We start from the raw sequence: 55,697 nt of genomic DNA on the forward strand, positions 1-55,697 counted from the left end.
CCTGCTGGCCTATCTCGGCAACGGCGGGTCGGCTGAACGTGCCGCGAAAGTCCTTTACTGCCACCCCAATACGGTGCGTTACCGCTTGCGACGACTGCACGATCTCACCGGTCGATCGCTGTCCGACCCGAGCGCGGTCGCCGAGTTGGCAACCGCCGCCTACGCCTGGCGGTTCGAGGAGTCCCGTCACCCGACGAACTCGTCCTGATCGCCGCATCGTTGTTCCGGCTCACTCACTGGCTTGTCGTGGGTGTCAACGTCCGGGCACGGCACTGGCCGGTGGGGTGAAGCAGGTGTATTCAGAGGATGGTGCGCCGCGCCTCCCAGGCGGTGACACACGCCCGGGAACATCCGAACCACGAACAGGACGCCTCACATGGGACACCACAAGTCGAACAAAGAGTTGCGCGATCATGCCGGCGAGCAACGACGCGAGCACGACGAACGTCGCCAGGAGATCCGAGATGAGGTCTTCGAGGACACCGACGGTGGCGTGGATGACCTCGGCTCGCAGGACAGGCGCCGCGACGAGGAGCTGAGCAACCCGTTCGAAGGCTGACATGACCGACCGGAGCCACGAGTTCACCTCCCACCCGCACAGTGACCCGCACGAAGTGGGCGACGCCGATCCGGCCAGCGAAGGCTTCGCGGCCGGCCCGGAGGTCTCGGTCACCCGCGCCGACGCCCAGGGCGGTTACGGCCCGCAGGACACCAAGAGTTTCGCCCAGCGGAACTACCACCACCCGGCTGCCGGGTGGGGTGCGGCGACCTCCGTCATGAAGGTGCTTGCGCGAGAGCGCGAGCCGGTCAAGGGCACCTGGGCGATGCTGCGAATGAACCACCCCACCAAGGGTTTCGACTGCCCCGGGTGCGCCTGGCCGGACGACCCCGGCGTGGCACTCGACATCTGCGAGAACGGCATCAAGCACGTCACCTGGGAGATGACGCCCAAGCGCACGACGCCGGAGTTCTTCGCCGAGCACACCGTCGCGGAGTTGCGTACCTGGACCGATTTCGCGCTCGAGGACCAAGGGCGACTGACGCACCCGATGCGGTATGACGCCACCAGTGACCGCTACCTGCCGGTCGACTGGGCTGATGCCTTCGCGCTGATCGGTGAGCATCTCCGACGGATCGAGCCGGACCAGGCGTCGTTCTACACGTCCGGGCGGCTGAGCAACGAGGCAACCTTCCTCTACCAGTTGTTCGCGCGTGAATACGGCACGAACAACCTCCCGGACTGTTCCAACATGTGCCACGAGGCGTCCGGGCGTGCCCTGCAGGCGTCGCTCGGCACCGGGGTCGGGACCGCCGACCTCGCCGACTGGGACAAGGCCCACGCGCTGTTCATCCTGGGTGTGAACGCAGCCTCCAACGCCCCCCGCATGCTGACCACCCTCGCCAAGGCTTACCGGCGTGGTGCGCAGATCGTGCACGTCAACCCGGTCGTGGAGGCCGGCTCCACGCGCACGATCGTGCCTCACGAGGTCGTCGACATGGCGCTGTTCCGGTCCACGCCGACCAGCACGCTGAACCTGCAGGTCCGTCCAGCGGGTGACCTGGCGTTGCTGCGCGGCATCGCCAAGGCAGTCTTCGAGGCGGCGCAGGACGACCCGACTGCGCTCGATCGGGAGTTCCTGGAGCAGTGCACCCACGGCTTCGAGGACTACCGCAAGCTGGTGGAGGCGACCGAATGGTCAGAACTGGAGCGGCAATCCGGTCTGACCGAGTCGGACATCCGGTCTGCAGCGGAGGTCTACCTGAAGTCCGAGCGCACCGTCGTGAGCTGGTGTCTCGGCCTCACCCAGCACGAGCACAGCGTCGACACCACGCGGGAGATCGTGAATCTGCTGTTGCTGCGCGGGAACGTCGGCCGGGAGGGCACCGGCCCTTCACCGGTGCGCGGACACAGCAATGTGCAGGGCAACCGGACCTGCGGCATCGACCACCGCCCGAAGGACGACTTCTTGGATCGGTTGGGCGAACACTTCGGCTTCGAGCCGCCACGTCACTGGGGTATGGACACCGTTGCCACGCTGAAGGCGATGTATGACGCGCAGGTGAAGGTCTTCTTCGGCATGGGCGGCAACTTCGCGCGGGCGACGCCCGACCCGTCATACACCGAGCGGGGCCTGATGAACTGCGACCTGACGGTTCAGGTCAGCACCAAACTCAACCGCAGCCATCTCGCGCACGGGCGAGACGCACTGATCCTGCCGTGCCTCGGTCGCACCGAGCGCGACATACAGGACACCGGACAGCAATCGGTCAGCAGCGAGGATGCGATGAGTTCGGTGCAACTGTCCAAGGGCAGCCGGCGCCCCGCCTCGCCGCACCTGCTCTCCGAGCCGGCGATCGTGGCCGGTGTCGCCAAGGCCGCGCTGCCGGACAGCAATACGCGCTGGGATTGGTATGTCGCCGACTACGACCGGGTTCGCGACGCGATGGCGACGGTGATCCCACGGCTGGCCGACTACAACCGGAAAGTGCGGCAGCCCATGGGATTCCGCGTCCTGCAACCGGCGCGGGACCGTGTCTTCCTCACCGACAGCGGCCGGGCGGAGTTCTGTTTGGCACCGTTGCACGACGAAGTGCCTGACGATCCCGAGGTGCTCGTACTGCAGACGTTCCGCTCGCAGGACCAGTGGAACACCACCATCTACAGCGACGACGACCGCTACCGAGGGATCAAGAACCTGCGCACTCTGGTCTTCATGAACAAGGACGACATGCGAGACCGCGGACTGGCCCAGTGGGACGAGGTATCCATCGAAGCGACCTCCAAGGACGGCAGCCGTCGCCGGCTGGACGGATTCCGGGCGGTCGAGTACGCCGTTCCACGGGGCAGCGCTGCCGGCTACATGCCCGAGATGAACGTGCTCATCGGACCCGCCGACTACAGCAGCCAGAGCGACCAACCGCTCATGAAGAACCTGAAGGTGCGCATCACCGTTCTGGACGGCAAGCCCTTGGTCGAGTCGAGATCGGCTGACGAGACAACGCCGCCTGCTCAGCCGACCATTTCGTCCTGACCCGAGGAAATGGCCGGCTGCTCGGGGACGAGCAAGTAGACGATCGAGCCGTCGTCGGTGAAGCCTGCCGCCAGCGGTAACCCGGCGGCCGAGTCGTTCGCGGCGAATCGCCAGCCCCTCGAGCGCAGCCACTCGGCCATCTGCGAACTGCCCTCCTCGTAGCGGCGGTGCTCGATGACCGACTCGAAGGACAGGCCGCCGACCACCGTGACCCGGGTCTCATACGAGATGACCCAGTTGTCCTCCCCTGCCGGGACGACCAGGATGCCCACCGCTTCGTCGAGATCCAGGATCGCCGTGTGCCCGCCGGTGACGTGCCGGCACAGACGCGACTCCTCAGTCATTGCCGACCTGCCGCGTGCCCGCTCCGACTGTCCACCGTCCAGGGACGATCTGCAGGTCACTGACGACCCGCACCACACCGGGTCCGCACCAGGCGGCATCGGCAACGGCGTCACGCAACCGGGCCGACCGGGCGACACCGTGCAGGGTCACGACGCCTTCCGGCGAAGTGCCGATCGACACCTCCCCGGTGGTGACTCCGACCGTCCGTGAAATGGCCCGGTGGATCTCCGATCGCAGGTCTGCCGGCGGCGGTGACGCCGGAACGATTTCGATATCCGCCGTGACGCCATACACGCCGACCGTGTGAGAGGCAGCGTCGTCTGCAGTGGTCAGCTGGAAGTGCCAGGAGACCTTTCCGGTGAGAGTGACCCACCCTTCGTCGACCTGCACGTCTATGCAGCATCCGCACAGGCCGCTGTTGTCGGCGAGTGCCGTCTCGATCGCCGCACGCAGTTGGCCGTCATCCCGACGGACGGCGTCGGCGAGCTCGACCTCCAGAGCGTCGTCGACCTTGCTGACACCAAGTACTCGGCCCGCGGCGGCGCACGCCGCCCGCTTCTGCGGATAACTACCGACCGTGCCACGGAGGGTGACGACGGTGTTCCGCACCGTTGGAGCAAGCTCGCGGTCATCGACCCGGGGGTCCCAGGCCAGTTCGTCAATGACTGCGGCATGCAGTTCGTTGTCGGTTGCCACCATGTTCGTACACCGGCTCTCCGCTCAACTGCTCGTCAGAACGACGCTCGCCTCCGCGGTGAACGCCAGGAAGGTCAGCGACTCCTGCAGATACAGGGTGATCCCTCGTGCATCGTGCGATGTGTAACCGATCGACAGGTCTTGGCCCAGGTGCAGCTTGTAGTCGCCGCCGCGCGTCGACAGCAACAGCGCACCGTCGATCGCCGGAGCCCAGACGATCTGACCACCGTCCGGAAGGAGGCGGCGTACGTGCTCGACGACCGGATATCCACTGTCGGTCGTCTCGGAGACGCCGGTGTAGGCGGCTGCGGACAGCACCAGGCTGTATGGGCCGTTGACGCCGGCCAGCCGCAACTCACTCAACGCCTGTGCGATGGTGTCCGGCAGTTGCCGGATGTCCTCGGGAATCGTCAGTCTCGCGTTCGAGGTGCTCCGACGGATGCCGGCGATGCCTGCCGCGGCGAACCCGTCGAAGATCATGCCGTCCTCGGCGTGCGCAACCTTGGCGGCGGCGTCCTTGACCGGCTGCCAGTCCGAGTCCTGCGACCCTCGGTCGACGTCGTCCACCGCGTCCCAGGTGACGGTGAACGGTGCGCGCAACTCGATGACCGGTTGGGCCTGACGAGCGCGGGCGACAACACCGTCGACCGGCGCCTGCTCGAGGGTCCGTAGGTGTCCGGTCCCGACCGCCGAGAGTTCGAAGCCGGCCGGGCCGGCAACGTCGACCACCCGGCGGCCCGCGACGTCGCGGGTGAAGGTGCGTCTGGCTTCCTCCTCGATCTGGGCCCACGCGGCGTCCGACACCGGGGCGAGTTCGCGGCGAAGATTATCCATCTTGGTGTGCTCCTTGTGCGAGGCTGCCGATACCGAGCGAGCCGTCCGAGATCGTCGACGCCGCAACCGGGGCTGGATAGCGATCGTCGTGGTCGTCACTGGCGGCTCGAGTGGTCGGTGACGGCGGTTGGTCATCGAGGAAGTCGGCGGTCGGCACGAAGAAGAGCCCTCCGGTGAGCGGCGTCGAGAAGTCGAGAATCCGGTCGTGGTTACCGCGCGGGACGCCGATGAACATGTTCTCCAGCATCTGCTCGGTCACCTCCGGGCTCGCCGAATAGGCGATGTAGTAGGTGCCGAACTCCCGGGCCGCGACCGACCCGAAGACCATGTTGTCGCGCACCACCTGCCGCTGGACGCCGTCCGCATCGACGATCGTGTTGAGCGTCAGGTGGGAGTTCGTGGCCTTGTCCTCGTCCGGGAATTCCATGTCGCTGAGTTTGTGGCGCCCGAACGCCTCCTCCTGCTCTTCGACCGTCAGGGCGTTCCAGCCGGCCAAGTCGTGCACGTATTTCTGCACGATCACGTAGCTGCCTCCGGCGAACGCCTCGTCCTCGGCACCGATGAAGACCGACCGCACCGCGGCCGCGCCGCCGGGATTCTCGGTGCCGTCGACGAAGCCGAGGATGTCGCGTTCGTCGAAGTACCGCAGGCCGTGCACCTCGTCCACGACGTCCGCGTGGCCGGTGAGGCGTTCGGTGAGCCGGCGGGCGAGCTCGAAGCACAGATCCGCTCGCCGTGCGCGCAGGTGGAACAACAGGTCACCGGGAGTGGCGACTGCGGTATGGGTCGGACCGTCGACCTGCCGGAACGGGTGCAACTCCTGGGGGCGCGGGCCGTCATACAGCCGGTCCCACAGGCGTGAACCGATGCCCACCACCTGGCTGAGGCGTGCTTCCGGCGCCCGGAAGCCGACGGACCTCAGTAGGCCGCCGCTGTCGGCGAGCAGGTCGCGAACCGCGCTCTCGCCGCCGGGTCGCACGGTGAGCACCAGGAATGTTGCGGCAACCGCCGGGGGCGCCAGTACATCCTGCTCGTACGACGGCTGCGTCATGTCGGCATCACTCGATTTCTCGGGTCGTCTTCTCGGGTCGGTAATCGGCAGGTACCGAGCAGGAAGCTACCGGCGCGATGCGATGCCTCGTTCGGATCGCGCCTGATGTTGTTGGTCGACACAGCGACGTTTGTCGCGTTCATCAAGCGCCGTGCCGGAACGGAGCGATGCAACGCCGGCGAGGTAGGTCACGGTGCAGTCATGCTCCACCAAGGACATCGAGACTCAGCGGCGCTGCATCAACGTGATCGACGTCGAGGAGGTGCTCAGGCGCACCCGATCGGTCGGCCGAAGGACCCGAGCGGCCCACCGCCCAGCACGTGCAGATGGGCATGAAAAACAATGCGTCCGGCGTCATCGCCGGTGTTGAAGACGAAGCGGTAGCCGCTTGCCATCACGCCATTCTGAGCTGCGACCGTCCCGCCTGCTCGAATCAGTTCCGCAAGCACGTTCGGCGCATTCGTCGCGAGGTCAACCGCGTCCTCGTAGTGGTCCCGGGGAATGACCAGCACATGGGTGTCCGCCTGCGGATGGATGTCGCGGAACGCCAACGTGGTCGGTCCCTCGTGGACGACTTCGGCAGGTACGTCGCCTGCTGCGATTCGGCAGAACAGGCAGTCGGCGACTCTCATACGAATCACTCTGGCACTGAGAGTCGACCCACGCCCCGATGTGCGGTGACGGTGTTCCTCGTCGCAACGAGCTTTGTGACCATGGACAAGGAAGTTGGTCGGGAAGCGTCGCAGCTTGAACACCGCCTCGTCACTTCGACAGGATGAACTTCGACAGGATGACGGAGGAGAACCGAGTCGCCGCCCACGACGAGATCCGTTGTCGGGACGGTGCGCGACGCCTCGGACGACGTGACCCTTCGTCCACGAGAGCGGAGGTACCCCGGTGGCATGCGCAGGAAGCATGCGCGCGGCGACAGCCGGATCCGTCGACGAACGGGCACCGGTGGCACGCCGGCATGAGGCTCTCGAGCGCGCCGCTGACGCGATGGTCTCCCGTCCGAAGACGCTCGGGCCGGACACGTCAGTGGCAGCACTTCACCGGTTCTTCGCCGACGAGCACGTCCACATGGCCTTGATCGTTGACGCTGCAGGCCGGCTCCTGACCACCATCGAACGCGGAGACCTTCCCTCGAACACCTCGGTGCAGCCCGTCGCGATCGCGGAACTGGGCAGACTCCGGGACCGCACGGTTGCCCCGACGACGCCGCTGGTGGACGTCACCGTTCGACTACAGGAGCAAGGCCGAAGACGCCTTGCGGTCGTCGACGATGCGGACGTTCTGCTGGGCCTGCTCTGCCTGAAACGAGACGGAACGGGCTACTGCTCGGATCTCGGCATCCTCGCCCGCTCAGCGAGCCGGTTGCTCCGAGCGGCGAAGTGACACGCGCCGAATCATTTCACCGGTCATCTCGGTGCACCGATGCATGTGAGGATGGCCGCATGACCCAGCTGACCAAGGGCTCCAACACACCACTGAACGCCGGCCAGATCCGGATCACCCTGCACTGGAGCACCGGGCCGGGCGTGCCCGATGTCGACGCCTCGGTGTTGTTGCTGCAGGAGACCGGCAAGGTGTCCTCGGATGACGACTTCATCTTCTACAACCAGCCGAGTCACCCGAGTGGTGCGGTGCGGCATCTCGGCAAGCAGCCGGGTGCTGATGCGTTGGAGATCGACCTGATGCAGTTGCCGCCGACCGTCGGGAAGCTGGTGCTCGCCGCGTCTGCCGACGGCGGCGCCTTCGGACAGGTGCCCGACCTGCGTCTCGTCGCGACCGATCCGGCGACCGGCGCCGAGTTGGCGACGTTCGCCATGGAGGCCGAGAACGAGACGGCGTTCGTCAGCGGTGAGGTCTACCGGCGGAACGGCCAATGGAAGTTGCGTGCCGTCGGCCAGGGGTACAGCTCCGGGCTGGCCGGACTGGCAACGGATTTCGGGATCTCAGTGGAAGGTGATCCGGAGCCCGCGCCGGCAGCGCCGCCGCCACCGAGTATGCCGCCGCCCCCGAACATGCCGCCGCCCCCGATGCAGCCTCCGCCGCCGCATCAACCGCCTCCTCCCGTGCAGCCCCCGCCCGTGCAACCGCCGGCTCCGGTGACCCCGCCGCCACCACCGGCTGCCCCGCAGCCGGGTGCCATCGGGGTGGTCAATCTCGACAAGGGACGCGTCGATCTGACCAAAAAGGCGCGCGTCGACCTCACCAAGACGGGTGCGCCGCCGTTGGCCAAGGTCACGATGGGCCTGGGCTGGGACCCGGCACCGGGTCGCGGCAGCATCGATCTGGACGCCTCGGTCATCGCGTACGACGGTGCCGGCAGGAAGTTGGAGATCGTCTGGTTCATGCACAAGAAGGAATTCGGCGGCGCCATCCAGCACTCCGGCGACAACCTGACCGGTGCGGGGGAGGGCGACGACGAGCAGATCAAGGTGGACCTGCTCGCCATACCACCGCAGGTGAACACCCTGGTGTTCACCATCAACTCGTTCAGCGGCCAGAAGTTCACCGACATCCGCCGGGCGTTCTGCCGGCTGGTCGACGACGCCACCGGCCAGGAGCTGGTCCGCTTCGATTTGTCCGACTCGCAGCCTGCGACCGGTGTGCTGATGGCGGCGATGCGCCGGACCGGACCGCAGACCTGGCAGATGCGAGCGATCGGGGACTTCCACGACGGCCGGACCGTCAAGAAGCTGGTGAAGCCGGCGACGGAGCACGCGCTCGCTCCCTAGCCGAATCCCTTGTCGGCCGACCCGAAGAGTGGTCCGATGAAGAGATGAAGAAACTGATCAATGATCCGGCTGACGTCGTCTCGCAAGCGCTCCTCGGGATGGAAGCCGCGCACGGTGACCGGCTGCGCGTTGATCACGAGCACAAGGTGATCTTCCGCAAGGACGCACCGCGCTCCGGGAAGGTGGGCGTGATCTCCGGTGGCGGCTCCGGGCACGAGCCGATGCACGGCGGGTATGTCGGGGTCGGAATGCTCGACGCTGCCTGCTGCGGTGAGGTTTTCACCTCGCCGGTGCCTGACCAGATGCTGGCGGCGACAATCGGCGTCGACGGTGGTGCCGGGGTGCTGCACATCGTGAAGAACTACACCGGCGATGTGATGAACTTCGAGATGGCCGCCGAGCTCGCAGCCGACAGCGGCGCGCAGGTGCGTTCGGTCGTCGTGGACGACGACGTCGCAGTGCAGGACAGCCTCTACACCGCCGGCCGGCGCGGGGTCGGGACGACCGTGCTGCTGGAGAAGTTGGTCGGTGCTGCCGCCGAGAGTGGTCGCTCGCTCGACGAGGTGGCCGACCTGGCGACGAAGGTCAACTCGGTCGGCCGGAGCATGGGCCTCGCGCTCACCTCCTGCACGGTGCCCGCCGCGGGCAAGCCCACCTTCGAGCTCGCCGACGACGAGATGGAGCTGGGCATCGGCATCCACGGCGAGCCCGGTCGCAAACGGGTGCCGCTCGCCGCCGCTGCCGAGGCCGCACAACAGCTCGTCGATCCTGTTCTGGCCGATTTGCCTTACAGCACAGGGGATTCGGTGATCGCGATGGTCAACGGCATGGGTGGCACGCCGCTGATCGAGCTCTACCTCATGTATAGCGAGGTGCACCGTCTGCTCGAAAAGGCCGGCATCAGCGTCGCGCGATGCCTGGTCGGGAACTACATCACGTCGCTGGAGATGGCCGGCTGCTCGGTCACTCTCGTCAAGGCGGACGACGAGTTCGTCGGTCTGTGGGACGCGCCGGTGAACACCCCCGGTCTGCGCTGGGGCGTGTGAGCGATGTCGGACATGGTCGACATCGGACAGTTCGCCGACTGGATGCGGCGCTATGCCGACGTCATCCACGAGAACGCCGGGCTGCTGACCGAGCTGGACTCGGCGATCGGTGACGCCGACCACGGCAGCAACATGGACCGCGGTATGACGGCGGTGGTCGCCGCTCTCGATGGAGCTGAATTCGCTTCTGCTGCAGAGCTTCTCAAGAAGGTTGGCATGACACTGGTCAGCTCGGTCGGTGGAGCGAGTGGCCCGCTCTACGGCACCTTCTTCCTGCGGTTCGGAGCGAAGGTCGGCGACGGTCCGGTCGACGCGGCGACGGTCGGGGCGGCGCTGCATGCGGGAGTCGAGGGCATCGTGCAACGCGGCAAGGCCGAGGTGGGCGACAAGACGATGATCGACGCCTGGGCGCCCGCGTTGGAGGCGTACGACGCCTCGGTGACGGACGGCCTGGGCGCTGCGCTGCAGGCAGCAGCCGACGCCGGAGCCCGCGGGCGAGATGCGGCGACACCGCTCGTCGCGCGCAAGGGACGGGCCAGCTATCTCGGCGACCGCAGCGCCGGTCACCAGGATCCCGGGGCCACCTCGACCGTGCTGCTGCTCGAAGCTGCCGCAGCGACCCTTGCCTGAGTCGGGACGGCGACCGTGATCGGCATCGTCGTCGTGTCGCACAGCCGAGCCCTCGGCGATGCGGTCGCGGCGCTGGCCCGGGAGATGGTGGGTGACGGCCCGGCTCCGGCGCTCGCCGTCGCTGCGGGACTGGACGAGACCACCTTCGGCACCGACGCCACGGCCGTCGCATCGGCGATCGAGCAGGTCGCGGGGTCGAGCGACGGCGTGCTGGTGCTCGTCGACATCGGCAGCTCGGTGCTCAGTGCCGAACTTGCCTGTGAACTGGTCGATCCCGAGGTTGCCGAGCTGGTGCGGATCTCCTCGGCGCCGTTGGTGGAGGGAATCGTGCCGGCGGTCGTGTCTGCTGCGTCCGGTGCCAGTCTCGACGAGGTCGCGGGTGAGGCCGAGCAGGGGCTGGACGCGAAGCGTGCGCATCTCGATGCTGGTCGAGTGCCGGAGGAGCGCAGCGGGGGAGGTGTATCGAGACCGTTGGAGCAGGGTCTCGATACGCAGCCTCGTTCCTCGGCTGCTACTCGACCAGCTTTGGCGGAGGCCGCTACTCGACCGGCTTCTGCTGAGATCGTGTTGACCGACCCGCACGGGCTGCACGCCCGACCGGCGGCGAAGCTGGTCAGGCTCGTCCGGTCGTATGACGCCGACGTGACGCTGGCCGACCTCGACACCGGTGCCGGGCCGGTGCCGGCCGGCAGCCTGAGCAAGGTCGCCACACTGAACGCCGGTCACGGTGCCCGGTTACAGGTTGTTGCCGACGGGCCACAGGCCGACGAAGCACTCAGGGCCGTCGTCGGGTTGGCAGCGCGGAACTTCGCGGACCGGGCACCGACCGAATCAGAGACACCCCAACCAGCCGGACCGCCACCCAGCTCCGGTTCCGGCCTCGACGTGGCGCTCGGCCCGGCATACGTGATGCGACGCGAGGTGAACATCGAGGGATACCAGTCCGGTTCACCGTCGGCGGAGCAGCGGCGATCCGACACCGCAGTGGCTGCCGTTGCGGGCGCCATACGGCGACAGCGGGATGCGGATCCGGCGGCGGCGGACATCCTCGATGCCCATCTCGCCTTCCTTGACGACGAAGCAGTGACGACGGCGGTGGCGGAGCGTATCGCCAACGGCGAGGCGGCGCCGGTCGCGTGGCGCACAGTGCTCGGTGACCTGGCCGATGTGTTCGAAGCACTCGCGGACTCCTATCAGCAGGCCCGAGCGCAGGATGTCCGCGCCATCGAGCACCAGTTGCTCGTCGCACTGATCGAGGGCCCGGAGGCACTTGCCGGACAAGGAAATTCGGTGCCCGGCGGAGCGGTCGTGGTCGTTGACGAGCTCGATCCCGCCACGGCGTCGGGCCTGGATGTGGGGCGGATCTCGGGGATCGTCACCACTCGCGGCGGCAGCACGGGGCACGGTGTGATCGTGGCTCGCTCCCGCGGGATCCCGATCTACCCCGATGGCGGCGACTCCGTCTCGAGTGTTGAGGACGGCACGATCGTCGGATTCGACGCTGCCGCGCGGGATCTCGTCATCGACCCGGACATCGACGCGCTGCGGCGACTACGCGATGTCATCGCAACACGCACTGCCGACGCGGAGGAGGCGAAGCGGCGCGCGACCGAGTCGGCGGTGACCCAGGACGGCGCACGTGTCCGCGTCGAAGCCAACATCACGAGCGTGGGTGACGCCCTCGCCTCCGGTGGTGTCGCGGAAGGCTCCGGGCTGGTGCGGACCGAGATCGTCTTCGGTGCGGAGCCGAACGCACCGTCCGCCGGGAAACAGGCAGCCACCTTCCTGTCGATCGCGAGTGGCCTGCACTGGCAACCGATCACGATCCGCACCTGGGATGTGGGCGGGGACAAGCCGTTGCCGTTCCTGCCCGGTCTGCAGGACGCGAATCCGATGCTCGGCGTGCGGGGGCTACGGCTGATGCGGCAGCAGCCGGACATCTTCGACGAGCAGCTCCGTGCCGTGTGCGGCGCATCCGAACAAACTCCGGTGCGGCTGATGTTCCCGATGGTCACCACCCGCGACGAGGTCGACTGGGCGCTGGAACGGCTGGCAGCAGCGAGGGCCGACGTCGGCTTCGGACCGGTCGCGGTCGGGATCATGGTCGAGGTGCCTGCCGCTGCCTTGAACATCGCCCAGCTGGCACGCGGCCTCGACTTCGTCAGCATCGGGACCAACGACCTGACGCAGTACGCCCTGGCCGCCGACCGGGGGAACGCCGGCGTGGGCGAGCTCGCCGACGGACTGGATCCCGCTGTGCTGCAACTGATCCGGCGGGTCGTCGAGGATGTCCCCGACGGCGTGGAGGTGGGCGTCTGCGGCGATCTCGCGAGCCGGGTCGAGGCCGTCCCGCTGCTGATCGGGCTCGGCATACGCGAGCTGAGCGTCGTCGGTCCGATGGTCCCGCGGATCAAACAGGCCGTCCGCCATACGAACGCGGCCGATGCCGGTCATCTGGCGCAGCAGGCCCTGCGCGCCGCGTCCGCTCAGGCCGTCCGGGACCTGCTCGCCGCACACCGGTAACCTGAGACACTGCTGACGACGAGCAGCCCGACCCGGTCACTGCTCTCACCACCGACCGGAAGAGGGGCAGCAGCATGCCAGCGATCGTGCTCGTCGGAGCCCAGTGGGGCGATGAAGGCAAGGGCAAGGCAACCGACCTGCTCGGCGACCGCATCGACTACGTCGTGAAGTTCAACGGCGGCAACAACGCGGGCCACACGGTCGTCATCGAGCAGCCCGACGGCAGCCGCGAGAAGTACGCCCTGCACCTGCTGCCCAGCGGCATCCTGTCGCCCGGCGTGACCCCGGTGATCGGCAACGGCGTCGTCGTGGACCTGACCGTCCTCTTCGAGGAACTGGACGCCCTGGAGTCGCGCGGCCTGGACACCTCGGCGCTGCGGATCAGCGGCAACGCGCACATCATCGCCGAGTACAACCGCGTCCTCGACAAGACCGTCGAGCGATTCCTCGGCTCCAAGAAGATCGGTACGACCGGCCGGGGCATCGGCCCGACATACGCCGACAAGATGAACCGCGCGGGAATCCGGGTGCAGGACCTCTTCGACGAGTCGATCCTGCGCCAGAAGGTCGAGGCGGCGCTCGAGTTCAAGAACCAGGTCCTGGTCAAGATCTACAACCGCCGCGAGATCCTGGTCGACGAGGTCGTCGACGAGCTGCTGTCGTATGCCGATCGGCTGCGCCCGATGGTCACCGACACCTCGCTGGAGATCAGCCACGCGCTCGACGACGGCAAGGTCGTCCTGTGCGAGGCCGGTCAGGCGACGCTGCTCGACGTCGACCACGGCACCTACCCCTACGTCACGTCGTCCAACGCGACCGCCGGCGGAGCGTGCACCGGCGCCGGCATCCCGCCGACCCGCATCAGCTCGGTCATCGGCGTCCTGAAGGCCTACACGACCCGCGTCGGCGAAGGACCGTTCCCGACCGAACTGCTCGACGACTCCGGCGAATTCCTGCGCAAGACCGGAGCCGAGTTCGGTGTCACCACCGGCCGCCCGCGCCGGTGCGGCTGGATGGACACCGTCATCGGTCGTTACGCCTATCGGATCAACGGCGTCACCGACTTCGTGCTCACCAAGCTCGATGTGCTGTCCGGACTGGAGAAGGTCCCGGTCTGTGTCGCGTACGACGTGGACGGCGTCCGCTACGACGAGATGCCGGCCGATCAGAGCGCGTTCCACCACGCGAAGCCGATCTACGAGGAGCTGCCCGGCTGGTTCGAGGACATCACGCACTGCCGGACCTTCGAGGAGCTGCCGGAGAACTGCCGTGCGTATGTCGAGTTTGTCGAAGAGCGCATCGGCGCTCGCGTCTCGGTGATCGGCGTCGGCCCCGGCCGCTCCGAGATCATCGTGCGGCACGACCTGCTCGAGCGCTGAGGTGCTCAGTCAGTTCGCGGCGCGCACGGTCAGCGGCAAGACTCCGCCGCTGGGGTTCCGGATCGCACTCTGGCTGTTGGCAGCCTTCTTCCTGGGTATGGCGATCTTCGCGCTCGTCACCTGGTGGCGACTGCGTCGTGAGCTGCGGCAGTCACCGGAGAGCGACGCCCTGCAGGCCAAGCGCGGCCGCGCCGGCTGCCTGATGGCCGGGGCTGTCCCGGCGGTGCTGTTCGGGCTCTTCCTGCTCGACTGGGCGATCCAGGTCAGCTGACGTGCTGCGCATGATCCGCGGCCCGCGAGCGGGGCTGCTGGTCGCAATGGTGTGGCTCGCGCTCGGCGCGACGTGCACGGTGGGTTGCTGGGTCGCGTCGACGAGTGGCGAGTGGTTGCAGTCGATCTCGGTGGTGATGGTCTTTGCGCTCGCGTCGCGTTTCTGGGCGATCCCGTCGATCGGCTGGGCGTGGCTGCTGAGCAGGGCGATGTCGGTGTGCCTCGTCATCGGTGCCGCGTCGTTGGTGCGATCGCCGGGCTGGGGGAGTCGCGCCATCTCCGGCGGTGACATCTGGTTCACGGTGGTCGCAGCGATTCTGGTGGGTGTCACGGTCCATTCGCGCCGTGGCGCAGTGCGCGAGGTGGCGCAGACGATGCTGGTGCCGCCGGTTCCGTGCGGCCGTTGGGTCGTCGGTGAGGGCGAGACGAAGGCGTTCAACCATCACTGGGTGGCGCCGGAGCAGCGGGCCGCACTCGACCTCGTCAGGGTGCAGCGTCTCACGGACGGCCTCGGCGGACGGTTCAGTTCCTTCGGTCAGCCTCTGACGTCCCCTGTCGACGGCGTCGTCGTCGAGGCGGTGGACGGGCTCGCGGACGGCGGGTCACCCGGACGCGGTGAGGCCGCGGGCAACCACGTCGTCATCCGGACGTCGGCCGGTGAGCAGGTCCTGCTGGCGCACCTTCGCCGGGGCACGGTGCAGGTGCGTACGGGAGACACCGTGGGGATCGGTGCTCCGCTCGGTGAGGTCGGGAACTCCGGCAATTCGACTGAACCGCACCTCCATATCCACGTGGTGTCGGCCGAGGGACACGCGCGCCGGATCCGGTTCACCGGTGACCACGGGCCGTTCCGGAAGGGTGACGTGATCCGATTCGCCGATTCCGTCGCGGTGGCCGCGTCCTCGGCATACCGGTGAAGATGTGGGACGCTGGGTGCATATCGATGGGTTCTGGGGAGGACTTATGGATGAACGAGACGGCCCGATCGAGATCGAACCGCAGCTGCCGGAGGACGCGCAGCGCAAGGGCCTGACCCCGGTCGTCGCGCCGGGGCTGCAGTTCGCGAGTTCGCTGCGCGCCGACCGCCGGTCGCACCGGATCATCGCGTGGTTCGCGCTGGGGATGATCGCGCTGTTCGTGCTGATCTGCGCGGGCACCGTCCTCAGCAGCTGAGCACCTGCGGGCGTGGTCGGACCACTGCGCGCAGGACCGTAAAATAGTCGATCGTGACTGATCAGCAGCTTGACGACTGGGTGTCCCGACTCGCCGACGAGACCATCGCCGACGCGAAGGCCAAGGGCACCAAGGTCGTGTGCGCGTCCGGCATCTCGCCGTCCGGGCCGATCCACCTGGGCAACCTGCGCGAGGTGATGACCCCGCACCTGGTTGCCGACGAGATCCGCCGTCGCGGCATCGAGGTCGAGCACATCATCAGCTGGGACGACTTCGACCGCTTCCGCAAGGTCCCCAACGTGCCGGGCGTCGACAGCTCCTGGGAGCAGCACATCGGCAAGCCACTGACCGACGTTCCGGCACCGCACGGGTCGAACGCGACCAGTTGGGCGGAGCACTTCCGCGGCCAGCTCGAGGACAGCCTGGCCGAGCTCGGCATCACCTACCGCGGGATCAGCCAGACCGGTCAGTACCTCTCCGGCGCCTACACCGAGCAGATCCTCTTCGCGATGTCGCAGCGCAGTGAGATCGACAAGGTGCTCGACCAGTACCGCACCCTCGGCCCGAAGAAGGCGAAGCAGAACCCGAAGCTGTCCGAGGAGGAGGCCGCCGCCGCTGCGGAGGCCGAGGCAGGCTCCGGCGCTGCCGCCGAGGACGACGGCCGTGGCGACACCGGCTACTACCCCTACAAGCCCTACTGCACCGAGTGCGGCACCGACTTCACCACGGTCACGGCGTATGACGACGCCACGACCGAGATGACCTACACCTGCCGCTGCGGCTTCACCGAGACCGTCATCCTGCGCGAGTTCCGCCGCGGGAAGCTGGTCTGGAAGGTCGACTGGCCGATGCGCTGGGCCTTCGAGAAGGTCACCTTCGAGCCGTCCGGTGTCGACCACCAGTCGCCGGGGTCGTCATACGTCGTCGGCAAGGAGCTGGCGCCGATGTTCGGCTGGGAGCGTCCGCTCGGCCCGATGTACGCCTTCGTGGGCATCAAGGGCATGGCCAAGATGTCGTCCTCGCGCGGAGGCGTCCCGACGCCGGCCGAGGCGTTGCAGATCATGGAGCCGCAACTGCTGCGTTGGCTCTACGCGCGTCGCAAGCCGGCACAGTCCTTCAGCGTCGCCTTCGACGCCGAGGTCGAGCGCATGTATGACGAATGGGACTCTCTCGCAAAGAAGGTCGACTCCGACAAGGGGCAGCCGGGCGACGTTGCGGCATACACCCGGGCGTCGTCGACGGCGACGGGTCCGCTGCCTCGGACCGATCGCGCCGTGTCCTATCGCACCCTGGCGTCGATCGTGGACATCACGACCGGCGACCAGGAGCAGACTCTGCGCATCGTGAGCGCGCTCGACACGGATGACCCGATCGACAGCCTGGACGAGTTGCGGCCGCGGCTGACGTGTGTGGAGCACTGGGTCGAGACGCAGATGTCGGACGAGGAGCGCACCGTGGTGCGTTCTGCGGCCGACACGGAGCGGCTCGAATCGCTGTCCGAGCAGGAGCGCGACGGACTGCGAATCCTGTTGGACGGCAACGGTTCCGACCTGCCGAAGCTGGACGACGCCTGGTCGCTGGACGGTCTGACGCACCAGGTCTACGGGGTGCCGAAGGTGCAGCGCGGCCTGGCCGCGGACCAGATCGTCAAGGGCGACAAGGAGCTCGGCGCGGCCCAGCGGCAGTTCTTCAAGCTGCTCTACAACCTGCTGGTCGACAAGGACACCGGTCCGCGGCTGCCGACGCTGCTGCTCGCCGTCGGAGCGGAGCGGACCCGCGCGCTGTTGACCGATTGAGCGAGTAGATCGCTACTGTCGTCACTTCCTCGCCGGAAGCAGCCGGCGACGTTCAGGCGAGACCGTCGAACGGTGCCGGATAGACGACGTCGCCGCGCAAGGTGGCGTCCGTCGGGTCATATGCCGACAACAGTCGCACCTGGGCTGCTTCACGCGGTGCCCAGTCGGGCAGCGGGAGGGTGAGGCCCTGATTGCCGGCGAACTCGAAACCCCTTGCGCCGTAATAGGTCGGACTGCCTTCGAGGACGATCAACGGTTCGCCGGCTGCGTCGACGGCCCTGACCGCGGTGTCGATGAGTGATGTACCGATCCCGCGTCGTTGGTGGTCCGGGGCGACCGCGAGCGGTGACAGCATGACGATCGGCCGGTCGCCGGTGGCGCTGCGTACCCAGCAACCGTCGATCATCACGTGTCCGACGATCTCGTCGCTGTCAACGGCGACGAACGACAGCTCCGGGCGGTAGCACGGGTCGGTGCGGATCGCGCGCACCAGGTCGGCTTCGACGTCCGAACCAAACGCCGCACGGACGACCTCGTGGATCGCGTCGAAATCCTCCGGTTGCTCAGTGCGAATCTGCATGAGTGCCAGCAGAACACGTGTGCTCCGGGACCGCGACCGAATTTGCACGGTGTCGGCTGCGTAGGCTGACCGTGTGCGTGCTGTGGGGATCACGGAGTATGGCGGGGCCGACCGGCTGCAGCTGATGGAGGTGCCCGCGCCGTCGCCCGGGCCGGGCGAGGAACTCATCGACGTGCTGCTGTCCGGGGTGAACTTCGCGGACGTCTCCCGACGGCGCGGCACGTATGACGCAACCAGCGACCTCCCGGTCGTGCTGGGCGCCGAGGTCGTCGGCCGAGCGCGAGCCGACGGCCGGCGGGTTGCAGCGTTGACCGGTGGGTTCGGCGGATACGCCGAAACGGCAGTGGCGCCAACGGATCTCGTCTTCGACATACCCGATGACGTTGCGGACGAACAGGCGGCCGCAGTGCTCATGCAAGGGCTCACTGCGGCGGCGGTGATCAACGACGCGGGGCAGCTGGATGCCGGAGGCACGGTTGCGATCCATGGCGCAGCCGGGGGCGTCGGATCATTGGCGATCCAGTTCGCACGCCGGGTCGGTGCCGGCCGCATCGTCGCTGTCGCGTCCTCGACGGAAAAGCGTGCGCAGGCGCTGCGGACCGGAGCGGACCGGGCGATCGCCGCGGATCCGGACGGGCTGAGCGCGCGGCTGCTGGACGCGAATGACGGCCGTGGCTACGACCTGATCGCCGAGATGGTCGGCGGTCGGATGTTCGACGAGTCCGTCGTCGCGCTCGCTCCGACCGGGCGTCTCGTGTCCTACGGACGGGCCGGAGGGCAACCGCCCGCCCTGAGCCGGAGCGACGTCACAGTCGTCGACTTCTCCCTGTTGGATCTGCTGCGGACGGATCCCGGTGCCCTGCAGGCGCCTGCTCGCCGCCTCTTCGAGGCGATCGAGGCGGGTGCGCTCGAGCCGGTGCTCGGGAGGATCTACGACGCATCGGACGCTGCGTCGGCGCACCGGGCACTCGAGGACCGCACCAGCATCGGAAAACTGTTGTTGCGCTGGGCGTGAGCCGGGAGGGGTCTCGATGCGGCCCCGCCCACCGGCTTGGCCTCGCGAGCGAATATGTGGCGAGTGACGGCTTCTTCGCCGAGTGACGGTGCAATCCGACCGTCACTCGGCGAAGAAGCCGTCACTCGGCATTGTGGTGTGTCAGTGGGTGCCGGGCTCGTGAGCGGAGTGACTGGCCGGCTCGAGTTGGAACGTGGAGTGCTCCACGTCGAAGTGGCCGTGCAGGCACGCCTGCAGTTGGTCGAGCAATTGCGGCGCGTGGCCGTCGGCGAAGCAGCGGTCCTCGACGACGACGTGCGCGGACAGCGCCGGCAGGTCGGAGGTCACGGTCCAGACGTGCAGGTCGTGGACCGCGCGGACGTGCGGGGTTTCCAGCAGATGGGTCCGCAGTGCGTCCATGTCGACGCCGAGCGGCGCACCCTCGAGCAGGATGCGGCCGCTGTCCCGCAGCAGCCCCCAGGCGGCATACAGCATCAGCGCGACGACGATCAGTGAGGCGATCGGGTCGGCGCGAGTCCACCCGGTCAGGAGTATGACGACGCCGGCGATCACCGTGCCGATGAAGCCGTAGAGGTCGGTGAGGATGTGCTGGTAGGCGCCCTCGACATTGAGGCTCGTGCGATTGGCCCGGGCGAGCAGCCAGGCGGCCGCGATGTTGACGACCACGCCGACGAGCGCGACGACCACGACCGCGCCACCCTCGACCTCGGGAGGGTTGATCAGTCGCCGAATCGCTTCGAAGGCAACGATTCCTGAGACGACGAGCAACGTGACGCCGTTGCCTGCGGCCGACAGGATCTCGGCGCGCTTCCAGCCGAACGTCCACCGGCCACGGGCCGGCTGGGCGGCCAGGTGCATCGCCCAGAGCGCGGCGGCGATGGCGCCGACGTCACTGAGCATGTGTCCGGCGTCGGACAGGAGCGCGAGCGAACCGGACACGAACGCGACGACGACCTCGCCGATCATGAAGAGGCCGAGCAGGGCCAGCGCGCCGATCAGATAGCGCCGGTCCGCGTCGGCGCTCACGCCGTGTGAGTGGCTCGCGTGCCCGTCGTCGTGGCGCTGCTGGTCTCCCGCTGCGGTGTCGGTCGCACGTGGTGCGGGCTCCCCGCCGCACAGCGGCTTCGCGTCACTCATCGGCAGCCTCCCTGAGAATGATGGCGGTTCTCAATATCGTCATATGCGCACTTGTGAAGGTATTTAGAACTATAGTCGGTTTCCATGGCGGACTCCGAACGGGCGCATTCCGAACGGGCGCATTCCGAACGGGCGAAGGCCGAAGGTCCGAAGGTCCGGGAACCGGCCGGCCGGCATACCGAGACGTTGACCGGGGAGCAGGTCGATGCAGCGGTCACGGCATTCGGGCTGCTCGCCGATGCCACCCGCGTGCGGATTCTGTGGGCGCTGCGCGACGCCGAACTCGATGTCGCGACTCTGGCCGAGAGCGCCGGGTGCCGGCCGACAGTCGCGAGTCAGCACCTGGCGAAGCTGCGGCTCGCCGGGCTCGTCGTTGGTGCCCGGGACGGTCGTCGGGTGGTCTATCGCCTTCGGGGTGCGCACCTGCGGTCGTTGCTGACCGAGGCGCTCTTCCACGCCGACCACCAGGTCAGCGACTGACGCGCGAAACGCCGACGAACGCACGCGCACCTGCGTCAGTCGGCGTTTCGTGGGTCACTGCGCGATGGGACCGTCCTCGCGGATGCGCTCGTGGTGATGGATGACCTCGTCGATGACGAACCGCAGGAACTTCTCGCTGAACTCCGGGTCGAGCCCGGATTCGGTTGCCAATGCTCGTAATCGGGCGATCTGCTTCTCCTCGCGCGCCGGGTCGGCGGGCGGCAGTTCATGCGTCGCCTTGTATTCACCCACGGCCTGGGTGATGCGGAAGCGTTCGGCGAGGATGTGGATCAGGGCGGCATCGAAGTTGTCGATGGAGCGGCGGTATGCCGCGAGGACGTCCGTCATACGTCGTGCACCTCCAGGACTGTCATGCGATGTGCGGCGCGGGTCAATGCGACATACAGAACCCTTGCGCCGCCTGGTGATTCGGCGATGATCTCGGCGGGGTCGACCACGACGGTGGCGTCGTGCTCGAGGCCCTTGGTCGACATCGGGTCCACGAGTATGACGCGCTCGTGCGACTCCTGCGGCACGTGCGCCAACAACTCCCGGTGTCGCTCGGGGGAAATGATCGCGATGCTGCCCTCGACCTCGTCGAGGAGATTCTTGACCGCACCGCGCACCTCGTCCGGCAGCGTCTGGTGGGACGCCGTCAGTTGCACAGGCACGACGCCGGTCTCGCGGACCGCCTGCGGAATGTCGGCGTCGGGCACCACGGGCAGGATCTGCTCGGCGGCGTAGTCGAAGATCTCCCGGGCGTTCCGATAGTTGGTGTCCATGTGGAAGCGGCGGCGCTGCTTGTTGCCGAACGCCTCGTCGCGTGCGCGAACCGACTCCTCGGCGAGCGGCCACGAGCTCTGTGCGGCGTCGCCGACGACGGTCCACGACGCGTAGCGCCCGCGACGCCCGAGCATCCGCCACTGCATCGGCGAGAGGTCCTGTGCCTCGTCGACGAGCACGTGGGCGTAGTCGTCGGAGCGACTGACCTTGCCGGCCAGGAGCCGCTCGCGTGGGTCGCTGGGGGTGACCTGGTAGCCGACCCGGTCGCTCCGGAACCGTTGCTGTGCACCGAGTTCGGCGACGCCACGGTCGTCCAGCTCCTCGATCTCGTAGAAGCCGCGTTCCTCACGGGGAGCCTCCGGCACGACACCGACCCGGGAGAGCACGTCGTCGACCAGACCGACGTCGGCGACCGACCAGGTGCCCTCGGCGAGCGCGGCCCGCATCGAATCGCGCAACAACACTGTCTGGTCGGCGTTGAGGATGCCGCGCGTGTAGGACTCCGCACGCTGCTCGTCGGCCAGCCACAGCAGCACCTCGCGCGGGTCGACCGGACGCCACCAATCGTGCACGAACGCCTCGACGTCACGGTGGTCGGTGAAATGGTCGATGAACTCGGGCTTCTCACCGGTGCCGACCTGGCGCCACGCTGCCTCGGCGAGAGCGGCGGTCGCTGCGTCCGCAGCCGCGTTGTGCTGGTGGTGACGCAGCACCTGGCGACGGATTCGCAGCAGCTCCGGTGCGTCGATGCGGATGGGATGTCCGTCGACCATCACGCGCAGCTGCGTCGCGGCGTCGGGCGCGGTGTCGCGCGCGGCACGGCTGAGCACCTGCCGGATGCGCGTGGAACCCTTCACCTCCGCGGCGTCGGGGGAGTCGAAGCGAGTTGCCGTCATACCCTCGACGAGGTCGCCGAGCGAGCGCAGCGTGACGCTGTCCTCGCCGAGCGAGGGCAGCACGCGCTCGATGTACGCGGTGTATGCCGCGGACGGTCCCACGACCAGGATGCCGCCGGCCTCGAACTTCCGCCGCTGGGAGTAGAGCAGGTATGCCGCGCGGTGCAGCGCGACCACGGTCTTGCCGGTGCCGGGGCCGCCGGTGATCTCGGTGACACCGGAACTGTCGGCCCGGATCGCCTCGTCCTGGTGGCGCTGGATGGTGGCGACGATGTCGCGCATCCGCGCACCGCGGGACCGGGTGAGTGCGGCCATCAGGGCGCCGTCACCGACGACGACCATTCCCTCGGGGGCCTCCGGCACCATCAGGTCGTCCTCGACGCCGAGCACCCGTGAGTCGCGGCACCGCAGGACCCGACGGCGGACCACGCCCTGGGGTTCGACGGGCGTGGCGCGATAGAACGGCGACGCGGCCGGCGCACGCCAGTCGATGACCAGCGGCTCATAGGTGTCGTCGCGCACGCCGAGCCGGCCGATGTAGCGGACCTCGCGGGTCTCGCCGTGCTCGTCGGGCTTCTCGTGCTCGAGGTCGAGCCGACCGAAGACCAGGCCTTCGTACTGCGTCTGCAGACTTTGCCGCCGGCGACCGGCGTTGAACACCAACGCATCCCGCTCGAAGAGCCCGGTGACCTCTTCTTCGCGGGCCTCGCCGGTCCGGTCCGTGCGGCCGCGGGCCAGTCCCTCGGCCTCGACCAGCGCCGCGCGCTCGCCGGCCTTGGTCAGCTCGGCATAGACCTGATCGACATGTGCCTGCTCGCCGGCGATCTCCGCCGCGACGGCGGCCGACACCCCGGGAGCCGTACCGCCGGCTCGATCGACACTCACAACGCCCCCATGAGGTGGGTGGACAGAACACTGCGAATGCAGCGAACCCCCAAGTCTAGTAGGACCGTCAGATGAGACCCTGCCGGGCGGCCTGCACGCCGGCCTGGAAGCGGGTCGTCGCATTCAGCCGGTCGAGCAGCACCCGCACCCGACGCTCCACCGTCCGAGATGAGATGCCCATCTGGCGAGCGATCGCCGCGTCGGACACACCGCCGGCCATCAGTCGCAGGATGCCCCTGTCGCGTGGTTCGAGGACATCGAGGTCGGAGGTCGGTGCGCCGGCCGGTTGCCACGGGGTGCCCAGTCGCCAGGCGAATTCCAGCACGGCACGGACGCGCCCGCTGCCAGCGGTCGGGTTGAGCAGGATGCCGACCGGCGACCCGCCGTCGTCGCCGAGGTCGATCATCGCCAGACCCTGGTCGTTGACCGCGCCGGTGAACGGCACGCCGGTGGTGAGTCGCACCTCGTCGCCCGCCTCGACCCGCGCTTCCATGATCTCCAGTGCGTTGGGTTCGGGGAGCAGGCCCGGGTCGATGTCGAGCCGGACATCGAGCGGGTCGCCGTGGCTGTTGAGGAACGGTGTGGTCGAGATCTGACGCGGCGCCTCGAGCAGATACCGGGAGAGCGGGGACGCCGCGCGGCTCGAGAGGACCCACTCCTGTGCGGTGGTCGTCACCTGGTGCAACGCCTGTGCGACGTCGACCAGCGACTCGAGCAGGACGGCACCGGAGGTGGCGTCGGTGCGCCCCGCAGCGCGGGCGCGCAGGTAGACCCGGGACAAGGACTGCGCGGTGCTGCGCACCATGCGCGCACGTGCTTCGAGCTCCGCCGCGAAGGCCGGCATCGCGACGTCCGGTGGCACCACCGACCAGGACTCACCGTCCACCGGTTGGATCAGGCCGCGCTTCTCCAGGACGGGTAGGAGACGGCTGAGCTGATCGTCCGTAAACCCATGAGCCCGAAGGGATTTCCGCGATGGGTCGCTCGTCTCGAGAATGGCCAGATAGAGCGGCGCGGTTTCGTCGTCGGCGGGGTCGAGGTGGGTCACCGGGGCGGCGACGGATCGCGCGCGGCGTTTGGGCACGGGGACTACTCCGGGGGCGGAACGGACAGGGAGGCGGCGCGCTCCCGGCGCCCGCCGTGAACACAGTATGGCGGATTGCCGACATTGACGACAGTCCGACAGCGGGCGTTTAACAAGATCGGCGCGTGCATGTCATAGTGGGTTCAACGACCTTCGGGTCGTGACGAGCGCGGAAGCGTCGCCGAGTCCCCCTCCGGCTGACCCTGTGTTCGTTGGTGGGTCCTTCCCGGGAGACCTCCCCCCTGACTTTCGGGAAGGGCCCACCACCTAACCCCACGAAGTTTCTCCCCCGCTCCGCTCCTCCGAATACTTCGCGGGGACCCAGCCGCGGCGCCTACGACACTTCTCTTCCAGCCGCGTAGGCTCATGCCCCGTGAGAGCCCTCGTCATCGGTTCAGGTGCCCGTGAGCACGCCATCGTCCGTGGCCTGTTGGGCGACCCCGACGTCACCCAGGTCGACGCAGCACCCGGCAATCCCGGCATCGCCGCCGTCGCCCAGTGCCACCCGCTCGCCGGTGGGGTGACCGACTCCGCGGCGATCGTCGAACTCGCCCGCAGCCTCGCAGCCGACCTGGTCGTCATCGGCCCGGAGGTGCCACTCGTCGCGGGCGTCGCCGACGCGCTGCGCGAGGCCGGCGTGGCCGTCTTCGGTCCGTCCGGCGAGGCCGCGCAGCTCGAGGGCAGCAAGGCGTTCGCCAAGGAGATCATGGCCGCGGCCGACGTACCCACGGCGCGCAGCTACGTCTGCGCGACACCGGACGAAGCCCGAGCGGCACTCGAGGCGACCGGTGCGCCGTACGTCGTGAAGGACGACGGGCTCGCGGCCGGCAAGGGCGTCGTGGTCATCGACTCGATGGAGGACGCGCTCGAGCACGCGGCAGGCTGCTTCGCCGCCGGGGGCACCGTCGTCGTCGAGGAGTTCCTCTCCGGACCGGAGGTGTCCCTCTTCTGCATCACCGACGGCGCGACAGTGATCCCGCTCGAGCCGGCGCAGGACTTCAAGCGCGTCGCGGATGGCGATGAGGGACCGAACACCGGTGGTATGGGCGCATATTCGCCACTTCCGTGGGCGCCGGAGGGTCTGGTCGACGACGTGGTCGCCCGGATCGCGCAGCCGACGGTCGACGAGATGCGTCGACGCGGCACACCCTTCGTCGGTGTCCTGTATGTCGGGCTGGCCCTCACCTCTGCGGGCCCGCGGGTCATCGAGTTCAACGCCCGCTTCGGCGACCCCGAGACGCAGGTCGTGCTGGCCCGGTTGCGCTCGCCGCTGGGTGCGGTGCTGCGCGCCGCCGCCGACGGGAAACTGGACGAGTTGCCGCCGCTGGTGTGGCAGGACGATGCGGCGGTCACGGTGGTGGTCGCCAGTGAGGGCTACCCGGCGTCACCGCGGACCGGTGACCCGATCACCGGCGTCGACGATGGGTCGGACGAGGCCTACGTGTTGCATGCCGGCACCGCACGTGACGATGCGGGTGTGCTCGTTTCGGCCGGTGGTCGGGTGCTGTCCGTCGTCGGCGTCGGCGCTGATCTGGCAACGGCCCGGGCCGCGGCATACACGGTGGTCGACGGGGTCGACCTGCGCGGCTCGCACCACCGCACGGACATCGCGCAGGCGGCCGCCGAGGGCGCGGTCACACTTCCGACCGCGTAACAACCACACACGAAGGGCCGACCGCAACAGTGCGGCCGGCCCTTCGCGACGAGCGGAACAAAAGTCAGTCGAGCGCGTCCTTGGCGTTCTCGGCGGCGCCCTTCAGGTCGCCGTCCTTGAGGTTCTCACCCGCCTGCTTGAAGTTGGCCGACGACTGCGTGGCTTCACCCTCGGCCTGCTTGCCCTCGTCGCCGGTCACCTTGCCCATGGCCTCCTGCGCCTTGCCCTTGGCCTCTTCGGCGAGGTTGCTCAAGTTGTCCTTCAGACCCATGTCGAACTCCTTCGTGGCTTGGTCGTGCCTTACGGGTTGTTCCAACGTACCGCGCCGCGGATCGTCCCCCGATGGGCCGAGGTATGGCGGGTGCTGGGAGACTCTGCCCATGACCAGCGCCGTTGAGCTGCCCGGATTCGCCCACGTCTACTCAGGCAAGGTTCGCGACCTCTACGCCCCGCTCGACGCCTCGGGCGCGCCGCGTGACGACCAGTTGCTGCTCGTCGCGTCGGATCGCATCTCCGCCTACGACTACATCCTGTCGACGCCGATCCCGGACAAGGGTGCGGTGCTGACCCAGCTGTCGCTCTGGTGGTTCGAGCAGTTGGAGTCGCTCGTGCCGAATCACGTCGTCTCGACCGAGGTGCCCGAGGCCGTCGCCGGCCGCGCCGTGCTCGTCGAGCGTCTCGACATGGTGCCGGTGGAGTGTGTGGCCCGCGCGTACCTGACCGGTGGTGGTCTGTCCGAATACGAAGCAAGCGGAACGGTTTCCGGGCTGCAGTTGCCGCCGGGGCTGGTGGACGCATCGCGCTTCGACGAGCCGCTCTTCACGCCCTCGACGAAGGCACCGTTCGGTGAGCACGACCAGCCGATGCCGTATGCCGACGTCGTCACCGAAGTGGGCGCCGAGCGTGCCGCGGAGCTGCGCGACCTCACCGTGCGGATCCTGGCGCGCGGCAACGAGATCGCCGGGCCGCGCGGCATCCTGATCGCCGACACGAAGGTGGAGTTCGGTATCCGGCCGGACGGCACGGCGGTGCTCGCGGACGAGGTGCTGACGCCCGACTCGTCCCGGTTCTGGCCGGCCGCCGACTGGCAGCCGGGCCGTCGTCAGGCGTCCTACGACAAGCAGTTCGTCCGCGACTGGCTGACCTCCCCCGCGAGCGGCTGGGACCGCACGTCCGGTGCGGAGCCGCCTGCGCTGCCCGACGAGGTCGTCGAGCAGACGCGCGCGAAGTATGTCGAGGCGTACGAGGCGCTGACGAGTAGGACGTTCAGCTAGCCGACGTGGGCGCGTGCGTTGCGGAACATCCGCAGCCACGGGCTCGCATCGCCCGCCGGACCGTCGGTCCAGGAGAGCTGGATGTTGCGCTGCACCCGCTCGGGGTGCGGCATCATCGCCGTGAACCGGCCGTCCGGAGTGGTGACGGCGGTCAGACCGTCCGGTGAGCCGTTGGGGTTCAGCGGGTAGGTCGTCGCCGGTGCACCGGCGCCATCGACGAATCGCATTGCCCGCTGGACGGTTTCGAGGTTGCCACGCTCGGAGAAGTCGGCACGACCCTCGCCGTGTGCGACCGCGATCGGCAGCAGGCTGCCCGCCATACCGGAGAAGAAGACCGACGGGGAGTCGAGCACCTCGACCTGGCTGAGTCGGGCTTCGTACTGCTCGGACAGGTTGCGGGTGAAGCGCGGCCAATCGTGAGCACCCGGAATGAGATCCGCGAGCGCAGCGAACATCTGGCAGCCGTTGCAGATGCCGAGACCGAAGGTGTCCGGTCGGCCGAAGAATGCGGCGAAGGTCTCGCGCAGCCCGTCGTTGAACAGCACCGACCGGGCCCAGCCCTCGCCGGCGCCGAGCGTGTCGCCGTACGAGAACCCGCCGCAGGCGACGAGTCCGGCAACGTCGGTCAGGTCGTGACGACCGGCCTGCAGGTCGGTCATGTGGACGTCGACGGCCTCGAAACCTGCACGGTGGAAGGCGAATGCGGTCTCGACGTGCGAGTTGACGCCCTGCTCGCGCAGGATCGCGACGCGCGGCTTCGCGCCGACGTTCAGGTATGGCGCGGTGATGTCGTCCGTGGGGTCGAACGACGGCCGGACGACCAGCCCGCCGCGTTCGGTGCCGACCTCCGCGTGCTCCTGCTCGGCGCAGGTCGGGTTGTCGCGCAGCGCACTGATCCGCCAGGAGACCTCGTCCCAGGCCTGGGCGAGGTCGAGGGTCGACTCGCGCAATGCTGATGCGCCGTCGACGGTGATGTCGACGGTCGGCGCCGCCGTGGGGTGGCCGATGAAGTGCGCGAGGTCGCTCAGGCCGGCATCGCGCAGCGCCGCCTCGACGGCGTCGCGGCGGTCGGCAGGTACCTCGAGGACGGCGCCGAGCTCCTCGGCGAAGAGTGCCGCAACGGTCGGCACGTCGACACGGATACCGCAGCCGCCGGCGATCGCCATCTCGGTCAGCGTCGCCCACAGGCCGCCGTCGGACCGGTCGTGGTAGGCGGTCACCAGGTTGTCGGATCGCAGCGAGTCGACCAACCGAACCAGGCCGGTCAGGTGGGCCGAATCGACGAGATCGGCTGGTGCACCACCGAATTCGTCCTGGACCTGGGCGGCGATGGAGCCGCCGAGGCGGGCGTTGCCGGCGCCGAGATCGATCAGCAGCAGCTCGGTGCCGGCGTCCGGGTGCAGCTGCGGCGTGAGCGTGCCTCGGACATCCGGAAGGGACGCGAACGCGGTGACGACGAGCGAGACGGGGGAGCGGACCTCCCGTGCGTCCGCGCCGTCGGACCAGCGGGTGCTCATCGACAGGGAGTCCTTGCCGACAGGGACGCTGATGCCCAGCGCCGGGCACAGCTCCATGGCAACCGCATGGACCGTGTCGAACAGTGCGGCGTCCTCGCCGTCGCGGCCGCACGCGGCCATCCAGTTGCAGGACAGCTTCACACCGTCCAGCGCGGCAACGGGCGCGGCGATCAGGTTGGTGATCGCCTCGCCGACGGCCATCCGACCCGAGGCAGGACCGTCGACCGAAGCGATCGGGGTGCGCTCGCCCGAGGACATCGCCTGACCGCCGAATCCGACCAGGTCGGAAAGGGTTACGGCGACGTCGGCGACGGGCACCTGCCACGGCCCGACCATCTGGTCCCGGTGGGTGAGTCCGCCGACGGTGCGGTCGGCGATGGTGATCAGGAAGCGCTTGCTCGCCACGGTGGGGTGGCGCAGCACGGCATACGCGAGGTCGCGCAGATCCGTCGAGGAGAGGTCGAGCTCGGGTGTCGAGCGTGCGACGCGCTTGGCGTCGCGGGTCATCCGCGGCGGCTTGCCGAGCAGCACCTCCATCGGCATGTCGATGGGAGCCTGGTCTCGATACGCTGGTCTCGATACACCTCCCCCGCTTCGCTCCTCCGGCACTCGACCCGCCGCTTCGTCGCTACTCGACCCGCTTTCCACGACGAGCTGGCCGTCATCTGCTGCGGTGCCGACAACGGCGAACGGGCAGCGTTCCCGGGCGGCGAGCTCGGCCACCTGGTCGAGCGAATCCGGTGCGATCGCAAGCACATAGCGCTCCTGCGACTCGTTGCACCAAACCTCCTTGGGCGACAGGCCCTTCTCCTCCAACGGCACCGCCGACAGGTCGAACCGCGCGCCGAGACCGGCATCGTCGACCAGTTCCGGGAACGCGTTGGACAGCCCACCGGCACCCACGTCGTGTATGGCGAGAATCGGATTGGCGTCGCCGAGCGACCAGCAGTGGTTGATGACCTCCTGCGCACGGCGTTCGATCTCGGGGTTGCCGCGCTGGACGGAGTCGAAGTCGAGTTCCGCGGCATTGTCGCCGGACGCCATCGACGAGGCGGCGCCACCGCCCATGCCGATCCGCATGCCGGGTCCGCCGATCTGCACGAGCAGCGATCCCGCTGGGAACCGGACCTTCTCGGTCTGACCAGCGCTGATCGCGCCCAGGCCGCCGGCGCTCATGATCGGCTTGTGGTAGCCGCGACGCACACCGTCGACGGTCTGCTCGTAGACGCGGAAGAAGCCGCCGAGGCCGGGCCGGCCGAACTCGTTGTTGAATGCCGCAGCACCGATCGGGCCGTCGAGCATGATGTCCAGCGGGGTGGCGAGGTGGTCCGGGGCGCCATACGGCTCGCGCTCCCAGGGCTCGTCGGTGCCGGGCAGGTTCAGGTTGGAGACGACGAATCCGGTGAGTCCGGCCTTCGGCTGCGAGCCGCGACCGGTCGCGCCCTCGTCCCGGATCTCACCGCCGGCGCCGGTCGCCGCACCGGCGAACGGTGAGATGGCCGTCGGGTGGTTGTGCGTCTCGACCTTCATCAGCACATGCACGTCGTCGGGACGTTCGACATACGCACTCGGTGCCTCGGGGGTCTCGGGCAGCCACCGCGTGATCCGGCCGCCTTCCATGACGGAGGCGTTGTCCTTGTAGGCGACGACGGTGCCGGCGCCGGCGACCTTCTCGGTGTGGCGGATCATCCCGAAGAGCGAGGTCGACTGGGCCTCCCCGTCGACGATGAAGTCGGCGTTGAAGATCTTGTGCCGGCAGTGCTCGGAGTTGGCCTGCGCGAACATCATCAATTCGACATCGGAGGGATTGCGCTGCAGGCCGGTGAACGACTCGACCAGATAGTCGATCTCGTCGTCGGAGAGTGCGAGCCCGAGCGCGGTGTTCGCCGTCTGCAGGGCGCTCCGGCCACCGCCGAGCACGTCGATCCGCTGCATCGGCTCGGAGTCCGGCTCGTCGAAGAGCGCCGTGGCCGCTTCGCGGGACGGCAGCACACTCTGCGTCATCCGATCGTGCAGGACATCGATGACGGCGGAACGTTCGTCGTCGCTGAGTTCCCCTGCCCGCACGGCGAATTCGGTGACGCGCTCGACCCGGTGGATGTCCAGTCCGCAGCTGTGCGCGATGTCGGTGGCCTTCGAGGCCCACGGCGACAGCGTGCCGAGGCGTGGGCAGACCACGAAGATCTCGGTCGCGTCGGCCAGCGGCTCGCTCGCCGGACCGTAAGTGAGCAGGTCTCGCACGCGCTGCGCAGTCTGCTCGTCGAGTGCTGCGTCCGTCGCGACGAAATGCACGAAGCGTGCGCCGACCGCGGAGACCGACGGGGCGACCGCTTGCAAGCGGGTGAGGAGTGCGGCCGCGCGGAAGGGCGACAGCGCCGCGCCCCCGTCGAAAGTGGTCAGCACCTGGCCGTGGGTCGGCGTCATGGGATGTGAAGGCTCCTCGGCGAGGCGGAGAGTGACGGGACAAGGGTATCGACCGGTCGGAGACGGCCCGGTGGCGCGCTCGTCACTTAGTGTTGCGGTGTGTCCTCCCGCCCCCGTTCCCCGCGCGCGACGATCGCCGATGTCGCCCGCGAGGCCGCGGTGTCGCAAACCACCGTCTCCCACGCGCTGAGCGGATCCGGCCGGGTCAACGAGGCCACCCGCCAGCGGGTGCTGGATGCCGCAGGTCGGCTCGGCTACCGCCCGAGCCCCCGTGCGCAGGCGTTGCGACGTGGCCGGTCACAGGCGCTGGCCATCGCATCGTCGATGGATGTGGCGGTCGCGGGCGGTGCCGCGCATCAGGGCTTCTTCCTCGAACTCGCCGCGGCGGCGGCGGAGCGTGCCTTCGATCACCATCAGACGATGGTGCTGCTGCCGCCGTTGGGCGCCAGCCTGCCCGATGCGCTCCCCGGGTTGTCGGTGGACGGCGTCATCGTGGTCGAGCCTGCCGACGCGGATCCGATCGTCGACCGATTGCGAGCAGACACAACGCCGTTCGTCGCGATCGGCGCCTTCCCGGGAGCGCGCGAGGACGATCTCGTCATACCGCTGCAGACGGAGGCGGTGGCGGCGACGCTGATCGAGCACCTGGTCGCCGTCGGGAGCCGACGCCCCGCGCTGCTGCTCGGCGATCGCGACCGGACGACCTACCGTGACGCGGAGCGGACCTATCGCCGGGTGGCGGAGCAGCAGGGCTGGGAGCCGATCGTCCGGACGGTGCCGGAGGCCGAGGGGGAACAGGGCGGCTACGCGGTGACCCGTGACCTGCTGCAGGACGATCCGGACGTCGATGCGGTCGCTGCCTGGGTCGACGCCTTCGCCTCCGGTGCGGTCCGTGCGGCGGCCGACGCGGGGCGCACTCCGCCGGACCTCACGGTCGTCACCCGGTATGACGGGCCGCGTGCCCGTGCTGCGCGCCCACCGATCACGGCGGTCGAGCTGCGGTTGCCGGATGCCGCTCGGGCGGCCGTCGACATGTTGCTGGGCCGGATCACCGGTGCGCCCGTTGCGCCGGCGACGCTGCCGGCACCGGAGCTCGTCATACGAGAGTCGTCACGACACCATCAGCACGACGCCTGACACCAGGGCGAACACCAGCACGAGCACGCGCAGTCGCTTGCTGTCGACCCGATGGTGCACCCGCGAGCTGAGCAGCAGGCCGACGACGAGCGCCGGCACCAACCAGACGGCGTCGAGCACCGTGCTGCCACTGCCGACGCCGCGGGCGAGCAACAGGATCAGCGAGACGACCTCACCGAGGAAGAACGACGCGGCGACCGTGGAGCGCAGCTGTGGTGCCGGCACGTGCTGGTAGACCAGCGCGAGAGGTGGGCCGCCCACGCCGGTCGCGGTCTCACTCAGACCGGTCGCGACACCGGCGCCCAGGAACGCACCGCGCGATGGGTGGAAGTCCGGCGCGAGGAGGCTCACGACCGCCGCGAGCACCGTTGCGGCGCCGATCAACAGGCCGAGGCCGCTCTTCGGCACCAGCGACAACACCAGCAGGCCGAGTGGGGTGGAGGCGATGCGCGCGACGGCGATCCAGCGGAAACCGTGCCAGTCGACGGCCGAGCGTTCGCGCCAGAACACGAACGCGTTCAGCGGCAGCATGAGCACCAGCAGCGTCACCGGCAGCATCGCGGAGTCGATCAGTCCGGCCACCGGCGCGAAGATCAACGCGAAGCCGATGCCGCTCATCCCCTGGACGAAGCCACCCACGACGACGGTCAGCGAAAGTATGGCGAGTGCGGTGAGGCTCATCGCTGCCGACGGGGTCGCAGGCAGGCGCGTGTGGCCACGGCGTGTGCCGCGTCGGCCGCCCGCTGCAGCAACTCGTCCTGGTCGGACCCGACGCGGCGTCCGTCGACGATCCGCGGGCGACCGCCGGTGATGACGGCGTGCAGTTGATCGCGGTTGCCGACCCGGACCAGGTCCCAGGCCAGGTCGTGGCTCGGGGTCAGCTCGGGCACCCGCAGGTCGAGGACGAGCAGATCGGCGTGGGCGCCCTCGCGGATCGCGCCGGTGGAGTCCGGGCCGCCAGAATCGAGTCCGACGGCGTCGGCGGCGCCGCTGGTCGCAGCGTCCAACCACACGCGACCTTGCCCGGCGAACGGATCTCCGACGCGGCTCGCGGACGCGAAACGTGCTGCGGTTTCGGCGGATTCCATCAATCGGAAGCCGTCGCCACGGGTCCCGTCGGTGCCCAGGCCGGTGCGGACACCGAGGGCGAGCATGGTGAGTGCGTCGGCGATGGCGTTGCCCTTCCACGCGCTGGCGACCGGGTTGTAGGACCAGCTTGCGCCGCGGTCCCGCATCAACATCATCTCCTGCGGGGTCAGCAGCACGGCATGGGCCGCGAGGAGCCACGGGCCGACGGCGGAGACGGCGTCCAGTCGCTCGAGCGGTCGGCGGTCGTCGGACAGCAGGGAGCGCTCGACCGATGCCAGGTGTTCGTTGACGTGCGACTGCAGCACCGCGCCGGCCTCCTCGCACAATCTGGCCAACCGGTGCAACGTCTTGTCGGTCGCCATCTCGGGGACGGCGACCGCGATCGACGGGGTGATCCACGGGTCGTTCGCATAACGCGACAGGTGTCGCTCGGCGCGCCGGACCACCTCGTCGGCGTCCGGTGCGTCCGGACCGACGTCGTGACAGATCAATCCCAGGACGGTGCGCAACCCGCGGCGACGTGCGACGTCGGCGATGATCTCGACATCGTGTGCCGAACGGGTGCCGGCTTCCGCGACCCCGGTGAACCCGCCGCGCATCGACTCCAGGGCCGCCAGATCGACGCTGATCGCCATCTCGTCCTCGGTCAGCGACTGCTCCAGCGGCAGCCACACCCGTCGGAAGATCTCGGACGGCTCGCCATACGCGAAGGTCGACCCGAGGCTCTGGGTGAGGTGCTGGTGCGCGTCGACGAATCCGGGGAGCACCGCGTGCCGTGGCAGCTCGTACCGCGGAAGCTGCTCGTACGGCGCCGGCAGCTCCCGTCGCGACCCGACCCATCCGATCCGGTCGCCGACGACGGCGATCGCCACGTCATCGGTGAAACCCGTTGGCAGTAGGACCGTTTCAGGATGCAGCAGGTAGCTGTCGGGCAGGTTGCGCAGTTCGGTCATCAGGCCGCCTTGTTGAGGGATGGGGTGGTGGGTGTGGCCGTCTCGCGACGTCGCGCGAGAGGCCCGAAGTTGAGCAGCGCATTGAGGATGACGGCGCTGAACGTGCTCACCGCGACCCCGCTCTCCAGCAGGATGCGGGCGTTGTCCGGCAGCACGGCGTAGGGCGACGGCAGCAGGATCGGGATCAGGCCCAGCCCCAGCGACACCGCGACGACGAACATCGTCCCGTGGTCCTGCAGGTCGGCCCGGGCGAGCATCTGGATGCCGAGCACGACGACCACGGCGAAGACCACCACGGAGGTGCCGCCCACGACGGCGGCGGGAACGACACTGATCAGCCGGGGGATCGGCGCCAACAGGCCGAAGACGACCAGCAGCAGACCGGCGGCCGCGGTGACCCAGCGGCTGCGAACGCCCGTCATACGCACGATGCCGACGTTCTCGCCGCTGGTCACCATCAGCGGCATACCGAAGAAGCCACCGACCGTCGAGACGACCGCGTCCCCACGGATCGTCCGCGGCGCGTCACGTTCGATGACCGACTCGCGACCGACGGCCTCGGAGTTGATGACCGTCTGGCCGGTCGCCTCGGCCATCGACGCGATGCTGAACAGCAGCAGCGGCATGGCGGCGATGATGTCGAATCGCGGTGTGCCGAACGGAAGAAAGGTCGGTGCATGCATGGCACCCGACGCGAAGGCATCCGGCGAATGGACCCGCCCCATCAGGCACGCCACGAGGGTGCCGGCGAACAGTCCGATCATCGGCGCGATGCGGCGCACCACACCTCGGCCGAGCAGGATCGCGGTGATGATGATGCCGATCGTGATCATGCCCAGCGCGATCGAGTGGCCGTCGCCGTACCCGGGCTTGGTCGGGTCCCCGAACATCAGCTGCGCGCCGACCTTGACGAGGTTGATGCCGACGACGGTGATCATCGTGCCGATCACCAGGGGCGGGAAGAAGCGCAGCAACTTGGTGAAGAGAGGCAGCACCAGGAAGTAGAAGAGCCCGGTGAGGATCACCGCTCCGGTGGCGGTCCGTCCGCCATGGGCTTGCGCGATGCCGATGAAGAGGATGACCGGTGCACCGCCCGGGAGCATGACGAACGGGAGACGAGGACCGATCGGCCCGACGCCGATGGACTGCACCAGCGAGCCGATGCCGGACAGCACGAGCGATGCGGCGAGCAGGTTGAGCGTCACCTGCTGGTTCAGCTCGAGGACTCCCGAGATCAGGTAGACGCTGGAGATCGGCGTCGCGGCCATGACCAGCAGGTGCTGGAGGCCGAAGAGCAGGGTCCGGCCGAGGGGACGGTACTCGTCCACTTCCGAGTAGGGCGTGCTGCGCAACATGAGGCCTCCACTGTATGCCAAATCGATTTGGCAAATATGCCGTGACCCACATCACACGTCAAGGGTTCGGTGTCGATCGACCAGGAAATGTCGCGGGTTGAGACGGCGGGCGGCGCGCGCCGACGGGGCGCGGGCCGACGGGGACGCGGGTCAGCGCGCGGCGCCATAGACCCGGTCGACGTGCAGGTGCAGCGGCAGCCGCCGGTCGGCCACCATGGCCCGGCGGTAGTCGTCCCAGTCGGAGTGCTCGCCGGCGATGGCGCGATAGATCGAGATGAGTTCCTCGACGCTGTCGTCGTCGGGCGCGCTCGCGACCGGCAGCACCGTCGCGGTCACGTCCGCCGCGGCGTAGGACCAGCCGTCCTTGGCGTTGACCAGGATCGTGGCGCGCGAATCCCGGCGCAGATTGGCGGTTTTCGCGCGCCCGTCGGTGACCGACACCCGGATCAGGTCGCGCTCGCGGTCGTAGGTGTAGCTGACATTGGACAGTTGCGGGCGGCCGTCGCGGCGGATGGTCGCGAGCGTGGCCAGGCTGCCGGCCGTGATCAGGTCGCGCAGGGCGTCGGTCATGAGGGCTCCTCGGGATCGATGGTGCTGCCGCGCGGCTCGCGGCGGTAGACGCTGACGATGACGCTGTAACTCGGGGTGCCGGGTGGTGCTTCGGACAGGTCGTTGACGAGCCGGTCGAGGTGCTCGGACAGGTGCCGAGCCTGCTCGGCGGTGAGCCGGATCCGCCTGTTGTTGAAGAGATGGTCGTCGTCGCACGGCATCTCGCCCGCGATCGCGCGCAGCATCGCGCCCGTCGTCACGCCGTCGTCGCCCGTGGCGAAGCGCAGTCGTCTCGCGACGGGCAGGTAGTAGTGCTCCGTGCCGCCGCGGACGGTGCGGGTGTGGCCGCGCTGGACCAGGCCGGCCTCCAGCAGCACCCGCAGGTGGTGCGAGACGTTGCCCTTGTTCGTCTTCGCCGCGCGGGCCAGTTGGCTGATGGTGGCGCCTTCCGTGGGCAGCTCCCGGAGCAACCGATGGCGCAACGGGTGGGAGAGCGCGCGCAACTGCCGCGGGCTGCTCGCGGTCATCTCGTCGGCGATCTGCACAGATCAAGCGTTAAGACTTGTTGTCGGTTTGTCAACGGAGCCGGTTTGCTTCGAGCCATGGATGACCTGGGAATGACAGACGCGCTCCGGGACCTGGTGCGCGACAACTACGTGTTCGCCGAGCGGGGCGACGGGATCGCGGCCGGCTTCGCGGCCGATGGACTGCCGTCCCCGACGGAGCAACCGGCGGAGTTCGCGGTGGCCGCCACCGAGCTGCTGTACGACCTGAGCAGGGACGGGCACCTGCGGGTCCGCCACCGCGAGCTGGGCGCGATGGACGGGTTCGACAGTGCGGCATATCGGGAGTTCTACGCCGCCGAGGCGGTGGCGAACGCCGGTGGCGTGCAATCGGTTTCGCGCCTCGACAGCACGACCGGGCTGCTGGTGGTGGCGCCATACCTCTCCCCGATGCCGATGGCTCAGCCGTATGTCGACGCCGCCTTCGCGCTGCTGCGCGGTGTCGAACGGTTGGTGATCGACCTGCGCGCCGGTCGGGGCGGAACGCCCGAGACGGTGGCGTACGTGTGCGGCTTCCTGCTCGGGGAGGATCGTGTCCATCTGCAGGACATCGTCGGGCGGGACGGTTCGGCGCAGCAGTTCTGGACGATGCCGCACCACGATCGGCTGCCCGACGACGTGACGGTGTCGGTGTTGACCAGTGGTACGACGTTCTCGGGCTGTGAAGAGCTGGCGTACAACCTGCAATCCACCCAGCGGGCAACGATCTTCGGCGAGACGACGGGAGGCGGCGCGCATCCGGTGGAGATCTTCCGGCTGTCCGAGGTGCTGGAGGTGACGGTGCCCGTCGCGCGGTCGGTGAACGCCGTGACCGGCACGAACTGGGAGTGGTCGGGCGTCACCCCGGACGTCGCGTGTGCCGCGGACGAGGCAATGGCGGTCTCGATACGTCGCTCGTGATCTCGATACGCGGCCTCGTCCCTCGGCCGCTACTCGATCCAAGCCTCACGACTACTCGACCGGCGTGAGTCAGGGTTTGACCGTGCGGCGCCGCGAACGTGGCTGACACTTCTTGCACCAGAACAGGTTTCGCCCGGCGAGGACCTTGGTGCTGACCGGTGTGCCGCAGACGAGGCACTCCTGGCCGGCGCGGCGATAGACGTAGACCTCGCCGCCGTGCTTGTCGACGCGCGGGTCGCGGCCCATCGCCTCGGGGGTGTGCTCGGGATAGACGGTGTCGATCCGGCCGTCCCGCACCCCGAGCGGCATCAGCTCGACCAGGTCGTCCCACAGCGCGTCGAACTCGGCGCCGCGCAGGAACTTCCCGGGCATGAAGGGGTCGACGTGGTGCCGGTAGAGCGTCTCCGCCCGGTAGATGTTGCCGACGCCGGCGAAGATCTTCTGATCCATCATCAGCACGCCGATCGGGCTGCTGGACCTGCGGATCCGTGCCCTGGCGACGTCCGGCTCGGCGTCGGCGCGCAGCGGGTCGGGGCCCAGCTTGGCGACCGTTGCGGCGATCTGTTCGGGGGAGCTCAGCTCGCAGACGTTGGGGCCGCGCAACTCCATCGTCACGTCCGGGGCGAAGGCGGTCAGTCGCCAGCGGGCGTTCTCGGTGGGCGGGTCGGCCTCGGCGAAGAAGAAGAATTTGCCGATCAGGCCGAGATGGATGTGCACCTGCTCCGGGACGCCCGCGAAGGCGAGGTACATGTGCTTGCCGAAGGCCTGCGCGGTCTCGAAGACGCGCCCGTCCATCAGCTCGGCGCCGGTGAATTTGCCCTGGGGAGAGGTGGATCGGACCTCGTGCCCGCCGAACTCGCGGTTCAGCTCACCGCTGATGCGGTGCGTGACATGCCCCTCCGGCATACGTCAGGACGCGGCGCGGGCCGACTTGAGCCCGCTGCCGGCGGGCGCGAAACCGGGGTCGTCGCCGATGGACACCTGCTTGTTGGCGGCGTCCACGAACACGACCGAGCCCTTGAAGTCGCGAGCCTCGGCGTCCTCGACCTGGCCGTAGCCGATGATGATCACCAGGTCGTCGGGCTTGACCAGATGCGCAGCCGCACCATTGATGCCGATGATCCCGCTGCCGGCTTCACCGGTGATGACGTATGTCGACAGGCGGTTGCCGTTGGTGATGTCCACGACGTCGACCTTTTCGCCCTCGAGCAGGTCCGCGGCGTGCATGAGCTCCGCGTCGATGGTGATCGAGCCGACGTAGTCGAGGTCGGCCTGGGTCACGGTCGCGCGGTGGATCTTGGACTTCATCATCGTCCGGAGCATGGGATCGAGGGTACCTGGGAAGGCGGCCGACCCCGCAATCACAGGGATCGGCCGCCGGTCCGGTCGGTAGTTTCCTGGTCGGCTACTTCGCCTTCTCGGCGAACTGCGTGGTGTAGGTCTTGCCGATGTCGATCTGGGCCTTCTTCGGCTTGACCGACGGCGAGAACGAGCCGAGCACGTTCAGGGCGTTCTTCGCGCCCGAGGCGTCCATGACCCCGGTCGTGGTGAACATGCCCTTGGAGTCCTGCAGTGCCTTGACGTACAGGCTCGGGTCGCTGCCCTTGTAGTCCGCGGGCAGCTTGTCGGAGATGTCCTGGGCGCTGTGGCCGTTGATCCACTTCAGCGTCTTGACGAACGCGTTGGCCAGCTTCTGCACGGTCTGCGGGTTCTTCTTGACGTAGTCGCAGGACATGTAGAGCGAGCTGGCCGGGTACAGGCCGCCGAGTGCCTTCTTGGTGCCCGCCTCGGTGCGCATGTCGAGCAGGACCTTGCCGACGCCGGTCTTGGTCAGCTGGGCGACGGTCGGGTCGGTCGTCATACCCGCGTCGATGCCGCCGGACTTCATCGAGGCGATGAAGGTGGCGTCCGCGCCGGCCTTAACGGTCGTGTACTTCGAGGTCGGGACGCCCGCCTTGCCGCTGAGGTACTGCGTGAGGAAGTCGGTCGAGCTGCCCTGGCTGGTGACGCCCAGCTTCTTGCCCTCGAAGTCCTTCGGGGACGTGATGCTGCCGGCCTTCTTGCTGGCCACCATCTCGACCTCGCCGGGGACGTTCGCGAACTGCACGACGCTCTCCAGGCACTTGCCCTTGGCCTGCATGTCGATCGTGTGGTCGTAGAACCCGACGACGCCCTGCGCCTTGTTCGCGACGAGTGCGGTCTCGGCGGTGACACCGGCCGGGGTGTCGATCAGCGAGACGTTGAGGCCCTGGTCCTTGAAGTAGCCGAGCTTGTCGGTGAGCGCGGCAGGCAGGTAGATGACCTTGTTCATGCCGCCGACCATGATCTTGACCGAGCTGCTCGATCCGCCACCGCTGGCGGCTCCCGAGGGGTCGTCCTTCTTGGTGGCGCAGCCGGAGAGGGCGAGGGCGCTCGCCATACCTACGGCAGCAATTGCGGCAAACTTGTTGTGTTTCAAGGGATTTCCTGACTGTGAGCGGGATGGATGGTCAGACGGCGACGGATTCGACCTGCGACGGCGGGCGCCACTTGAGGAGTCGACGTTCGAGGTAGCCGAGCAGCACTTCGGCGATGAGTGCCATGACGGTGCTGATGACCATCCCGGCGTAGATCGCCGCCGAGTCGAAGGCACTCAGGCCGGTGGAGATCAACAGGCCGACACCCTTGGTGGAGCCGGCGAACTCGCCGACGATCGCGCCGATGAGTGCGAAGCCGAAGGCGGTGTGCAGCGACGCGAGGATCCACGAGGTCGCACTCGGCACGACGATCGAGCGCAGCACCTGGAAGCGTCCGGCGCCGAGGATGCGGGCGTTGTTGACCAGGTTCCGGTCGACCTCGCGGGCGCCCTGGAAGGCGTTGAAGAAGACCGGGAAGAAGACCAGCACGGCGGCGGTCGCGATCTTGGACTCCATGCCGAGTCCGAACCACAGGATGAAGATCGCCGACAGCACGATGCGGGGCACTGCGTTCGCCGCCTGGATGAACGGCGACAGGACCTCCGAGAACAGGCGGGCGCGGCCGAGCAGGATGCCGAGCACGATTGCGAGCACGGCGCCGATCAGGAAGCCGTAGACCGCCTCCTGGAAGGTGACCCAGATCTGGGTCCAGATGGAGCCCTGCGCGGTGCCGTCGGTGAACCAGGTGACCAGCTTCTTCCAGATGAGGCTGGGCTTGGAGTAGAAGAACGGGTCGAACCACAGGCTGACCGAGAACTCCCAGAACGCGATGACGCCGACCAGCACCGCGACGCGCAGCGCGTAGACCAGCGAGCGGTGCTTGCGCGCCTGGACGCGGGGATCCTTCGGCTGCGCCGGCGTCGGTATGGCGCCCGTCTGCGCGCCGGCGTCGGCGGCGTCGCGCTTGTCGAGGGTGTTATGCGACACGGGATGCTCCTTGCGCTCGGGCGGCCTCGACCTCGGAGGACAGGGATTTCCAGACCTTGGAGTAGGTTTCGACGAATTCCGGGGTCAACCGCAGCTCCTCGACGTTGCGGGGGCGGGGCAGCGAGATGGGGAAGTCGTCCTTGATCCGGGCCGGGCTGGCGGTCATGACGACCACCCGGTCGGCCAGGACGATGGCTTCCTCCAGGTCGTGGGTGACGAAGATGACCGCGGTTCCGGTGCCGGACCAGAGTTCGAGCAGTTCGTTCTGCATCAGGGCCCGGGTCTGCACGTCGAGCGCGGAGAACGGCTCGTCCATCAGCAGGATCTTCGGCTCGTTGACGAGCGTCTGGGCGAGTGCGACGCGCTTGCGCATGCCACCGGACAGCTGGTGCATGTAGGACTTCTCGAACCCGGCGAGGCCGACCCGCTGGATCCAGTCCATCGCCTTGGCGTGGGCGTCCGCCTTCGCCATACCGCGCCACAGGGGTCCGGCCGCGACATTGGCGAGCACGTTGCGCCAGGGGAGCATGGCATCGGCCTGGAACATGTAGCCGACGCCATCCGGAATCCCTTGCACCGGAGCGCCGTTCACGCGTACGACGCCGTCCGAGGGCGGCTCGAGGCCGGAGACGAGGGACAGGGTCGTGGACTTGCCACAGCCGGTCGGTCCGACGACCGCCACGAACTCGCCGGGGTCGACGGTCATGGTGATGTCGGCGGCCGCGACGTGGATGCCACCACCGGCCTTCACGAAGCGCTTGGTCGCGTGCGACAGCTCGACGAGGTGCGACATACGCGTCCTTTCTGTTGCGGGGAGGTGTGACCCCACTCACATCGAGGAGGGCACGGCGCAGGACGCTAGGGGCCGATGGAGGGCGGTGTCTGCCTTGCGGTCGTTGCCCGGTTTTCGCACGCTGCGTGCGTTTTGCACGTTTCGCATCCGGGGCCTCGCGGCAGGCGAACGGCCTATCGTGGTCGGCCATGACCAGGGAAGGTCGCGGACGCCGGCGGATGCCGTTCACCCGCCAGATGATGATGTTGCAGGTCGCCGTCGTGGCAGCGCTCGGCGTGGTGACGCTCCTGGTGGCCGGCTTCTTCCTGCGGACGACGCTGCAGCACCAGTACGAGCAGCGGGCACTGTCGGTCGCGCGCACGATCGCCGCCGACCCGGGGCTGGGTGACCTGGTCCGGCACGACGACCAACCGAAGGTGGCTGCCGCTGCCGCGGCGCAGGAGCGCTCGACCCACGCGCTGTTCGTGGTGATCACCAACGACAAGGGGGTGCGCCTTGCGCACCCGAACCCGGACGAGGTCGGGAAGATGGTCAGCACCGACCCCGACGAGGCGCTCGCCGGCAAGGAGAATGTCTCGATCGAGCGCGGCACGCTCGGGCTCTCCGCGCGGGGCAAGGTGCCGTTGCGGGACTCCGACGGCCGGATCGTCGGTGAGGTGAGCGTCGGGTTCGCGGCGACGGACATCAGCGACGCGCTCTGGCGGGTGCTCTTCATCGTGCTCCCGTGGGCGCTCGCTGCAGTGTTGCTCGCGGTGCTGTTGACCGCGCTGCTCGGCCGCCGGCTGAAGCGGCTGACGCTGGGACTCGAGCCGGCGGACGTGGCCGACCTCGTCCGCGAGCGGGAGGCGGTTCTGCACGGGATCAGCGAGGGTGTTCTTGCCGTCGACACCCAGCGACGGGTGACGATGTGCAACGCCGAGGCAATTCGGTTGCTGGGTAAGGAAGTTCGGCTGGGTGCGGATCTTGAGGAGCTTGCCCTGGCGCCTGATCTGCGACGTCTGATGCAGCAGCCGAACGCGAGCGGGCGGGCGGTGACCGCGGTCTCCGGCCGGCGGGTGCTGGTGGCCAAGCACCGGGCGGTCGCGTTGGAGGACGGCACGGATCTCGGCGGGGTGCTGACGGTTCAGGACCGCACGGAGCTGGAGGAGCTGACCAGTGAACTCGCTGCCGTGCGGAGTATGACGAGCGCGCTGCGCGCTCAGCGGCACGAGTTCGCGAACCGCATGCACACGGTGATGGGTCTCTTGCACACGTCGCACGTCGACGATGCGATCGAATACCTCAGTGACAGTGTGAAATTCGCGACGAACCAAGAAGTGAGCGAGAACCCGGCGGTGCGATCGAACACGATCCGGGCGTTCTTCGCCGGCAAGCAGTCGGCGGCCGCGGAGTCGGGTGTCGCCCTCGTGCTGTCCGAGCAGAGCTGGGTGCCGCGGAAGCTGGTCGCGCCCGTCGAGGTCATCACGGTTCTCGGCAACCTGGTCGACAACGCGATCGAGGCGGCGCGCAGCTCGCCGACCCGTCCGGCACGGGTGGAGGTCGACCTGTTGTCCGAGGAGCGGAACCTGGTGATCTCGGTCGCGAACACCGGCGACGGCATTCCGCCGGAGCGTGCGGAGTCGATCTTCGTCGGTGGCGTCAGCTCGCGTGGTGACGGTCGCGGGATGGGTCTGGCGATCGCGCGTACGACGGCCGAGGGCCTCGGCGGAGAGCTGCGGCTGACCGCGCTCGGGGCCGAGGGGACGGTGACGGTCTTCGTCGCGGTGATGCCGAATGTGTTGGAAACAGGCGATGTTCAGGAAGAGCTATGACGAAGGTCCTTGTTGTTGACGATGATTTCCGAGTGGCGTCGGTCCACGCGTCATACGCCTCGTCGGTGGAGGGTTTCGAGGTCGTCGGTGTTGCGCACACGGCGGCGGATGCGGTGCGCGCGGTCGCGGAGCTCACGCCGGACCTGGTGTTGCTGGACAACTACCTGCCCGACGGGTCTGGCCTCGAGGTGTGTGCGCAACTGGCCGGTTCGGGGTGCGACGTCATGCTGGTGACCGCCGACGGTTCCGCGGAGTCGGTGCGCGCGGCGCTGTCGGCGGGTGCGGTGAACTACGTGGTGAAGCCGTTCGGGGCGGACCAGTTGGTACGGCGGTTGAAGGCCTGGCAGCGGTATCGGAGCCGGGTGCGTGGTGGCTTGCTCGATCAGGATCAGATCGACACCGCGATGCGGGTCCTGCGGGAAGGTGATCGACCCCAGGCGCCGAAGGGGCAGTCGCCGGTGACCGCATCGTTGGTGCGCGACGCGCTGGAAGCGGCGGGCGGACCGGTGTCGGCGGCCACCCTGGGCACCGAGTTGGGGATCGCCCGGGCCACGGCGCAGCGGTATCTCGCCGGTCTCGTCGAGGAGGGAGTTGCCGTGATGCGTCTGCGGTATGGCGGCACGGGGCGGCCCGAGCACGAATACGAGTGGAGCCGCTGACGCTCGTCGAGCAGCCGGGGGAGCGTCAGCGGAGGAGGCCGTATCGAGACCGTCCTCCTGCGTGGATAACCGGCGACGGTCGCTGGAAAGGGCGTGTTCAGCGGGCCCGCCAGGCTCCGAGCTCCGGCGGTGAAGGTGACGCGACGACGTCGTCGGCGGTGAACGGCTTGGCCGTTCCCTGCAGTGCGGCGGCAGCTCGAACGGTCGTCGTTGCGGCCAATCGTGTTGCGCGGCGGCGGATTTCATCGATGTCGAGCGGATGGCTGCTGGCCAGCACGACGTAGTTGCCGAACCGGCGACCCTTCATCACGTCGGCGAGAGCCAGGACCACGGCGTGCGGGAAAGCCGTTGTGACCGTGGCGAGTTCGCGAGCGAGGTGCCGGCGGTTGGGTTCGTCGGCGAGGTTGAGGAGCGCGAGACCACCGGGTCGGAGGACGCGCGCGAAGTGCTGAACTGCGTGGGGAGAGAGCAGGTCTGCCGGGACGCGCCCTGCGTCATACGCATCGAGGACGAGGGCGTCGGCCGATCCGTCCCGCAGGGCGGCGATGCCGGTGGCGCCGTCCTGCGGGCGGATCCGGATGCGGTGGTTGCGGGGGAGCGGCAGCTCGCGGCGGACGGCCTCGGTGAGCGCGGTGTCGGGCTCGAGCACGATCTGGGGTGAACCGGGGCGGGTGTGCTGCACATAGCGGGCCAGGGTCAGACCCGCGCCACCGATGTGCGTGATCCCGGCGGGTCCGGGCGGCAGCAGATCGATGCCGATGGCCAGCTGGGCGACGTATTCGAAGACCAGCAGCTCCGGGTCGCGCAGGTCGACGTGTGACTGCGGGTGGCCGTCGCGCAGCACCGTGACGCCGCCGCGGTCGTCGCCCTGGAAGTCGAAGTGTGGCTGCTCGGTCACTGCGTCAGGGTATGTCGTCTCACTCGGTCCAGCTCGCCGCCGTGTGCCCGCCGCTGCCACCGCAGAACACGAAGTCTTCCCAGTGTCGGGTTCGGTACGGCTCGGACGGCACGCCGTGGCCGTAGTCGACCCTGGGGAGAGTTTGGTACGGGTTTGGCTGAGTTCGTGGCCCGTGGTCGACCCTGGGGAGAGTTCGGTACGTGGCGGCAGCTGTCGACGCACACGTGGGCAGGTGTCGGGGGTCCGGCATACGCTCACGAATATGAGCACCGCTCCGGCCATCGGCATCTGTTTCGACCGCACCTTCCCGGCGACGGAGGTCGCCGACTACGCGCGGCGAGCCGAGGCTGCGGGCTTGCAGGAGCTCTGGGTGATCGAGGACTGCTTCTTCACGACGGCGCCGCCATTGGCAGCGGTCGCGTTGGCGAGCACCGAGCGGTTGCAGGTCGGGCTCGGCATCCTGCCCGCGGTGACGCGCACAGCCGCCATGACGGCGATGGAGATCGCGACGTTGGCGAGCCTCGCGCCCGGGCGCGTGGTCGGGGGCATCGGGCACGGGGTGCAGTCGTGGATGCAGCAGATGGGCGTGCGTGCGGCGTCGCCGGTGACCGCGCTCGACGAGGTGCTGACGACCGTCCGCCGACTGCTGCATGGCGAAACTGTGGACATGGCAGGCACGCACGTCACGGCCCGTGATGTCCGGCTCGAGCACCCGCCGTCGCCGGTGCCGTCCGTGGTTGCCGGTGTGCGCGGTCCGAAGTCTCTGGCCCTCGCGGGAAGGTCGGCCGACGGTGTCCTGCTCGATGCGCCGTGCCCGGTTGATTACTTCGAGCGAGCGAAGACGCTGTGTGGTCGCACGCCGGAGGACTTCGAATACCGTTGTTTTGCAACGCTTTGCGTCCTGCCGGATCGCCAGGAGGCGCGACGCGCGGCCGCGCCGTTCCTCGCTGAAATGGTGCGGCACGGGCACAGCGGCCTGGCAGCGCTGCCGTTCCACGCCGATCTCCAACAGCTGTGCGAGCGGTATGACGCGGACTGGGCCGACCACGCCCCCGACGACTGGTGGACCCGCATCGGCGCGATCGGCACTCTCGACGATGCGATGACCTACGTCGCCGCGATGGCCGACGCCGGTGCGCGGAGCATCAGTTTCTTCCCTGCGGACGATCTCGAGATCGCGCACGCACAGTTGGCGACGGCCGGGTTGGTCGCCCGTCAGCTGCATGCGGGAGGATGACGGGTCGAAAGGAGCCCGTCGATGCCCACGCGGAAGATCGATGCGGAGCAGGGCCGCGCCGCGGTGCTCGCCTGGTGCGCTGACCCGACGGTCGAGCGCGCCGTGATCGCCATGGCGGTGCGGTTCAGCCTGCAGGAGCTTGAACTCCAGGCGCCCGGTCGCAGTGTCGAGGTGCGCGTGCCGCCATACGGTGCGGTGCAGGTGGTCGAAGGACTCACCCATCGGCGGGGGACGCCGCCGAATGTCGTGGAGTTGAGCCCTGATTCGTGGATGAAGCTCGTCGTCGGCGACACCAGCTGGGCCGATGCGGAGGAGACCGGCGCGGTGTCTGCGTCCGGATCACGAGCCGACCTCTCGGCATACCTGCCGCTGCTGCCCCGACCGTAGGACGCCCCCGGCATAGGCTGCCGTCATGCGCATTGGCATCACGATCCTTCCGGAGGCCCGCTGGGCCGACATGGCTCCGAAGTGGCAGGCGGCCGAGCGGTACGGCTTCGACCATGCCTGGACCTACGACCACCTGGTCTGGGGCGGCTTGCCGGATTCTCCGTGGTTCGGCACGACGCCGACGCTCACGGCCGCGGCGATGGTGACCTCGACGATCAGGCTGGGCACGTTCGTTACGTCGCCGAATTTTCGTCATCCCGTGGCGTTCGCGCGTGACGTGCTCGCCCTGGACGACATCTCCGGCGGGCGCTTCATCTGCGGCATCGGGCGCGGCGGAGACCTCGATTCGGGGCTGCTCGGCGAAGCGCCGACGGTCGGCGAACGCACTGAACGCTTCACCGAATTCACCCTTCTGCTGGATCGGGTGCTCACCGAGGACCACGTCACGTATGACGGGCCGTTCTTCTCCGCCCATGACTCGCGCAACCTTCCCGGATGCGTGCAGCAGCCGCGGGTGCCGTTCATCGTCGCGGCGAACGCCCCGAAGGGGATGCGGTTGGCGGCCGAAGTCGGGCAGGGGTGGGTCACCTATGGCAAACCCACTGATGATGAAGAGGATTGGTGGAGAGGACTGCGCGAGTCGGGCGAGCGCATGACCGAGATCCTCGACGCGGCGGGACGCGAGAACGCGTCCTTCGAACGCCATCTGAACGCCGACGGCTCGCGTGGGTCGGTCTACGAGAGCGTCGACCGTTTCGAGGATGCAGTCGGGCGTGCCCGAGAGGCCGGGTTCACCGATCTCATCACGCATTGGCCACGTGCGGACAAGCCCTACGCGGCAACGGTCGACGTGCTGGAAACCGTTGCCGCGCAGGTGCTTCCGACGTTGAGGTCGTGAGGGCCAGGCGGTTTCGATACGCGGATTCCCCCGCTTCGCTCCTCCATCCGCTACTCAACCGGCTTGCCCGCGTGGCTACTCACCCGCTTGCCCGCGTGGCTACTCACCCGTTTTACGAATCAGCTGACGGCCACTCCGGCGCTTTCGTTGCCCGCTCGGTCCACGGCACTCACGACATACACGTGCGTTCCGGAACCGGATGTGTTGTCGGCGTCGGTCCAGCGGTTGTGGTGCTGTGCGGGGACGACGGCCGCCAGGTAGCGAGCGTCCGCGAGGTCCCGGCTCTTGGCGTGCGAGTGGTGGTCCTTGACTGGCACCCGGTAGATGGCGAAATGTGCTGCGTCGCGCGAAACCGACTGCCACTGCAGCGAATTGCCGTCGCGCCTCACGTTCGTCACGCGTGCGGGTGTCCGGTGTCTCAGCCACGGAGTGACCGGCAACAGCGCCGGCCGTGAGTACCACTTCTCGTTGAGCAGTGTCGTGGCGCCGAGCTCGTCGGCACGGACCGGGACCGCCGAGAAGTAGATGTTGCCCTGCACCTGCGGGTACTTCGTGTTGAACTCCAGGTGCGAGGAGAGCTCGCCCGGGTTCAGCCAGTGCGCATCGACGGCGCCGTTGGTGTTCACCTTGTATGTCGCCTGTCCGACATACAGATGCACGGGTGTGCCCTGCACGACGCCGGACCACCAGTCGACGAGCTTGGCGTAGTCGGCCGCGGCGAAGCCGATGGACCAGTAGATCTGCGGGCAGATGTAGTCGATCCAGCCCTTGCGGACCCAGCCGCGGGTGTCGGCATACAAATCGTCGTAGGTCTGAGCACCCGCGGTCGTGTCGGAGCCGGTGGGGTCGGTCGCCTTGTTGCGCCATACGGCGAAAGGGGAGATCCCGAACTGGCACAACGGTTTTGCCCGCTTGATGCGGCGACCGAGCCGCAGGATGAGGTCGTCGATATTGGAACGGCGCCAGTCGGCGAGCGAGCGGCCGTCGCCGTACTCGGCGTACTGCTCCTCGTCGTGGAACGTCTTGCCCGCGACCGGATAGGGATAGAAGTAGTCGTCGAAGTGGACGGCGTCGATGTCGTAACGCTCGACCGCGTCCATGATCGCGTCCTCGATGAAGTGACGCACCTCGGGGATGCCGGGGTTGTAGTAGAGCTTGCCGCCATACGGGATGGCCCACTCGGGGTGCAGTCGAGCCGGATGCGTCGGGATCAGCGTGCTCGGGTCCTCGGTCATCGCCACGCGGAACGGGTTGAACCACGCGTGCAGTTCAAGGTTGCGCTTGTGCGCTTCCTCGACCGCGAACCCCAGTGGGTCGTATCCGGGGTTCTCGCCCTGCTGCCCGGTCAGCCATGCCGACCACGGCTCGAAGCGTGAGGGCCACAGGGCGTCCGCGGTCGGGCGCACCTGGAGTACGACGACGTTGTGGCGTTGCGCGACGGCCATGTCCAACCAGGCGATCAGCTCGGCCTGCTGGGCCGCGGCGGACAGGCCGGTCTTCGACGGCCAGTCGATGTTGGCGACCACCGACACCCAGACGGCGCGGAGTTCGTGCTTCGGCGTCGTCGGATCGGTGGGGTAGACGCCCGGGCGGGGTTGCGGCACAACGTAATTGCGCCCACGGCCTGGTGCGGCCTCGGCGGCGCAGGTCGTCGCTGCGGCCACGAACGGCGCGGCAGCGATACCCAGCAGCACGCTGCGGCGGGCGGGGTGGTTCGGCGAACGGTCGACGGACATGTCGGCTCCTTGCTCCAGGGGGTATGCCGACTCTGTCACCGCCACCCACGCGATGGGTGGTTTACGCGATGTCTATTTCGAAGAAAATTCCTACCGCTTGGTCGGGTCCCAGTGGCGGAAGCCGGCGGCCGCCGCCGTGTCCTCGTCGCGGAAGTAGACCTCTGCCTCGGTCGCGGCGTATGCCGGCGACTGCGGCGAGTGGAAGATCATCGAGTCAGCGTTCCCCTTGACCCAACCGTCGGGTCCGGAGCCGTCCGCTGCGGGAGCTGCCGAACCGGGTCCGAGCGGGCCGTCCTCGTCGGCTGCCGCTGCGGGTTCCGTCGTCGGCTCCTCGGCAGCCGGAGCCTCCGGCTGCCCACCGAATTCCTCGAGCGGTAGCGGCGGCGTGTCCCAGTCGTCCCCGGTGGACGGGGCGGTGGTGGCGGCGGCCGCCTTCGCCGGTGCCGCGGGTGTGGTCTCCTCCGGTGCCACAGCCGCGGGCGCAGCCGCCTGCTCGGTTGCCGGTGCCGCGCTGTCGTCGAGGGCCGGGGGCGGGGTGTCCCAGTCGTCCCCGCCCGATGAGGTGGGTGTCTCGGGTGTTGTCTGCTCCGGTGCGGCGGGTGCGGCCGGCTGCTCGGTTGCCGGTGCCGCGCTGTCGTCCAGTGCCGGAGGCGGGGTGTCCCAGTCGTCGGCGCCGGACGGGGCGGGCGCGGCGGGTGCGGGAGTCGCAGGTTCGGCTGCGGGAGCAGCAGGGTTGTCGTCGAGCGGGGGCGGCGGTGCGTCCCAGTCGTCGCCGTCGGATGAAGCCGCGGGGGCCGGGGCCGGTTCGGCTGCGGGGGCAGCAGGGTTGTCGTCGAGCGGGGGCGGCGGTGCGTCCCAGTCGTCGGCGCCGGAGGAGGCGGTCGCGGGCTGGTCATCCAGGGCCGGCGGGGCGGCATCCCAGTCGTCGCCGGCCGGAGCCGCAGGTGTCTCCGCGGCAGAGGCGTCATCGAGTGCCGGCGGCGGTGCATCCCAGTCGTCGGAACCGGCCGGCTCGGCGGCAGGCTGGTCATCCAAGGCCGGCGGGGCGGCATCCCAATCGTCGGCTGCGGGCTCTGTGGCAGTGTCTGCCGTCGGTGCATCCGAGCTGCCGCTCGCTACGGCCGCGGTCGTGGCAGCAGCCGCACCGGTCGTTGCAGCAGCGGCCGCCGCAACCTTGCCGCCGGCCGTGACCTGCTCAGCGTCGGCCTTCGCAGTGTCGCCCTTGGCGATGTCGGCCTTCGGCGCGTCGGCATCGACCTCGGCGGGCGCGGCATCCTCGGTCGGTCCGACCTTCCGGTCGCTGCTGACGCCGTGAATGCCGACCGACCGGCCACGCTTCGGGTCGCGCAGCAACAGCCACAACACGACTGCGAGCACCACGACGATCAGCGCCAGGACCAGCCACACCATGCGGAACACCTCGGAAATCGACGGAGGAAACCGGTCCGGTTGCGAGAGCGCTGGTCGGCCCAGCGGTCTGCGCACCCGCACCGTTCTCAGGGTTTGTTGTACTGCACTAGCGCATCACCCTAACGACTCCCGATCACGGCCGCCGACCTGTCTACCCGTCGGTAACACTGCGGGTGAGAACCCGGGCGGCGAGGGCGGCGGTATGGCGAACGACCGGCGCGGGCTACCGTTCTCCGCGTGACAGACCAGGACGAGCCGACCGGACCCGCCGGTCAGGGTGGCGAGCGCCGGCAGCCGCGTGTGGTGCGCCGGCGGGTACGTCGAGCGCCCGATTTCCGCCGGTTCATCATCACCGGCGCCATCGTCGGTCTGATCGTCGGCGTGATCATCGCCAACACCGGACCGGACGCCCAGGGTTACTCGGCACGCACCGGCGCCGCGCTCATCGGCGGTGTGCTCGCGGCGCTGGGAGCGCTCGTGGGCGCGATCGTGGCGCTCGTCCTCGAACGGCTGCTCAACCGCCGCTGACCGGCGGATGACAGGAGGCGGCGCGTCCCGTGTCACACTGGTGCCGTGGCGCGTGGAGATGGACGGCTGACACACGATCTCTATCCCGGTGAGAAGGCACCCCAGGACGAATGCGGTGTTTTCGGTGTCTGGGCCCCCGGCGAGGAAGTCGCCAAACTCACCTACTTCGGGCTCTACGCCCTGCAACATCGTGGCCAGGAGTCGGCCGGCATCGCGACCAGCGATGGGCACAGCATCCTCGTCTACAAGGACATGGGGCTGGTTTCGCAGGTCTTCGACGAGTCGAGCCTGACCTCGCTGCGCGGGCACCTCGCCATCGGGCACACCCGCTACTCCACGACCGGTGGCAGCACCTGGGAGAACGCCCAGCCGACGCTCGGCGGCAGTGACCGCGGCACGGTCGCGCTGGCCCACAACGGCAACCTGATCAACACCGCCGAGTTGCGCGACCTGGTCGACGAGAAGCTCGACGGCCGCGCCGCGCGTGGCGAACTCGCCCGCGGCAACACCTCCGACACCGCCGTCGTCACGGCGCTGCTGTCGGAGAACCCGGACAAGCCGCTCGAGGAGACCGCCCTCGAGGTGTTGCCCAAGCTGAGCGGCGCCTACTGCTTCGTCTTCATGGACGAGCACACCCTGTATGCCGCCCGCGACCCGTACGGCGTCCGGCCGCTCGCCCTCGGCCGGCTCGACCGCGGCTGGGTGGTGGCCTCCGAGACCGCCGCGCTGCAGACGATCGGCGCCAGCATCGTGCGTGAGGTCGAGCCCGGCGAGCTGATCGCGATCGACGAGTACGGCTTGCGCAGCCACAAGTTCGCCGAGCCGAAGCCCAAGGGCTGCGTCTTCGAATACGTCTACCTGGCCCGGCCGGACGCCGTCATACGCGGTCGTGTCGTGCACGAGGCGCGCGTCGAGATGGGCCGCGCACTCGCCCGCGAGCACCCGATCGACGCCGACATGGTGATCGGTGTGCCCGAGTCGGGTGTGCCGGCGGCGACCGGTTACGCGCAGGAGGCCGGCATCCCGTTCGGTCAGGGCTTCGTGAAGAACGCGTATGTCGGCCGGACCTTCATCCAGCCCAGCCAGACGCTGCGCCAGCTCGGCATCCGGCTGAAGCTCAACCCGCTGCAGCACGCGGTGAAGGGCAAGCGCCTGGTCGTCGTCGACGACTCGATCGTGCGCGGCAACACCCAGCGCGCCCAGATCCGGATGCTGCGCGAGGCCGGCGCCGCGGAGATCCACGTGCGCATCTCGTCGCCGCCGATCACCTGGCCGTGCTTCTACGGCATCGACTTCGCCACTCGCGCGGAGCTGATCGCCACCGGCCTCGGCACCGAGGAGATCCGGGCGTCCATCGGCGCCGACTCGCTCGGCTACATCTCCGAGGACGGGATGATCGCCGCCACCGAGCAGCCGAAGAACGAGCTGTGTCGCGCCTGCTTCACCGGCGAGTACCCGATCCCGCTGCCCGAGGACGGCCGCATCGGCAAGCACGTGCTCGAGACACTGCCGATCGACGTCCGCACCGGCCACGACACGTCGGTGGACGTCGCCGAGCAGGACCGCCGCAGCGACGCGGAGGGAGTGTCACTCGGCCTGTCCGGTGGCGCCGAGAACTCCCTCATGCAGCCCTGACCACCCGCCATACAGCTGACGAAGGACCCCCGATGACCGACTCCCCGCAGATCACGTATGCCGCAGCAGGTGTCGACGTCGAGGCGGGTGACAAGGCCGTCGAGCTGATGAAGGAGTCGGTCCGCCGGGCGACCCGGCCCGAGGTGATCGGTGGCCTCGGCGGGTTCGCGGGGCTGTTCGACGCCTCGGCGATCGCTCGCTACACCCACCCGGTGCTCGCGACCTCGACCGACGGCGTCGGCACCAAGGTCGCGATCGCACAGGCGATGGACGTGCACCACACGATCGGGTTCGACCTGGTCGGCATGGTTGTCGACGACATCGTCGTGTGCGGTGCGGAGCCGCTCTTCATGACCGACTACATCGCCACCGGCAAGGTCGTGCCGGAGCGCATCGCGGCCATCGTGCAGGGCATCGCGGAGGCGTGCCAGCAGGCGAACGTCGCGCTCGTCGGCGGCGAGACCGCCGAACATCCGGGGTTGCTGGAGCCGAGCGAGTATGACGTGGCCGGCGCCGCGACCGGTGCGGCCGAGCGGGCGGATCTGCTCACCCCGGAGCTCGTGCAGGCCGGCGACGTCGTGCTGGGTGTGCCGTCCAGCGGGCTGCACTCCAACGGGTTCTCCCTGGTGCGCAGCGTCATCGCCGCGGCCGGCTGGGAACTGGACCGGGACGTTCCGGAGTTCGGTCGGACCCTCGGCGAGGAGCTGCTCACCCCGACGCGCGTGTATGCCGCCGACCTGCTGCGACTCGTGCGGGAGCTGCCGGTTCACGCGCTGTCGCACGTGACCGGTGGCGGGCTCGCCGCCAACCTGGCCCGTGTCCTGCCGACCGGGCTGACCGCCGTGGTCGACCGCAGCAGCTGGACACCGCCCGCTGTCTTCTCGGTGATCGGGAAGCTCGGCAATGTGCCGCAGGCCGACATCGAGCGCACGCTCAACCAGGGCGTCGGCTTCGCCGTGGTGCTGCCGGAGTCAGCGGTGGACGACGCGCTCGCACTGCTGGCGGCGTGCGACCTGCCGAGCTGGGTGATGGGTTCGGTGCGAGCGACGGACGAGGTCGACAGCACGTCCGCCGAGGTCGTCACCGGCGCAAAGGGCGCACGATCCGGTGGCGCGCAGTTGATCGGTGCGCACCGGTCGTGAGTCGATGCCGGTTCGGTGACGGCAGGTCGGCGAACCACACAACTGACGGATCCACGGGCGCGGCCCGTGGAATCCGTCAGTGCTCAGAAGTGGGGATCAGGGTCAATCGCGATGCGACGCCCAGTCGGCGTAGTCGCCGTAGTCGTCGTCGGTGCGCGACGACTCCTCGGCTTCCTCCGCCGTTTTGCGACTACTCGAGCTGAGTTCGCGCTCGAGTGCATTCAGATCGGTATCGGGAGAGAAGTACTTCAGCTCCCGGGCAACCTTGGTCTGCTTTGCCTTGGCCCGGCCGCGCCCCATGGCGAGACCCCCTCGTGTGTGTTGCCGGGATGCGATCAAGCGGTTGATTCGTGCGTGCACGGACCGCCCTCGGACCCCGGGATCCTGGGTGTATGTCGTGGGGTAAACGGTACCTCAGCCGTCGAACATTCCAAGCATCGACCGGGGAGTCGTCGGACTTCGTCTCACAGATCCCCGTCGTCACCGCGTGAACGCACCCTGATCAGGGCCGCGACACCGCCGATCACGAGCACGCCGAGCACCGCCATGCCGAGGACCAGCAGTGGCTGGTTGTTCGTCGCATCGGTCGGGTGCTGGAAGCTCGGGACCGACGTGGCATAGCTGGTCTCGACGTCGTTCGTCGAGGTGCCGCGCTGCAGCCCACCGGTGGCCGTGGAGGTGGCCGTCGCGGACCGGGACGAGGTGCTGGCCTTCGCTGCGTTCACCGAGTAGGTGAAGTTACCGCTCACCGGGTGGCCGTCGGCCGACGTGACCCGCCATACGACCCGAACGGTGCCGGGAACCTTCGAGGGCTTCAGTCGCTGGATGACGACGGTGTCGTTGATCGCGGGCTTGCCGGTCTGCAGCTGCGCGCCCGACGCATCCTCCACACGAATGGCCGCGCCGATGTCGTGGACGGTGTCGCTGAAGGTGAGCCGGAGCGACGACGGCGCCTTGTGCAGGTCGGTCCCGGCCGCCGGGTTGGAGCCGACGAGTTCGTCGTGCGCCGACGCCGGGCCGGTGCCGACCAGCCATGCCGCGATCAGCAGCGGCAGGAGGAGGACGAGGCCGAGACGGGAACGCATGGGCCCGATTATGTCGATCGAACCCATGCGTCGCTGCTCCAGGTGCCTGTCGGCCGTGTGTCAGCCGAGGTGCACCGTCGCGCTGTCCTTGAACAAACCGCCACTGAAGTCGATGGCGGTCGCCCGCACGCCGACCGGCATGTCGTAGACCAGGACGCCGTCGACGGCGTTGCCCGGGTTGATCTGCTCGAAGAACACGTCGTTGTTCTTCATCGAGATCTCGGCCATGCTGTCCGGCGAGTAGGTCTTGTTGTCCGCGTCCTTGATCTTCTGGTCGTCGTCGACCAGCGTCTCGGAGCCACCG

The 55,697-nt window shown here is 68.6% G+C and carries 55 protein-coding genes (2 of these 55 running past the window's edge); 27 read left to right on the forward strand and 28 right to left on the reverse strand.

What is annotated here, in order from left to right:
* From ACZ50J_RS02805 to ACZ50J_RS02815, 3 genes are all read left to right on the forward strand, one after another.
* A protein-coding gene (locus tag ACZ50J_RS02805; RefSeq protein WP_464299771.1) for a PucR family transcriptional regulator crosses the window boundary here: on the forward strand, nt 1-208 show its final stretch. It extends 995 nt beyond the left edge of the window; the window shows 208 of its 1,203 coding nt (coding positions 996-1,203); its start codon lies beyond the left edge, outside the window; the stop codon is at nt 206-208.
* Nucleotides 209-376: 168 nt separating this feature from the next.
* A complete protein-coding gene (locus ACZ50J_RS02810) occupies nt 377-559 on the forward strand; it encodes a hypothetical protein (protein WP_464299772.1) in 183 nt (60 codons plus the stop codon).
* A gap of 1 nt (nt 560) precedes the next feature.
* A complete protein-coding gene (locus ACZ50J_RS02815; RefSeq protein WP_464299773.1) occupies nt 561-3,032 on the forward strand; it encodes an FdhF/YdeP family oxidoreductase in 2,472 nt (823 codons plus the stop codon).
* Here ACZ50J_RS02815 and ACZ50J_RS02820 read toward each other — a convergent pair.
* From ACZ50J_RS02820 to ACZ50J_RS02840, 5 genes are all read right to left on the reverse strand, one after another.
* Nucleotides 3,011-3,376: a hypothetical protein gene (locus ACZ50J_RS02820; protein ID WP_464299774.1), complete on the reverse strand. Its 366-nt coding sequence runs from the start codon at nt 3,374-3,376 to the stop codon at nt 3,011-3,013. The two genes, ACZ50J_RS02815 and ACZ50J_RS02820, sit on opposite strands and share 22 nt — an antisense overlap.
* Entirely contained in the window at nt 3,369-4,076 is a 708-nt protein-coding gene (locus ACZ50J_RS02825; protein WP_464299775.1) for a BON domain-containing protein, read from the reverse strand. Before ACZ50J_RS02825 ends, ACZ50J_RS02820 begins: the two co-directional genes overlap by 8 nt.
* 21 nt (nt 4,077-4,097) lie before the next feature.
* Nucleotides 4,098-4,907, reverse strand: a complete 810-nt coding sequence (locus ACZ50J_RS02830; RefSeq protein ID WP_464299776.1) for a family 1 encapsulin nanocompartment shell protein — start codon at nt 4,905-4,907, stop codon at nt 4,098-4,100.
* Entirely contained in the window at nt 4,900-5,958 is a 1,059-nt protein-coding gene (locus ACZ50J_RS02835; RefSeq protein ID WP_464299777.1) for a Dyp-type peroxidase, read from the reverse strand. The genes ACZ50J_RS02830 and ACZ50J_RS02835 overlap by 8 nt, the downstream gene beginning before the upstream one ends.
* 266 nt (nt 5,959-6,224) lie before the next feature.
* Nucleotides 6,225-6,875 (reverse strand): histidine triad nucleotide-binding protein, encoded by a 651-nt coding sequence (locus tag ACZ50J_RS02840; protein WP_464299778.1) that lies wholly within the window; start codon nt 6,873-6,875, stop codon nt 6,225-6,227.
* Here ACZ50J_RS02840 and ACZ50J_RS02845 point away from each other — a divergent pair.
* The 10 genes from ACZ50J_RS02845 to lysS all read left to right on the forward strand — a co-directional run bounded on the left by ACZ50J_RS02845 (nt 6,874) and on the right by lysS (nt 17,516).
* Nucleotides 6,874-7,353, forward strand: coding sequence for a CBS domain-containing protein (locus tag ACZ50J_RS02845; RefSeq protein ID WP_464299779.1), 480 nt, complete (start codon nt 6,874-6,876; stop codon nt 7,351-7,353). The genes ACZ50J_RS02840 and ACZ50J_RS02845 overlap by 2 nt on opposite strands.
* A 59-nt stretch (nt 7,354-7,412) precedes the next feature.
* Nucleotides 7,413-8,699 carry a TerD family protein gene (locus ACZ50J_RS02850; RefSeq protein WP_464299780.1) on the forward strand — a complete coding sequence of 429 codons (1,287 nt, stop codon included), beginning with the start codon at nt 7,413-7,415 and terminating at the stop codon, nt 8,697-8,699.
* A 44-nt stretch (nt 8,700-8,743) separates the two neighbouring features.
* Nucleotides 8,744-9,745, forward strand: coding sequence for a dihydroxyacetone kinase subunit DhaK (dhaK, locus tag ACZ50J_RS02855; RefSeq protein WP_464299781.1), 1,002 nt, complete (start codon nt 8,744-8,746; stop codon nt 9,743-9,745).
* 12 nt (nt 9,746-9,757) lie between these two features.
* Nucleotides 9,758-10,375, forward strand: a complete 618-nt coding sequence (dhaL, locus tag ACZ50J_RS02860) for a dihydroxyacetone kinase subunit DhaL (protein ID WP_464299782.1) — start codon at nt 9,758-9,760, stop codon at nt 10,373-10,375.
* A gap of 15 nt (nt 10,376-10,390) precedes the next feature.
* Nucleotides 10,391-12,898 (forward strand): phosphoenolpyruvate--protein phosphotransferase, encoded by a 2,508-nt coding sequence (gene ptsP, locus ACZ50J_RS02865; protein WP_464299783.1) that lies wholly within the window; start codon nt 10,391-10,393, stop codon nt 12,896-12,898.
* Between the two features lie 74 nt (nt 12,899-12,972).
* Nucleotides 12,973-14,277: an adenylosuccinate synthase gene (locus tag ACZ50J_RS02870; RefSeq protein ID WP_464299784.1), complete on the forward strand. Its 1,305-nt coding sequence runs from the start codon at nt 12,973-12,975 to the stop codon at nt 14,275-14,277.
* 1 nt (nt 14,278) lies between these two features.
* A complete protein-coding gene (locus ACZ50J_RS02875; RefSeq protein WP_464299785.1) occupies nt 14,279-14,548 on the forward strand; it encodes a hypothetical protein in 270 nt (89 codons plus the stop codon).
* Nucleotides 14,549-14,558: 10 nt separating this feature from the next.
* Nucleotides 14,559-15,464, forward strand: a complete 906-nt coding sequence (locus tag ACZ50J_RS02880) for a M23 family metallopeptidase (protein WP_464299786.1) — start codon at nt 14,559-14,561, stop codon at nt 15,462-15,464.
* Nucleotides 15,465-15,510: 46 nt separating this feature from the next.
* On the forward strand, nt 15,511-15,720 hold the full coding sequence (locus ACZ50J_RS02885; protein WP_464299787.1) for a hypothetical protein: 210 nt from the start codon (nt 15,511-15,513) through the stop codon (nt 15,718-15,720).
* Between the two features lie 53 nt (nt 15,721-15,773).
* Nucleotides 15,774-17,516, forward strand: coding sequence for a lysine--tRNA ligase (gene lysS, locus ACZ50J_RS02890; RefSeq protein ID WP_464299788.1), 1,743 nt, complete (start codon nt 15,774-15,776; stop codon nt 17,514-17,516).
* 52 nt (nt 17,517-17,568) lie between these two features.
* Here the strand turns inward: lysS and ACZ50J_RS02895 are convergent, their stop codons facing one another.
* Nucleotides 17,569-18,096, reverse strand: coding sequence for a GNAT family N-acetyltransferase (locus tag ACZ50J_RS02895; RefSeq protein ID WP_464299789.1), 528 nt, complete (start codon nt 18,094-18,096; stop codon nt 17,569-17,571).
* A gap of 73 nt (nt 18,097-18,169) precedes the next feature.
* Between ACZ50J_RS02895 and ACZ50J_RS02900 the strand changes: the two genes are divergently transcribed.
* Nucleotides 18,170-19,111 (forward strand): quinone oxidoreductase family protein, encoded by a 942-nt coding sequence (locus tag ACZ50J_RS02900; RefSeq protein ID WP_464299790.1) that lies wholly within the window; start codon nt 18,170-18,172, stop codon nt 19,109-19,111.
* A gap of 141 nt (nt 19,112-19,252) precedes the next feature.
* On the opposite strand, the gene ACZ50J_RS02905 is transcribed toward ACZ50J_RS02900, so the two are convergent.
* Complete coding sequence (locus ACZ50J_RS02905) at nt 19,253-20,248, reverse strand: cation diffusion facilitator family transporter (RefSeq protein WP_464299791.1); 996 nt, start codon at nt 20,246-20,248, stop codon at nt 19,253-19,255.
* 84 nt (nt 20,249-20,332) lie between these two features.
* Between ACZ50J_RS02905 and ACZ50J_RS02910 the strand changes: the two genes are divergently transcribed.
* The gene (locus ACZ50J_RS02910; RefSeq protein ID WP_464299792.1) at nt 20,333-20,728 is read left to right on the forward strand and encodes an ArsR/SmtB family transcription factor; all 396 of its coding nucleotides are present in this window, start codon (nt 20,333-20,335) and stop codon (nt 20,726-20,728) included.
* Nucleotides 20,729-20,782: 54 nt separating this feature from the next.
* On the opposite strand, the gene ACZ50J_RS02915 is transcribed toward ACZ50J_RS02910, so the two are convergent.
* The 3 genes from ACZ50J_RS02915 to ACZ50J_RS02925 all read right to left on the reverse strand — a co-directional run bounded on the left by ACZ50J_RS02915 (nt 20,783) and on the right by ACZ50J_RS02925 (nt 24,376).
* Nucleotides 20,783-21,076, reverse strand: coding sequence for a chorismate mutase (locus ACZ50J_RS02915; RefSeq protein ID WP_464299793.1), 294 nt, complete (start codon nt 21,074-21,076; stop codon nt 20,783-20,785).
* Nucleotides 21,073-23,292 (reverse strand): HelD family protein, encoded by a 2,220-nt coding sequence (locus tag ACZ50J_RS02920; protein ID WP_464299794.1) that lies wholly within the window; start codon nt 23,290-23,292, stop codon nt 21,073-21,075. The genes ACZ50J_RS02915 and ACZ50J_RS02920 overlap by 4 nt, the downstream gene beginning before the upstream one ends.
* 67 nt (nt 23,293-23,359) lie before the next feature.
* Nucleotides 23,360-24,376 (reverse strand): helix-turn-helix transcriptional regulator, encoded by a 1,017-nt coding sequence (locus tag ACZ50J_RS02925; protein ID WP_464299795.1) that lies wholly within the window; start codon nt 24,374-24,376, stop codon nt 23,360-23,362.
* Nucleotides 24,377-24,749: 373 nt separating this feature from the next.
* On the opposite strand from ACZ50J_RS02925, the gene purD reads away from it, so the two are divergent.
* Nucleotides 24,750-26,030, forward strand: coding sequence for a phosphoribosylamine--glycine ligase (gene purD, locus ACZ50J_RS02930; protein ID WP_464299796.1), 1,281 nt, complete (start codon nt 24,750-24,752; stop codon nt 26,028-26,030).
* A 64-nt stretch (nt 26,031-26,094) separates the two neighbouring features.
* Here purD and ACZ50J_RS02935 read toward each other — a convergent pair whose 3' ends face one another.
* The gene (locus tag ACZ50J_RS02935; RefSeq protein ID WP_464299797.1) at nt 26,095-26,301 is read right to left on the reverse strand and encodes a CsbD family protein; all 207 of its coding nucleotides are present in this window, start codon (nt 26,299-26,301) and stop codon (nt 26,095-26,097) included.
* Nucleotides 26,302-26,410: 109 nt separating this feature from the next.
* Here ACZ50J_RS02935 and ACZ50J_RS02940 point away from each other — a divergent pair, with 109 nt between their 5' ends.
* Entirely contained in the window at nt 26,411-27,304 is an 894-nt protein-coding gene (locus ACZ50J_RS02940; RefSeq protein WP_464299798.1) for a phosphoribosylaminoimidazolesuccinocarboxamide synthase, read from the forward strand.
* Here the strand turns inward: ACZ50J_RS02940 and purL are convergent.
* Nucleotides 27,301-31,245 (reverse strand): phosphoribosylformylglycinamidine synthase, encoded by a 3,945-nt coding sequence (gene purL / locus ACZ50J_RS02945; protein ID WP_464299799.1) that lies wholly within the window; start codon nt 31,243-31,245, stop codon nt 27,301-27,303. The genes ACZ50J_RS02940 and purL overlap by 4 nt on opposite strands.
* 99 nt (nt 31,246-31,344) lie before the next feature.
* Between purL and ACZ50J_RS02950 the strand changes: the two genes are divergently transcribed.
* Complete coding sequence (locus ACZ50J_RS02950; protein WP_464299800.1) at nt 31,345-32,382, forward strand: substrate-binding domain-containing protein; 1,038 nt, start codon at nt 31,345-31,347, stop codon at nt 32,380-32,382.
* On the opposite strand, the gene ACZ50J_RS02955 is transcribed toward ACZ50J_RS02950, so the two are convergent.
* The 5 genes from ACZ50J_RS02955 to ACZ50J_RS02975 all read right to left on the reverse strand — a co-directional run bounded on the left by ACZ50J_RS02955 (nt 32,356) and on the right by ACZ50J_RS02975 (nt 36,873).
* Nucleotides 32,356-33,063, reverse strand: a complete 708-nt coding sequence (locus ACZ50J_RS02955; RefSeq protein ID WP_464299801.1) for a sulfite exporter TauE/SafE family protein — start codon at nt 33,061-33,063, stop codon at nt 32,356-32,358. The genes ACZ50J_RS02950 and ACZ50J_RS02955 overlap by 27 nt on opposite strands.
* On the reverse strand, nt 33,060-34,424 hold the full coding sequence (locus tag ACZ50J_RS02960; RefSeq protein ID WP_464299802.1) for an amidohydrolase family protein: 1,365 nt from the start codon (nt 34,422-34,424) through the stop codon (nt 33,060-33,062). The genes ACZ50J_RS02955 and ACZ50J_RS02960 overlap by 4 nt, the downstream gene beginning before the upstream one ends.
* A complete protein-coding gene (locus tag ACZ50J_RS02965) occupies nt 34,424-35,779 on the reverse strand; it encodes a uracil-xanthine permease family protein (RefSeq protein WP_464299803.1) in 1,356 nt (451 codons plus the stop codon). Before ACZ50J_RS02965 ends, ACZ50J_RS02960 begins: the two co-directional genes overlap by 1 nt.
* 150 nt (nt 35,780-35,929) lie before the next feature.
* Nucleotides 35,930-36,349 (reverse strand): PPOX class F420-dependent oxidoreductase, encoded by a 420-nt coding sequence (locus ACZ50J_RS02970; protein WP_464299804.1) that lies wholly within the window; start codon nt 36,347-36,349, stop codon nt 35,930-35,932.
* Nucleotides 36,346-36,873, reverse strand: coding sequence for an ArsR/SmtB family transcription factor (locus ACZ50J_RS02975; RefSeq protein WP_464299805.1), 528 nt, complete (start codon nt 36,871-36,873; stop codon nt 36,346-36,348). The genes ACZ50J_RS02970 and ACZ50J_RS02975 overlap by 4 nt, the downstream gene beginning before the upstream one ends.
* A gap of 72 nt (nt 36,874-36,945) precedes the next feature.
* Here ACZ50J_RS02975 and ACZ50J_RS02980 point away from each other — a divergent pair, with 72 nt between their 5' ends.
* Nucleotides 36,946-37,791, forward strand: a complete 846-nt coding sequence (locus ACZ50J_RS02980; protein WP_464299806.1) for a S41 family peptidase — start codon at nt 36,946-36,948, stop codon at nt 37,789-37,791.
* 69 nt (nt 37,792-37,860) lie between these two features.
* Here ACZ50J_RS02980 and ACZ50J_RS02985 read toward each other — a convergent pair whose 3' ends face one another.
* The 5 genes from ACZ50J_RS02985 to ACZ50J_RS03005 form a co-directional block, all read right to left on the reverse strand.
* Nucleotides 37,861-38,697, reverse strand: a complete 837-nt coding sequence (locus ACZ50J_RS02985; protein WP_464299807.1) for an Fpg/Nei family DNA glycosylase — start codon at nt 38,695-38,697, stop codon at nt 37,861-37,863.
* Between the two features lie 3 nt (nt 38,698-38,700).
* The gene (gene panD, locus ACZ50J_RS02990; RefSeq protein WP_464299808.1) at nt 38,701-39,114 is read right to left on the reverse strand and encodes an aspartate 1-decarboxylase; all 414 of its coding nucleotides are present in this window, start codon (nt 39,112-39,114) and stop codon (nt 38,701-38,703) included.
* Nucleotides 39,115-39,196: 82 nt separating this feature from the next.
* Entirely contained in the window at nt 39,197-40,249 is a 1,053-nt protein-coding gene (locus ACZ50J_RS02995; protein ID WP_464299809.1) for an ABC transporter substrate-binding protein, read from the reverse strand.
* A 31-nt stretch (nt 40,250-40,280) separates the two neighbouring features.
* Complete coding sequence (locus ACZ50J_RS03000) at nt 40,281-41,174, reverse strand: ABC transporter permease (protein ID WP_464299810.1); 894 nt, start codon at nt 41,172-41,174, stop codon at nt 40,281-40,283.
* Entirely contained in the window at nt 41,164-41,967 is an 804-nt protein-coding gene (locus ACZ50J_RS03005) for an ABC transporter ATP-binding protein (RefSeq protein WP_464299811.1), read from the reverse strand. Before ACZ50J_RS03005 ends, ACZ50J_RS03000 begins: the two co-directional genes overlap by 11 nt.
* A gap of 188 nt (nt 41,968-42,155) precedes the next feature.
* On the opposite strand from ACZ50J_RS03005, the gene ACZ50J_RS03010 reads away from it, so the two are divergent.
* Entirely contained in the window at nt 42,156-43,778 is a 1,623-nt protein-coding gene (locus tag ACZ50J_RS03010) for an ATP-binding protein (protein ID WP_464299812.1), read from the forward strand.
* Nucleotides 43,775-44,437 carry a response regulator gene (locus tag ACZ50J_RS03015; protein ID WP_464299813.1) on the forward strand — a complete coding sequence of 221 codons (663 nt, stop codon included), beginning with the start codon at nt 43,775-43,777 and terminating at the stop codon, nt 44,435-44,437. The genes ACZ50J_RS03010 and ACZ50J_RS03015 overlap by 4 nt, the downstream gene beginning before the upstream one ends.
* Before the next feature lie 97 nt (nt 44,438-44,534).
* Here ACZ50J_RS03015 and ACZ50J_RS03020 read toward each other — a convergent pair whose 3' ends face one another.
* On the reverse strand, nt 44,535-45,335 hold the full coding sequence (locus ACZ50J_RS03020; protein WP_464299814.1) for a spermidine synthase: 801 nt from the start codon (nt 45,333-45,335) through the stop codon (nt 44,535-44,537).
* A gap of 262 nt (nt 45,336-45,597) precedes the next feature.
* On the opposite strand from ACZ50J_RS03020, the gene ACZ50J_RS03025 reads away from it, so the two are divergent.
* Genes ACZ50J_RS03025 through ACZ50J_RS03035 form a run of 3 tightly spaced genes read left to right on the forward strand, consistent with a single transcriptional unit; the run spans nt 45,598 to nt 47,857 of the window.
* Nucleotides 45,598-46,572, forward strand: coding sequence for an LLM class flavin-dependent oxidoreductase (locus tag ACZ50J_RS03025; protein ID WP_464299815.1), 975 nt, complete (start codon nt 45,598-45,600; stop codon nt 46,570-46,572).
* Nucleotides 46,573-46,593: 21 nt separating this feature from the next.
* Entirely contained in the window at nt 46,594-46,959 is a 366-nt protein-coding gene (locus ACZ50J_RS03030) for a sterol carrier family protein (protein WP_464299816.1), read from the forward strand.
* Nucleotides 46,960-46,984: 25 nt separating this feature from the next.
* Nucleotides 46,985-47,857: an LLM class flavin-dependent oxidoreductase gene (locus ACZ50J_RS03035; protein WP_464299817.1), complete on the forward strand. Its 873-nt coding sequence runs from the start codon at nt 46,985-46,987 to the stop codon at nt 47,855-47,857.
* Nucleotides 47,858-47,976: 119 nt separating this feature from the next.
* Here the strand turns inward: ACZ50J_RS03035 and ACZ50J_RS03040 are convergent, their stop codons facing one another.
* Together ACZ50J_RS03040 and ACZ50J_RS03045 are read right to left on the reverse strand one after the other, a co-directional pair.
* Nucleotides 47,977-49,593: a glycoside hydrolase family 10-like protein gene (locus ACZ50J_RS03040; RefSeq protein ID WP_464299818.1), complete on the reverse strand. Its 1,617-nt coding sequence runs from the start codon at nt 49,591-49,593 to the stop codon at nt 47,977-47,979.
* Nucleotides 49,594-49,683: 90 nt separating this feature from the next.
* Nucleotides 49,684-51,003, reverse strand: a complete 1,320-nt coding sequence (locus ACZ50J_RS03045; RefSeq protein ID WP_464299819.1) for a sunset domain-containing protein — start codon at nt 51,001-51,003, stop codon at nt 49,684-49,686.
* Nucleotides 51,004-51,240: 237 nt separating this feature from the next.
* On the opposite strand from ACZ50J_RS03045, the gene ACZ50J_RS03050 reads away from it, so the two are divergent.
* The 3 genes from ACZ50J_RS03050 to purM are packed head-to-tail and all read left to right on the forward strand — an operon-like array spanning nt 51,241 to nt 54,308.
* Nucleotides 51,241-51,531 carry a hypothetical protein gene (locus tag ACZ50J_RS03050; protein ID WP_464299820.1) on the forward strand — a complete coding sequence of 97 codons (291 nt, stop codon included), beginning with the start codon at nt 51,241-51,243 and terminating at the stop codon, nt 51,529-51,531.
* Between the two features lie 45 nt (nt 51,532-51,576).
* Nucleotides 51,577-53,166 carry an amidophosphoribosyltransferase gene (gene purF / locus ACZ50J_RS03055; protein WP_464299821.1) on the forward strand — a complete coding sequence of 530 codons (1,590 nt, stop codon included), beginning with the start codon at nt 51,577-51,579 and terminating at the stop codon, nt 53,164-53,166.
* A 32-nt stretch (nt 53,167-53,198) separates the two neighbouring features.
* Entirely contained in the window at nt 53,199-54,308 is a 1,110-nt protein-coding gene (gene purM, locus ACZ50J_RS03060; protein WP_464299822.1) for a phosphoribosylformylglycinamidine cyclo-ligase, read from the forward strand.
* A gap of 102 nt (nt 54,309-54,410) precedes the next feature.
* Here the strand turns inward: purM and ACZ50J_RS03065 are convergent, their stop codons facing one another.
* The 3 genes from ACZ50J_RS03065 to ACZ50J_RS03075 all read right to left on the reverse strand — a co-directional run.
* Nucleotides 54,411-54,608 carry a DUF3073 domain-containing protein gene (locus ACZ50J_RS03065; protein WP_464299823.1) on the reverse strand — a complete coding sequence of 66 codons (198 nt, stop codon included), beginning with the start codon at nt 54,606-54,608 and terminating at the stop codon, nt 54,411-54,413.
* 164 nt (nt 54,609-54,772) lie between these two features.
* Nucleotides 54,773-55,393 (reverse strand): copper resistance CopC family protein, encoded by a 621-nt coding sequence (locus ACZ50J_RS03070; RefSeq protein WP_464299824.1) that lies wholly within the window; start codon nt 55,391-55,393, stop codon nt 54,773-54,775.
* 60 nt (nt 55,394-55,453) lie between these two features.
* Nucleotides 55,454-55,697: the 3' end of a DUF4352 domain-containing protein gene (locus tag ACZ50J_RS03075; protein WP_464299825.1), read on the reverse strand. Its footprint extends 533 nt past the window's final position; 244 of the gene's 777 nt are visible here — the last part of the coding sequence; its start codon lies beyond the right edge, outside the window — the gene reads right to left on this strand; its stop codon occupies nt 55,454-55,456.

It is taken from the genome of Flexivirga sp. G2, assembly GCF_055397625.1.

Excerpts from the sequence above, each read along its gene's own strand:
- ACZ50J_RS02810 (WP_464299772.1), top strand. The coding sequence starts at position 377 with ATGGGACACCACAAGTCGAACAAAGAGTTGCGCGATCATGCCGGCGAG.
- ACZ50J_RS02815 (WP_464299773.1), top strand. The coding sequence starts at position 561 with ATGACCGACCGGAGCCACGAGTTCACCTCCCACCCGCACAGTGACCCG.
- ACZ50J_RS02820 (WP_464299774.1), bottom strand. The coding sequence starts at position 3,376 with ATGACTGAGGAGTCGCGTCTGTGCCGGCACGTCACCGGCGGGCACACG.
- ACZ50J_RS02825 (WP_464299775.1), bottom strand. The coding sequence starts at position 4,076 with ATGGTGGCAACCGACAACGAACTGCATGCCGCAGTCATTGACGAACTG.
- ACZ50J_RS02830 (WP_464299776.1), bottom strand. The coding sequence starts at position 4,907 with ATGGATAATCTTCGCCGCGAACTCGCCCCGGTGTCGGACGCCGCGTGG.
- ACZ50J_RS02835 (WP_464299777.1), bottom strand. The coding sequence starts at position 5,958 with ATGACGCAGCCGTCGTACGAGCAGGATGTACTGGCGCCCCCGGCGGTT.
- ACZ50J_RS02845 (WP_464299779.1), top strand. The coding sequence starts at position 6,874 with ATGCGCGCGGCGACAGCCGGATCCGTCGACGAACGGGCACCGGTGGCA.
- ACZ50J_RS02840 (WP_464299778.1), bottom strand. The coding sequence starts at position 6,875 with ATGCTTCCTGCGCATGCCACCGGGGTACCTCCGCTCTCGTGGACGAAG.
- ACZ50J_RS02850 (WP_464299780.1), top strand. The coding sequence starts at position 7,413 with ATGACCCAGCTGACCAAGGGCTCCAACACACCACTGAACGCCGGCCAG.
- dhaK (WP_464299781.1), top strand. The coding sequence starts at position 8,744 with ATGAAGAAACTGATCAATGATCCGGCTGACGTCGTCTCGCAAGCGCTC.
- dhaL (WP_464299782.1), top strand. The coding sequence starts at position 9,758 with ATGGTCGACATCGGACAGTTCGCCGACTGGATGCGGCGCTATGCCGAC.
- ACZ50J_RS02870 (WP_464299784.1), top strand. The coding sequence starts at position 12,973 with ATGCCAGCGATCGTGCTCGTCGGAGCCCAGTGGGGCGATGAAGGCAAG.
- ACZ50J_RS02880 (WP_464299786.1), top strand. The coding sequence starts at position 14,559 with ATGATCCGCGGCCCGCGAGCGGGGCTGCTGGTCGCAATGGTGTGGCTC.
- ACZ50J_RS02885 (WP_464299787.1), top strand. The coding sequence starts at position 15,511 with ATGGATGAACGAGACGGCCCGATCGAGATCGAACCGCAGCTGCCGGAG.
- ACZ50J_RS02895 (WP_464299789.1), bottom strand. The coding sequence starts at position 18,096 with ATGCAGATTCGCACTGAGCAACCGGAGGATTTCGACGCGATCCACGAG.
- ACZ50J_RS02905 (WP_464299791.1), bottom strand. The coding sequence starts at position 20,248 with ATGAGTGACGCGAAGCCGCTGTGCGGCGGGGAGCCCGCACCACGTGCG.
- ACZ50J_RS02910 (WP_464299792.1), top strand. The coding sequence starts at position 20,333 with ATGGCGGACTCCGAACGGGCGCATTCCGAACGGGCGCATTCCGAACGG.
- ACZ50J_RS02915 (WP_464299793.1), bottom strand. The coding sequence starts at position 21,076 with ATGACGGACGTCCTCGCGGCATACCGCCGCTCCATCGACAACTTCGAT.
- ACZ50J_RS02935 (WP_464299797.1), bottom strand. The coding sequence starts at position 26,301 with ATGGGTCTGAAGGACAACTTGAGCAACCTCGCCGAAGAGGCCAAGGGC.
- ACZ50J_RS02940 (WP_464299798.1), top strand. The coding sequence starts at position 26,411 with ATGACCAGCGCCGTTGAGCTGCCCGGATTCGCCCACGTCTACTCAGGC.
- purL (WP_464299799.1), bottom strand. The coding sequence starts at position 31,245 with ATGACGCCGACCCACGGCCAGGTGCTGACCACTTTCGACGGGGGCGCG.
- ACZ50J_RS02955 (WP_464299801.1), bottom strand. The coding sequence starts at position 33,063 with ATGAGCCTCACCGCACTCGCCATACTTTCGCTGACCGTCGTCGTGGGT.
- ACZ50J_RS02960 (WP_464299802.1), bottom strand. The coding sequence starts at position 34,424 with ATGACCGAACTGCGCAACCTGCCCGACAGCTACCTGCTGCATCCTGAA.
- ACZ50J_RS02965 (WP_464299803.1), bottom strand. The coding sequence starts at position 35,779 with ATGTTGCGCAGCACGCCCTACTCGGAAGTGGACGAGTACCGTCCCCTC.
- ACZ50J_RS02970 (WP_464299804.1), bottom strand. The coding sequence starts at position 36,349 with ATGACCGACGCCCTGCGCGACCTGATCACGGCCGGCAGCCTGGCCACG.
- ACZ50J_RS02980 (WP_464299806.1), top strand. The coding sequence starts at position 36,946 with ATGACAGACGCGCTCCGGGACCTGGTGCGCGACAACTACGTGTTCGCC.
- ACZ50J_RS02985 (WP_464299807.1), bottom strand. The coding sequence starts at position 38,697 with ATGCCGGAGGGGCATGTCACGCACCGCATCAGCGGTGAGCTGAACCGC.
- panD (WP_464299808.1), bottom strand. The coding sequence starts at position 39,114 with ATGCTCCGGACGATGATGAAGTCCAAGATCCACCGCGCGACCGTGACC.
- ACZ50J_RS03005 (WP_464299811.1), bottom strand. The coding sequence starts at position 41,967 with ATGTCGCACCTCGTCGAGCTGTCGCACGCGACCAAGCGCTTCGTGAAG.
- ACZ50J_RS03010 (WP_464299812.1), top strand. The coding sequence starts at position 42,156 with ATGACCAGGGAAGGTCGCGGACGCCGGCGGATGCCGTTCACCCGCCAG.
- ACZ50J_RS03015 (WP_464299813.1), top strand. The coding sequence starts at position 43,775 with ATGACGAAGGTCCTTGTTGTTGACGATGATTTCCGAGTGGCGTCGGTC.
- ACZ50J_RS03025 (WP_464299815.1), top strand. The coding sequence starts at position 45,598 with ATGAGCACCGCTCCGGCCATCGGCATCTGTTTCGACCGCACCTTCCCG.
- ACZ50J_RS03030 (WP_464299816.1), top strand. The coding sequence starts at position 46,594 with ATGCCCACGCGGAAGATCGATGCGGAGCAGGGCCGCGCCGCGGTGCTC.
- ACZ50J_RS03035 (WP_464299817.1), top strand. The coding sequence starts at position 46,985 with ATGCGCATTGGCATCACGATCCTTCCGGAGGCCCGCTGGGCCGACATG.
- ACZ50J_RS03040 (WP_464299818.1), bottom strand. The coding sequence starts at position 49,593 with ATGTCCGTCGACCGTTCGCCGAACCACCCCGCCCGCCGCAGCGTGCTG.
- ACZ50J_RS03045 (WP_464299819.1), bottom strand. The coding sequence starts at position 51,003 with ATGGTGTGGCTGGTCCTGGCGCTGATCGTCGTGGTGCTCGCAGTCGTG.
- purM (WP_464299822.1), top strand. The coding sequence starts at position 53,199 with ATGACCGACTCCCCGCAGATCACGTATGCCGCAGCAGGTGTCGACGTC.
- ACZ50J_RS03065 (WP_464299823.1), bottom strand. The coding sequence starts at position 54,608 with ATGGGGCGCGGCCGGGCCAAGGCAAAGCAGACCAAGGTTGCCCGGGAG.
- ACZ50J_RS03070 (WP_464299824.1), bottom strand. The coding sequence starts at position 55,393 with ATGCGTTCCCGTCTCGGCCTCGTCCTCCTCCTGCCGCTGCTGATCGCG.